The sequence below is a fragment of the Glacieibacterium arshaanense genome (assembly GCF_004681125.1).
GTDB classification, from domain to species: domain Bacteria; phylum Pseudomonadota; class Alphaproteobacteria; order Sphingomonadales; family Sphingomonadaceae; genus Polymorphobacter_A; species Polymorphobacter_A arshaanense.
Genome location: NZ_SIHO01000001.1, coordinates 57,672 through 114,182 on the forward strand (window position 1 = coordinate 57,672; position 56,511 = coordinate 114,182).

General features: G+C 64.8%; 52 protein-coding genes and 1 tRNA gene (2 of these 53 running past the window's edge). 30 read left to right on the plus strand and 23 right to left on the minus strand.

Features of this window, described 5'->3' with window-relative positions; translation table 11 throughout:
* Both EUV02_RS00260 and EUV02_RS00265 read right to left on the minus strand, forming a co-directional pair.
* Nucleotides 1-1,508, minus strand: partial view of an ATP-binding protein gene (locus EUV02_RS00260; protein WP_166430437.1) — the beginning only. The gene continues 2,077 nt to the left of window position 1, outside the view; only the first 1,508 of its 3,585 coding nucleotides appear in the window; the start codon lies at nt 1,506-1,508; the stop codon falls past the left edge of the window.
* A 122-nt stretch (nt 1,509-1,630) separates the two neighbouring features.
* Nucleotides 1,631-1,704: transfer RNA gene (locus EUV02_RS00265), tRNA-Gly, on the minus strand.
* 339 nt (nt 1,705-2,043) lie between these two features.
* On the opposite strand from EUV02_RS00265, the gene EUV02_RS00270 reads away from it, so the two are divergent.
* The 4 genes from EUV02_RS00270 (at nt 2,044) to EUV02_RS00285 (ending at nt 7,404) form a co-directional block, all read left to right on the plus strand.
* Complete coding sequence (locus EUV02_RS00270) at nt 2,044-4,860, plus strand: autotransporter family protein (RefSeq protein WP_166430438.1); 2,817 nt, start codon at nt 2,044-2,046, stop codon at nt 4,858-4,860.
* Between the two features lie 107 nt (nt 4,861-4,967).
* Nucleotides 4,968-6,176: an O-succinylhomoserine sulfhydrylase gene (gene metZ / locus EUV02_RS00275; RefSeq protein WP_135244246.1), complete on the plus strand. Its 1,209-nt coding sequence runs from the start codon at nt 4,968-4,970 to the stop codon at nt 6,174-6,176.
* Nucleotides 6,177-6,193: 17 nt separating this feature from the next.
* Nucleotides 6,194-6,598 carry a Co2+/Mg2+ efflux protein ApaG gene (apaG, locus tag EUV02_RS00280; protein WP_135245303.1) on the plus strand — a complete coding sequence of 135 codons (405 nt, stop codon included), beginning with the start codon at nt 6,194-6,196 and terminating at the stop codon, nt 6,596-6,598.
* On the plus strand, nt 6,595-7,404 hold the full coding sequence (locus EUV02_RS00285) for a LysR substrate-binding domain-containing protein (protein ID WP_135244247.1): 810 nt from the start codon (nt 6,595-6,597) through the stop codon (nt 7,402-7,404). Before apaG ends, EUV02_RS00285 begins: the two co-directional genes overlap by 4 nt.
* Nucleotides 7,405-7,407: 3 nt before the next feature.
* On the opposite strand, the gene EUV02_RS00290 is transcribed toward EUV02_RS00285, so the two are convergent.
* Nucleotides 7,408-8,139: a 2OG-Fe(II) oxygenase gene (locus EUV02_RS00290; RefSeq protein WP_243445718.1), complete on the minus strand. Its 732-nt coding sequence runs from the start codon at nt 8,137-8,139 to the stop codon at nt 7,408-7,410.
* A gap of 25 nt (nt 8,140-8,164) precedes the next feature.
* A complete protein-coding gene (gene parE, locus EUV02_RS00295) occupies nt 8,165-10,141 on the minus strand; it encodes a DNA topoisomerase IV subunit B (RefSeq protein ID WP_135244248.1) in 1,977 nt (658 codons plus the stop codon).
* Nucleotides 10,142-10,614: 473 nt separating this feature from the next.
* Between parE and EUV02_RS00300 the strand changes: the two genes are divergently transcribed.
* Nucleotides 10,615-11,349: a TorF family putative porin gene (locus EUV02_RS00300; protein WP_166430439.1), complete on the plus strand. Its 735-nt coding sequence runs from the start codon at nt 10,615-10,617 to the stop codon at nt 11,347-11,349.
* 179 nt (nt 11,350-11,528) lie between these two features.
* Complete coding sequence (locus EUV02_RS16065) at nt 11,529-12,470, plus strand: PEPxxWA-CTERM sorting domain-containing protein (RefSeq protein ID WP_424022163.1); 942 nt, start codon at nt 11,529-11,531, stop codon at nt 12,468-12,470.
* A gap of 473 nt (nt 12,471-12,943) precedes the next feature.
* Here EUV02_RS16065 and EUV02_RS00310 read toward each other — a convergent pair whose 3' ends face one another.
* The 7 genes from EUV02_RS00310 to EUV02_RS00340 form a co-directional block, all read right to left on the minus strand.
* A complete protein-coding gene (locus EUV02_RS00310; protein ID WP_135244250.1) occupies nt 12,944-13,741 on the minus strand; it encodes a transglutaminase-like domain-containing protein in 798 nt (265 codons plus the stop codon).
* 331 nt (nt 13,742-14,072) lie between these two features.
* The gene (gene glnA, locus EUV02_RS00315) at nt 14,073-15,485 is read right to left on the minus strand and encodes a type I glutamate--ammonia ligase (protein WP_135244251.1); all 1,413 of its coding nucleotides are present in this window, start codon (nt 15,483-15,485) and stop codon (nt 14,073-14,075) included.
* Between the two features lie 43 nt (nt 15,486-15,528).
* Entirely contained in the window at nt 15,529-15,867 is a 339-nt protein-coding gene (locus EUV02_RS00320; RefSeq protein ID WP_135244252.1) for a P-II family nitrogen regulator, read from the minus strand.
* 174 nt (nt 15,868-16,041) lie between these two features.
* The gene (locus EUV02_RS00325; protein ID WP_135244253.1) at nt 16,042-16,818 is read right to left on the minus strand and encodes an SDR family oxidoreductase; all 777 of its coding nucleotides are present in this window, start codon (nt 16,816-16,818) and stop codon (nt 16,042-16,044) included.
* A 31-nt stretch (nt 16,819-16,849) separates the two neighbouring features.
* On the minus strand, nt 16,850-18,466 hold the full coding sequence (locus EUV02_RS00330) for an MFS transporter (protein WP_135244254.1): 1,617 nt from the start codon (nt 18,464-18,466) through the stop codon (nt 16,850-16,852).
* 224 nt (nt 18,467-18,690) lie between these two features.
* Nucleotides 18,691-19,215: an RNA 2',3'-cyclic phosphodiesterase gene (thpR, locus tag EUV02_RS00335; RefSeq protein ID WP_135244255.1), complete on the minus strand. Its 525-nt coding sequence runs from the start codon at nt 19,213-19,215 to the stop codon at nt 18,691-18,693.
* Nucleotides 19,215-19,844, minus strand: coding sequence for an arylesterase (locus EUV02_RS00340; protein WP_135244256.1), 630 nt, complete (start codon nt 19,842-19,844; stop codon nt 19,215-19,217). Before EUV02_RS00340 ends, thpR begins: the two co-directional genes overlap by 1 nt.
* A 48-nt stretch (nt 19,845-19,892) precedes the next feature.
* Here EUV02_RS00340 and EUV02_RS00345 point away from each other — a divergent pair, with 48 nt between their 5' ends.
* From EUV02_RS00345 to EUV02_RS00360, 4 genes are all read left to right on the plus strand, one after another.
* Nucleotides 19,893-20,603 carry an ABC transporter ATP-binding protein gene (locus EUV02_RS00345; RefSeq protein WP_135244257.1) on the plus strand — a complete coding sequence of 237 codons (711 nt, stop codon included), beginning with the start codon at nt 19,893-19,895 and terminating at the stop codon, nt 20,601-20,603.
* Nucleotides 20,603-23,080, plus strand: coding sequence for an ABC transporter permease (locus EUV02_RS00350; RefSeq protein WP_207790072.1), 2,478 nt, complete (start codon nt 20,603-20,605; stop codon nt 23,078-23,080). Before EUV02_RS00345 ends, EUV02_RS00350 begins: the two co-directional genes overlap by 1 nt.
* Before the next feature lie 208 nt (nt 23,081-23,288).
* Complete coding sequence (locus tag EUV02_RS00355) at nt 23,289-24,035, plus strand: Bax inhibitor-1/YccA family protein (RefSeq protein WP_135244259.1); 747 nt, start codon at nt 23,289-23,291, stop codon at nt 24,033-24,035.
* Between the two features lie 195 nt (nt 24,036-24,230).
* Nucleotides 24,231-25,097 carry an ABC transporter six-transmembrane domain-containing protein gene (locus tag EUV02_RS00360; RefSeq protein WP_135244260.1) on the plus strand — a complete coding sequence of 289 codons (867 nt, stop codon included), beginning with the start codon at nt 24,231-24,233 and terminating at the stop codon, nt 25,095-25,097.
* Here the strand turns inward: EUV02_RS00360 and EUV02_RS00365 are convergent.
* Nucleotides 25,094-26,014: a dienelactone hydrolase family protein gene (locus EUV02_RS00365; protein ID WP_135244261.1), complete on the minus strand. Its 921-nt coding sequence runs from the start codon at nt 26,012-26,014 to the stop codon at nt 25,094-25,096. The two genes, EUV02_RS00360 and EUV02_RS00365, sit on opposite strands and share 4 nt — an antisense overlap.
* Nucleotides 26,015-26,075: 61 nt before the next feature.
* Nucleotides 26,076-26,459 carry a hypothetical protein gene (locus EUV02_RS15570; protein ID WP_166430440.1) on the minus strand — a complete coding sequence of 128 codons (384 nt, stop codon included), beginning with the start codon at nt 26,457-26,459 and terminating at the stop codon, nt 26,076-26,078.
* Here EUV02_RS15570 and EUV02_RS00375 point away from each other — a divergent pair.
* Both EUV02_RS00375 and EUV02_RS00380 read left to right on the plus strand, forming a co-directional pair.
* Nucleotides 26,458-27,588 (plus strand): sensor histidine kinase, encoded by a 1,131-nt coding sequence (locus EUV02_RS00375; protein ID WP_135244263.1) that lies wholly within the window; start codon nt 26,458-26,460, stop codon nt 27,586-27,588. The genes EUV02_RS15570 and EUV02_RS00375 overlap by 2 nt on opposite strands.
* Entirely contained in the window at nt 27,581-28,306 is a 726-nt protein-coding gene (locus tag EUV02_RS00380) for a LytR/AlgR family response regulator transcription factor (protein WP_243445719.1), read from the plus strand. The genes EUV02_RS00375 and EUV02_RS00380 overlap by 8 nt, the downstream gene beginning before the upstream one ends.
* Before the next feature lie 79 nt (nt 28,307-28,385).
* Here the strand turns inward: EUV02_RS00380 and EUV02_RS00385 are convergent, their stop codons facing one another.
* On the minus strand, nt 28,386-28,718 hold the full coding sequence (locus EUV02_RS00385) for a UrcA family protein (RefSeq protein ID WP_135244264.1): 333 nt from the start codon (nt 28,716-28,718) through the stop codon (nt 28,386-28,388).
* A 273-nt stretch (nt 28,719-28,991) separates the two neighbouring features.
* Nucleotides 28,992-31,358 carry an ATP-dependent Clp protease ATP-binding subunit ClpA gene (gene clpA / locus EUV02_RS00390; RefSeq protein ID WP_135244265.1) on the minus strand — a complete coding sequence of 789 codons (2,367 nt, stop codon included), beginning with the start codon at nt 31,356-31,358 and terminating at the stop codon, nt 28,992-28,994.
* Nucleotides 31,359-31,557: 199 nt separating this feature from the next.
* Here clpA and EUV02_RS00395 point away from each other — a divergent pair, with 199 nt between their 5' ends.
* Nucleotides 31,558-32,346: a phosphatase PAP2 family protein gene (locus tag EUV02_RS00395; protein ID WP_135244266.1), complete on the plus strand. Its 789-nt coding sequence runs from the start codon at nt 31,558-31,560 to the stop codon at nt 32,344-32,346.
* Nucleotides 32,347-32,398: 52 nt separating this feature from the next.
* Here the strand turns inward: EUV02_RS00395 and EUV02_RS00400 are convergent, their stop codons facing one another.
* The 4 genes from EUV02_RS00400 to EUV02_RS00415 form a co-directional block, all read right to left on the minus strand.
* Nucleotides 32,399-33,829 (minus strand): tannase/feruloyl esterase family alpha/beta hydrolase, encoded by a 1,431-nt coding sequence (locus EUV02_RS00400; protein WP_135244267.1) that lies wholly within the window; start codon nt 33,827-33,829, stop codon nt 32,399-32,401.
* Between the two features lie 156 nt (nt 33,830-33,985).
* A complete protein-coding gene (locus EUV02_RS00405) occupies nt 33,986-35,206 on the minus strand; it encodes an acyl-CoA dehydrogenase family protein (protein ID WP_135244268.1) in 1,221 nt (406 codons plus the stop codon).
* A gap of 25 nt (nt 35,207-35,231) precedes the next feature.
* The gene (locus EUV02_RS00410; protein ID WP_135244269.1) at nt 35,232-36,326 is read right to left on the minus strand and encodes an acyl-CoA dehydrogenase family protein; all 1,095 of its coding nucleotides are present in this window, start codon (nt 36,324-36,326) and stop codon (nt 35,232-35,234) included.
* 110 nt (nt 36,327-36,436) lie between these two features.
* Entirely contained in the window at nt 36,437-36,637 is a 201-nt protein-coding gene (locus EUV02_RS00415; protein WP_135244270.1) for a DUF1192 domain-containing protein, read from the minus strand.
* A 45-nt stretch (nt 36,638-36,682) separates the two neighbouring features.
* On the opposite strand from EUV02_RS00415, the gene EUV02_RS00420 reads away from it, so the two are divergent.
* From EUV02_RS00420 to tgt, 14 genes are all read left to right on the plus strand, one after another.
* Nucleotides 36,683-37,684 (plus strand): NAD(P)H-quinone oxidoreductase, encoded by a 1,002-nt coding sequence (locus EUV02_RS00420; RefSeq protein ID WP_135244271.1) that lies wholly within the window; start codon nt 36,683-36,685, stop codon nt 37,682-37,684.
* Between the two features lie 104 nt (nt 37,685-37,788).
* Nucleotides 37,789-38,481, plus strand: coding sequence for a DUF1013 domain-containing protein (locus EUV02_RS00425; protein WP_243445720.1), 693 nt, complete (start codon nt 37,789-37,791; stop codon nt 38,479-38,481).
* 156 nt (nt 38,482-38,637) lie between these two features.
* A complete protein-coding gene (locus EUV02_RS00430) occupies nt 38,638-38,841 on the plus strand; it encodes a hypothetical protein (RefSeq protein WP_135244272.1) in 204 nt (67 codons plus the stop codon).
* A gap of 165 nt (nt 38,842-39,006) precedes the next feature.
* Nucleotides 39,007-40,077, plus strand: a complete 1,071-nt coding sequence (locus EUV02_RS00435) for an MBL fold metallo-hydrolase (RefSeq protein WP_135244273.1) — start codon at nt 39,007-39,009, stop codon at nt 40,075-40,077.
* A gap of 57 nt (nt 40,078-40,134) precedes the next feature.
* Nucleotides 40,135-41,085: a hypothetical protein gene (locus EUV02_RS00440; RefSeq protein WP_135244274.1), complete on the plus strand. Its 951-nt coding sequence runs from the start codon at nt 40,135-40,137 to the stop codon at nt 41,083-41,085.
* Nucleotides 41,082-41,654 (plus strand): chromate transporter, encoded by a 573-nt coding sequence (locus EUV02_RS00445; protein ID WP_166430441.1) that lies wholly within the window; start codon nt 41,082-41,084, stop codon nt 41,652-41,654. Before EUV02_RS00440 ends, EUV02_RS00445 begins: the two co-directional genes overlap by 4 nt.
* Complete coding sequence (locus EUV02_RS00450; protein WP_135244276.1) at nt 41,651-42,172, plus strand: chromate transporter; 522 nt, start codon at nt 41,651-41,653, stop codon at nt 42,170-42,172. Before EUV02_RS00445 ends, EUV02_RS00450 begins: the two co-directional genes overlap by 4 nt.
* 145 nt (nt 42,173-42,317) lie before the next feature.
* On the plus strand, nt 42,318-42,563 hold the full coding sequence (locus tag EUV02_RS00455; RefSeq protein WP_135244277.1) for an exodeoxyribonuclease VII small subunit: 246 nt from the start codon (nt 42,318-42,320) through the stop codon (nt 42,561-42,563).
* Nucleotides 42,560-43,477, plus strand: a complete 918-nt coding sequence (locus EUV02_RS00460; RefSeq protein ID WP_424022164.1) for a polyprenyl synthetase family protein — start codon at nt 42,560-42,562, stop codon at nt 43,475-43,477. The genes EUV02_RS00455 and EUV02_RS00460 overlap by 4 nt, the downstream gene beginning before the upstream one ends.
* A gap of 29 nt (nt 43,478-43,506) precedes the next feature.
* Complete coding sequence (gene coaD, locus EUV02_RS00465; protein ID WP_135245308.1) at nt 43,507-44,004, plus strand: pantetheine-phosphate adenylyltransferase; 498 nt, start codon at nt 43,507-43,509, stop codon at nt 44,002-44,004.
* 109 nt (nt 44,005-44,113) lie between these two features.
* Nucleotides 44,114-44,896 (plus strand): peptidylprolyl isomerase, encoded by a 783-nt coding sequence (locus EUV02_RS00470; protein ID WP_135244278.1) that lies wholly within the window; start codon nt 44,114-44,116, stop codon nt 44,894-44,896.
* Between the two features lie 9 nt (nt 44,897-44,905).
* The gene (gene queA, locus EUV02_RS00475; protein ID WP_135244279.1) at nt 44,906-45,931 is read left to right on the plus strand and encodes a tRNA preQ1(34) S-adenosylmethionine ribosyltransferase-isomerase QueA; all 1,026 of its coding nucleotides are present in this window, start codon (nt 44,906-44,908) and stop codon (nt 45,929-45,931) included.
* A complete protein-coding gene (locus EUV02_RS00480) occupies nt 45,928-46,416 on the plus strand; it encodes a DNA-deoxyinosine glycosylase (RefSeq protein WP_135244280.1) in 489 nt (162 codons plus the stop codon). Before queA ends, EUV02_RS00480 begins: the two co-directional genes overlap by 4 nt.
* A 51-nt stretch (nt 46,417-46,467) precedes the next feature.
* A complete protein-coding gene (tgt, locus tag EUV02_RS00485) occupies nt 46,468-47,592 on the plus strand; it encodes a tRNA guanosine(34) transglycosylase Tgt (RefSeq protein WP_135244281.1) in 1,125 nt (374 codons plus the stop codon).
* Between the two features lie 129 nt (nt 47,593-47,721).
* Here the strand turns inward: tgt and EUV02_RS00490 are convergent, their stop codons facing one another.
* The 4 genes from EUV02_RS00490 to EUV02_RS00505 all read right to left on the minus strand — a co-directional run bounded on the left by EUV02_RS00490 (nt 47,722) and on the right by EUV02_RS00505 (nt 54,077).
* Nucleotides 47,722-48,531, minus strand: coding sequence for an enoyl-CoA hydratase-related protein (locus EUV02_RS00490; protein WP_135244282.1), 810 nt, complete (start codon nt 48,529-48,531; stop codon nt 47,722-47,724).
* 93 nt (nt 48,532-48,624) lie between these two features.
* On the minus strand, nt 48,625-50,166 hold the full coding sequence (locus tag EUV02_RS00495; RefSeq protein WP_135244283.1) for a DEAD/DEAH box helicase: 1,542 nt from the start codon (nt 50,164-50,166) through the stop codon (nt 48,625-48,627).
* A 301-nt stretch (nt 50,167-50,467) separates the two neighbouring features.
* A complete protein-coding gene (locus EUV02_RS00500) occupies nt 50,468-53,377 on the minus strand; it encodes a TonB-dependent receptor (protein WP_135244284.1) in 2,910 nt (969 codons plus the stop codon).
* Between the two features lie 232 nt (nt 53,378-53,609).
* Nucleotides 53,610-54,077 (minus strand): hypothetical protein, encoded by a 468-nt coding sequence (locus EUV02_RS00505; protein ID WP_135244285.1) that lies wholly within the window; start codon nt 54,075-54,077, stop codon nt 53,610-53,612.
* 424 nt (nt 54,078-54,501) lie between these two features.
* Here EUV02_RS00505 and EUV02_RS00510 point away from each other — a divergent pair, with 424 nt between their 5' ends.
* The 3 genes from EUV02_RS00510 to EUV02_RS00520 all read left to right on the plus strand — a co-directional run.
* Nucleotides 54,502-55,248, plus strand: coding sequence for a SapC family protein (locus tag EUV02_RS00510; protein WP_135244286.1), 747 nt, complete (start codon nt 54,502-54,504; stop codon nt 55,246-55,248).
* Nucleotides 55,249-55,420: 172 nt separating this feature from the next.
* A complete protein-coding gene (locus EUV02_RS00515; protein ID WP_207790073.1) occupies nt 55,421-56,050 on the plus strand; it encodes a YceI family protein in 630 nt (209 codons plus the stop codon).
* Nucleotides 56,047-56,511 carry the 5' portion of a cytochrome b gene (locus EUV02_RS00520; protein WP_207790074.1) on the plus strand. The gene runs 111 nt beyond the window's last position, so 465 of the gene's 576 nt are visible here — the first part of the coding sequence; its start codon is at nt 56,047-56,049; its stop codon lies beyond the right edge, outside the window. The genes EUV02_RS00515 and EUV02_RS00520 overlap by 4 nt, the downstream gene beginning before the upstream one ends.

The following is a 56,511-nucleotide window of genomic DNA, read 5'->3' on the forward strand; positions in this document are numbered from 1 at the left end:
CCGTCCTGGCGCAGGAATATGGTGACATTTCGGCCGATGATATCAGCGCTGGAATATTGCGTGATCTGCTCGGCGCCGCGGTTCCAGTTAGTGATATTACCTTCGGCATCGACCATGAAAATCGCGTATTTTCCGACATTCTGTGCGAGCAGTTCGAACGACCGGCTGAGCCGTTGGCGTTCGGCGTCGATGGTCGCTTCCATGACGTCGAAGCTCGCGTGCAGCCGGTCGATTTCGCCCAGCGTCGAGTCGATCGGCTTCAAGGGCGCGTCGCCTGGCATCATTTGCGATGAAAGTTCGGTAATATGCGCGGCGCGGCGCGTCAGTGCCGCAACCGGTACGCCGAGCTGGCGCCGCAGGAACAGGAACACCAGAAGACCCTGTATAAGAGTGCACAGCAACCCGACGAGCAGGACCGATTGCGCCGTCCGCATCGACAGGTCGGCAACCACCGCCTGCGGGTAGAATGTCACGACATACCAGCCCGGCGTCGGGATGCGCTTGAGCGCGGCATAGCCCTGCATCGGCGCGACGAAGCCGGCAAACTGCGGCTCGGCGCGATGTGCGCTGACAAATGCCCAAAGCGCCTTCAGCGATGGATCGTTGGTCTTGGTCAGATCGAGATAGTTGCCGGTGTTGAGATCGGACTGGTGGGTGAAATCGGGGTGGTATATCAACCGTCCCTCGTTCGACATGATGATGACCTTGGCACCGGGCATCTCAGCAAACGAAGTCGAGGCAATCAGGTCATCGAGCAAAAGGCTGACGCCCCAGCTACCGATGTGCTGACCGCGGTAGTCGACCGGGGTCATGCATCCCGTCGTCCAGGTCTTGTGGAACGGATCATACAGGATGCGCTGCAGACTGGTGCAGCGCATGATCCGGCCCTTGTTGTTGGAGGGCAGCATGTTGCGCTCGAATTCCTCGGCCTGAAAATCAAAGGTTGCAGGCGCATCGTGGCGGTAGAACTTCAGCCGGTCGGGGCGTCCGGGCGCAAACATGATCAGGTTGTTCTGTGGTGTGTAGAAATAGAGGCTCTTGATCTCGGGCAATGCGCCTTCGCCAAGCAGCCGGATGACGCCATAGGCCGCCATCAGTGCGCGTTTCTGCTCGGGCGTGACGGCATCCGCCTCGGTGACGATCGCGCCGATACCGCGCACCGTCATACCGTCGGCCAGTGTTTCGCCGTCGAACAGCCCGGGTCGGCTTCGCCTTGTGCCGTCGCCGAACAGCGGGAAGGCAGCATCAAACGCCGCAAAATCGGTCGGATAGGGGCTATCCAGACTCTTTATCATCAACTGGCGCGCGCGCTTTTCGACAAAGGCAATGCGTGCGAAACGCGATTCGAGATCGTTGACCACGTTGGTCGCATGCGCCGACAGATCGGTCAGCGAGTTGGCGACCGAATAGGCGCGGACCTGCAGAAAGATCACCACGGTCGCAATCAAGAACAGCAGACCGATGACCAGCGACAGTCCAAGTGCCGCCCGGCTGGCCAGAGAACGCATTCGCATTCCTCAAGTTTAGCGCCGGCGTCGCCAATAGGACATAAGATTCGCCGGCAAGCCTAGCGACCCCGTAGAAATCCGGTGTTTGCCGCCGTCTGTACGCCAGCGCGAGGGAAATGCGCTGGAGCGGGTGAAGGGAATCGAACCCTCGTCGTAAGCTTGGGAAGCTTCTGCTCTGCCATTGAGCTACACCCGCATTCCGATGGCTTGGGAAAGTCGGCGCTTGGATGACGCTGCGTTTGCCGGTTTGCCGTTAATGCGCGAGTTCGATTGCCATGATGTTGCGCGCCCGGTCAATGCAAATACGTTGAAATGCTGCCGGCCCGATTGTCGGGAGCAGCACGACCGGTCTGCCGAGCCTTGGGCGGGGCGATTTTCAAGCGTCCGGCATCCCGTAAGCATAGCCAAAAAGGTTTACGGACATTTACGTATTTCCCAACCACTTTCGACTGATATACCGTTTTGGTTAATGTTTCAGTTATTTGTTTCGATATCGAAGCAAAGGCGGAAGCGGGAAGCGCAGAGGGGAGAAACCATGAATTTCCGTACCAGAATTCTACTTGCGTCGGTTTGTGCGGCAACGCTGATCGGGCCGGCGCACGCCGATACGTTCATCAACGGCAGCTTTGAAACAGGCACACTCAACGGTTGGACGATTGGCGGCGGCGACTGGTCCGGCGGGCCGTATCCGGTTGCGCAGGACTATCTGCCCGCTGGCAGCGCCTATAATCTTTCGAGCAGCGCGGTGACCATCACCAACGCCGGGTTCGATTCGCGTACCGACAACGTGCTGTCGCAAGTTTACGCGGGCAGCCACTCGGCGCAGGTCAACGACCCGATCAATAACTACAGCGTCTCGGTGATTAGCCAGCGTGTCAACAATTACACTGATCCGTTGATCGCCTTTGCCTATGCGGCCGTGCTTGAGTCTTCGCATGGCGCCACCGATTCCGATGCCTTCATCGTAACGCTCGACGATGCCACCACCCACGAAACGCTGTATTCGTTCAACCTCAATTCGGCGACGGCGCCGGGGGTGTTCACCCAATCGTCGCTGGGCTGGTATTATACCAACTGGCAGACCGTCAGTGTCGATGTGTCGCTGCGTTCGGGGCATGATTTCGTGCTGTCGCTACTCGCCAATGACTGCCCTTACGGTGGCCATGCCGGCTATGCCTATCTCGACGGTTTCGGCGCCACCGAAGGCGGCGGCGGTACCGGTGGCGGCGGCAGCGGCAGCTTCCAATACTGGGACGGCGACGCCGCCGGCAACGCCAACAACGGCCTCGTCGATGGTGGCGACGGCATCTGGAGCGTGACCGCCACCAACTGGACCGACTCGGCGGGCGCCACCAATGGCACGCAGCAGCCTTCGGTGATTTTCTCCAGCGCACCCGGCACCGTCACCATCGACAATAGCGCTGGCGCCGTCAGCGTTACCGGCATGCAATTCGCTGTCGGCGGCTATGTCATCAACGGTGACGCGCTGACGCTCACCGGCCCCGAAGTCGTCATCCAGGTCGGTGACGGCACGGCCGCCGGCGTCGACTATGCTGCCGTGATCGACGCCGAGCTGACCGGTGCATCGGCGCTAACTAAGACCGATCTCGGCACCTTGGTGCTCTGGGGCGTCAACACTTATACCGGTCCGACAAACGTCATGGCGGGCACGCTGGTCGGCAACGCCACCAGCTTCGGCACCGGCGACATGATCAACGACGCGACGCTGGTTTTCGACCAGGCGACATCGGCAACCTTCGCCAATGTCATCGATGGTACCGGCAGCATGATCAAGGCCGGTGCCGGGACGTTGCAGCTGACCGGCACCAGCCCGTTCATCGGCACGACCGAGGTCGCCGAGGGCAAGTTGCAGGTCGATGGCTGGCTCGCGTCTTCGGACGTGACCATCGACGGCGGCGCGACACTCGGCGGCCATGGCATCGTCGGCAACGTACTGGCGCTGGCGGGCTCGACGATTGCGCCGGGCGGGTCGATCGGCACGCTCAGCGTCGCGGGCAACTATGTCCAGAACGCAGCCTCGACGCTGCAGATCGAACTGACCTCGACTGGGTCGACCGACCTGGTCGATGCCACCGGCGGCGCGACGCTGGCAAGCGGCGCTAAGCTCAATGTCACCAAGACCGACGCGCCGCGGTATGTGCTGGGCACGCGCTACACTGTGCTGTCCGCGCCGGGGGGCGTGACCGGCAAGTTCACGCTGTCGGGCCAGACACAGGTGTCGACGTTCATCAACGTCGTCGACCGCTATGACGCGACGCACGCGTACCTCGATGTCCTGCAGACTCGCAGCTTTGCGTCGGCGGCGTTTACCCCCAACCAGCGTGCCGCCGGCACCGCTGCCGACACCGGCACGGGCGTCCTGTACAATGCGCTCGTCTACCTGCCGACCGATGCTGCGGCACAGGCGGCGTTCGATGCGATCTCGGGCGAAATCTACGCAACCACCACCGCTTGGTCGTATGAAGACAGCCGCTTCATCCGCGAAGCCGTGGTGGGTGAGCTTAACGCCAAGCCTACCGGCCGGGCACTGTGGGGCCGGGCCTTTGGGTCGTGGGGCCATATGGACAATGACGGCAACGCCAGTTCGTCCAAGCGCGATATCGGCGGCTTCTTCATCGGTGCCGACTTGTTAAGGAACGAAAAGTTTCAGGTGGGTATCGCCGGTGGCTATGACTACAGCAAGATGAGGGTGCAGGGCCGGTCGTCGACTGCCGCGGCGAATGACTATCATGTTGCGCTGTACGGCGGCTATCGTTCAGGCGGCCTCGGCGTCCAGCTCGGCGGCGCGTACATGTGGCGTAACCTTGGTGTCGATCGCTCGGTGGCGTTTGCCGGCTTCAGCGATACGCTGTCGTCGGACTATAACTCGCACGTCGGACAGATCTTCGGCGATGTCGGCTACCAGTTCGACCTCGCGCACATGCAGATCGAGCCGTTCGCAGAACTGGCGTTCATCAGCATCGGCACCGACGACGTGCTCGAATCGGGTGGTGCGGCAGCACTGCGCGTCCACCAGCAGAACGCCAACATCACCTCGACTCTGCTCGGCGCGCGCCTGCGCACCGAAACCAGCTTCGGCAGCGTCTTCACCACTGCGGCGTGGCGCCATGCCGGCGGCGACACCGCCACGCTGGCGACGATGCAGCTCGTCGGCGGTGGTGCGCCGTTCATCATCGGCGGGCTCCCGATTACCGATAACGCGCTGGCCGTCGACGCCGGGGTGGGCTTCCGCCTCGGTACCAACGGCACGCTCGATATCGCCTACAACGGCCAGATGGGCGGCGGTCTGTCGGATCAGGGCGTCCGCGCCGTGCTGCGCTACTGGTTCTGAAACCTGCTTAATGGCGCGCCGGCGGATGCAACACTGCATCCGCCGGCGTCGTCGTCTTGGCCATGCCGCGTTGACGCAAGCAAGCCCGCGCGGCTAAGCCTGCTGCCATGAAAAAGCATACCGGCCAGAACCGCCAGATTACCAGGTCATGGCATCCCGCAACGCAGGCCGTGCGCGGCGGCACCATGCGTTCCGAAATCGGCGAGACGTCGGAGGCGATCTTCCTGACGTCGGGCTATGCGTATGACAATGCCGAGGAAGCCGCTGCCCGCTTCCGTGGCGAACAGCCCGGCATGACCTACTCACGTTTGCAGAACCCTACAGTGGCGATGCTCGAGGAGCGGCTGTGCCTGCTCGAAGGCGCCGAAGCCTGCCGCGCCACCACCACCGGCATGGCGGCGATGTCGGCGGCGCTCATGTGCCAGCTGTCGGCGGGCGACCATCTGGTCGCGGCGCGCGCGATGTTCGGATCGTGCCGCGTGCTGGTCGACACCATCCTACCGCGCTTTGGCGTCGAGACCACTGTCGTCGATGGCCGCGACACCCAGGCCTGGGCCAAGGCGCGCAAGCCCAACACCAAGATGTTCTTCCTCGAAACGCCGGCCAATCCGACGCTGGACATTGTCGACATGGCCGCGGTCGCCGACATCGCGCATGACGCCGGCGCGCTGGTCATGGTCGACAACGCCTTTGCGACGCCGGTGCTGCAGCGGCCGTTCGAATTCGGCGCCGATATTGTCGCGCATTCGGCGACCAAGCTGATGGACGGGCAGGGCCGCGTGCTAGGTGGTGCCGTGCTTGGGCGTGAGAAGTGGATCAACGATGTCTATCTGGCGTTCACCCGCCACACCGGCCCGATCCTCAGCGCCTTCAACGCCTGGGTCATTCTGAAGTCATTGGAAACGCTCGACCTACGCGTGCGCCGCGCGGTCGAAAACGCAGGCAAGGTTGCCGCGTTCCTCGAAGCGCGGGTGCCGCGCCTGCTCTATCCCGGCCTCGCCAGCCATCCGCAGCACGCGCTGGCGATGCGGCAGATGGACGGTGGCGGCACGATCATCGCGCTCTATCTCGATGGTGGCCGACCGCAGGCGCACGGCTTGCTCGACGCGCTGCAGCTCATCGACATTTCGAACAATGTCGGCGACTCGCGCTCGCTGATGACGCACCCGGCATCGACGACGCACGCCAGCGTCCCCGAAGCCGGGCGGCTGGAGATGGGCATCACCGAGGGCATGCTGCGGCTGTCGGTCGGGCTCGAAGACCCGCGCGACCTCATCGCCGATCTCGATCAGGCGCTAAGGCAGATCGGGCTATGACGAATGCCGGCCAGCCAATGAACGTGTTCTTCCCGTTCGCGGCAGAGACGCTCGGCGTTGTGGTGCGCGTCAACCCGCGCTTCCTGCCCGATCAGTCCGATCCGCAGCAGCGGCGCTATGCTTGGAGCTATCACGTCCGCATCGAAAACCGCGGGGCCGTACCGGTGCAGCTGACCGACCGCCACTGGGTCATCACCGACGGTAATGGCCAGGTCGAGGAAGTCCGCGGCCCCGGCGTGGTGGGCCAGACGCCGGTGATCGAGCCAGGACAATCCTACGACTATGTCTCGGGCTGCGGACTAACCACGCCGTCAGGGTCGATGCATGGCAGCTTCCGTATGCTGGCGGGCAGGGTGCCGTTCGACGCCGCCATCCCCAAGTTCGGGCTGCTTAGCCCGCCGCCGCGCGCGGTACGCAAATGAAGCGGACGCACCTACCGCTCAACGCGCTGCGTGTATTCGACGCTGCCGCGCGGCATCTGTCGTTTACCAAGGCAGCTGACGAACTGGCGGTAACGCCGGCGGCTGTCGGCCAGCAAATCCGCGCCCTGGAAGATGTGCTCGGCGTCGTGCTGTTCCGCCGCATGACGCGAAACCTCGAGCTGACGCCCGAGGCCGAGCGCGCATTGCCGGCGTTGCGCGCGGGATTCCTCGAGTTCGAGGAATCGGTGCGGCTGCTGCAGGAAGCACAGGGCTCGAAGACGCTGACGCTGGCCGCACCGCGCGACCTGACGGCGAAATGGCTCGGCGTGCAGTTGGCGGCCTACACCGCGCTCAACCCCGATGTGCGCTTCGTCATCGTGTCGGCGGATGACGGCATCGATTTCACCCAGGCCAATCTCGATCTCGCGCTGGTCTTCGGCCCGGCGCCTAATGACGAGGGCATCCATGGCAAGCCGCTGGGCGCCGAAACCTTGGTCACCGTCAGCGCACCGGGCCATGCCAGCGACGGCTGCTTCATTCGTTATCCCGGCGATGCGATGCCACCCGAAGGCTGCAGCACGCTGACGGTCGCCGATGCAGGACTGGCACTCGATGCGGCCGCCGCCGGGCTGGGCCGGGCGCGCGTGCCGGCGCTGCTCGCGGCCGCGGATATCGCCAGCGGACGGGTCGTCGCCAGCGGCGATCCCGAACCGATCAATCAGGCCTGGTGGCTGATAGCCCCGACACCGCAATGGCGGCAGGCCAAGGTCAAGGCACTCGTCGAGTTCCTCGCAACGCGGGTCTAGGCGCTAGCGGTCGCGGAACCAACCGGTGATGGCGTAGCGGCCGACCTGCGACCAGCTTGGCACGAAGCTGACATTGTGGCGCTGTGGCACAGCGAACATGTTGAGCGCGTTGAAGCGTGGCCGGAAGCCGGTGATGATGTCGCCGTCGTCGTCGTAGAAGTTGAGGTAGCCGCCCCAGTCCTCGTGCCAGTCCTGCGTGAAGTTCATGACATAGGCGATACGCCAGCCCTCGGCGACATGCGCGTCATGGTGAAGCCCGAGGAACTGGCCGGGGCCGAACAAGGTCGCCTGCGCGTCGGCCTTGACGAGGTCGGGCATCGCCGTCACCTCGCGCACCAGATCCATCAGCGGCGCATCGTTGATATGTTCGACCAGCAGATGCAGCGGGCCTTCGGGGTCCCAGTTGTTCGCGTACGCCGTGACCATCGGGTAACGCTGGTACGAGAAGCCGTAGCCGCGTGCCCGCACGCGCTGCGCGATCGCCTGGCCCATGGCACCGCGCTGCTGCGGTGACAGCTTGGCGAGGTCGGCGGGGCTGATGTCGGTCTGGCTGTTGCCGTCGTTCCACGCCAGCCCCCACGGCGTCTGCTGCGACAGCACCTGATGGATTGTCGCGGCGGCATCGGCGGTCAGGAAGTTGCGGATCTGGACGCGGCGGTCGCGGGCGAAAGTCGCCGCCAAGGCCGCGCGGTCGAGCCCGGGGTTGATCTTGAACAGCGGGATTTCGTCACTCACGCGAATGTCTCTATCGTTGCGCCGCTCATGCGTCGATCACCTCGGCATCGACGGCCTCTGCACTGGCCTGGATGAATGCGAAGCGGTGCTCGGGGTTGCGCCCCATCAGCCGCTCGACGAGGTCCTTGACGTCAGCACGCGCATCATAGTCGGTCGGCAGCGTGACGCGCAGCAGCGTGCGCTTGGCCGGGTCCATCGTGGTTTCCTTGAGCTGCGATGCCGCCATTTCGCCGAGGCCCTTGAAGCGCCCGACCTCGACCTTGCCGCGGCCCTTGAAGACTGTCGCCTCAAGCTCGGCCTTGTGGGCATCGTCGCGGGCATAGGCAATCGTGCCGCCTTGCGCGAGGCGGTAGAGCGGCGGCTGTGCAACGAACAAATGGCCATCCTTCACCAGCCCCGGCATTTCCTGGAAGAAGAACGTCATCAGCAGCGTGGTGATGTGCGCGCCGTCGACATCGGCGTCGGCCATGATGACGATGCGCTCATAGCGCAGCGCTTCGGGGTTGTAGCGGTCGCGGGTGCCGCAGCCGAGCGCCTGGATCAGATCGGCGATTTCGGTGTTGGCGCCGATCTTGGCGCTGTTCGCCGAAGCGACGTTGAGGATTTTGCCGCGGATCGGCAGCACCGCCTGCGTCTTGCGGTCACGTGCCTGCTTCGCCGAGCCGCCGGCGCTGTCACCTTCGACGATGAATAATTCGGTGCCCGCCGCGTCATCGCTGGCGCAGTCAGTCAGCTTGCCGGGGAGGCGCAGGTTACGCTTGTTGGTCGCGGTCTTGCGCTTGGTGGCGAGCTCCGCGCGGCGGCGCAGGCGTTCGTCCATGCGCTCGAGCACGAAGCCGAGCAGCGCGCGGCCACGGTCCTGCGCGTCGCTGAGCCAATGGTCGAAATGGTCGCGGATGGCACTTTCGACCAGTCGCGCAGCTTCGGGTGAGGTCAGCCGGTCCTTGGTCTGGCTTTGGAACTGCGGGTCGCGGATGAACAGCGACAGCATGACCTCGGCCCCGGTCAGCACGTCCTCGGCCTGGACGTCGCTGGCCTTCTTCTGGTTGATCAGCGCCGCGAAGCCCTTGATGCCCTTGGTCAGCGCGGCGCGCAGGCCGGCTTCGTGCGTGCCGCCATCGGGGGTCGGAATGGTGTTGCAATAATAGCTGCCCGAGCCTTCGCCGTAGAGCGGCCACGCGACGGCCCATTCGACGGCACCCTGGCTGTCGGGAAGGTCAACGCGGCCGGCAAACAGCTCGGGCGACACCAGATCGCGGTCACCCAGTTGTTCGCGCAAATGGTCGGCAAGCCCGCCGGGGAACTGGAACACCGCGCTCGCCGGTGTGTCGTCATGGATCAGCGCGGGGTCGCACTTCCAGCGGATCTCGACGCCGCGGAACAGATAGGCTTTGGACCGTGCCAGCCGGCACAGCCGCGCCGGCTTGAAGCGCGCGTCAGGGCCGAAGATTTCGGTGTCGGGCAGGAAGGCGACGCTGGTGCCGCGCCGGCTTTGCACTGCACCCATCGCTTCCAGTTCGGAGGTCTTGTGGCCGCGCGAGAAGCTCTGGCGGAACAGCTCGCGGCCGCGCGCGACCTCAACGACGAGCCGCGATGACAGCGCGTTGACCACCGAAATGCCGACGCCGTGCAGCCCGCCGCTGGTCGCATAGGCCTTGCCCGAAAACTTCCCGCCCGAATGCAGCATCGTCATGATGACTTCGAGCGCCGATTTGTCGGGGTATTTGGGGTGCGGATCGACCGGGATGCCGCGCCCGTTGTCGACGATGGTTAGCGAGCCATCGGCCTCGAGGCTGATTTCGATGCGCGTCGCGTGGCCGGCGACGGCTTCGTCCATCGCATTATCGAGCACTTCGGAGGCCAGGTGATGCAGCGCGCGCTCGTCGACGCCGCCGATGTACATGCCGGGCCGACGGCGAACCGGCTCAAGGCCTTCGAGCACCTCGATATGGCTGGCGTCATAGTCGGTCGAAGTCGCGGTCGCGCTGAATAGGTCGCTCATGCCGTCAGTCTATAGAGCCGCAATCGCCTGTGTGAAAGTGGTAGAACAGGCGGGGAACGACGATGCCACCGCCGCCGCATATGTGCCAACGCTGCGGCGCGCTGTCACAGCTGCAAAAAAGTTGGACTTGTCAAAAAAAGACACTTGCATTTAGCTTTGTTGCAGTGCACAACAATCAGGCCAACATGGCGATCCTCCCCAAGGATTTGACTAAGGGCCGGCGCGAAAGCACCGGCCCTTTTTTTAGGCAGTGTGCCTATTTTTGCGGCGCTTTCCCGAGGGAAAAGCCCGAAAGTTCCACCAACTGTGGCGCGAATCACACAATCATTGCTCGAATCAATGTGCAGTGCGCAATTTGCTTGTGCAACGCAGCACAACTGCGCAAACTTTTCCCAAGTTGACCGAAAACGGACATCAGAGCCGTTGGTCCCGAACTGGCGCGGAATGCACATATGACAAAGGAGTTTTGGGACATGATTCGTTCAATTCGATTTGCAGCGCTGGCTGCCACGGCTTTGGTATCGCTCGGCGCTTCGGGCGCGGCCTATGCCGAAGACGCACCGGCCGAAGCCACGCCGTTCGTTACCTTCACCGGCAACGTCACGCTGGTCAGCGACTACCGCTGGCGCGGTGTGTCGCTGAGCAACACCGACGCGGCGATTCAGGGTGGCATCACCGCCACGACCAAGCCGGGCTTCTTCGTGTCGATGTGGGGCTCGTCGATCGCGCCTTACGGCGGCGCGACCACCGAAGTCGATCTCTATGGCGGCTGGACGGGGACCTTCAGCGGTATCACCCCGACGATCGGTATCTACGGCTACCTGTATCCGGGCGGCACTAACGTCGATTTCTATGAACTCTACGGCTCGCTGGGCTTCGCGCTCGGCCCCGTCGGCTTCACCACCGGCATCAACTTCGCGCCGAACCAGAACAACATCGGCGGCGGTAACAACACCTATATTTACATCGCGCCGTCGTTCACCATCCCCGGCGTGCCGATCACGCTCAAGGGTAACCTTGGTTACGAATCCGGTGACATCGTCGCTGCGCTCGGCACCCCGTACGACAACAAGGTCGACTACATGATCGGCGCCGACTTCAAGTACAAGATGCTGACCTTCGGCATGCAATGGGTTGGCAACAACCGCAGCAGCTACGGCGGCAACCTTGGCGACACCTTCCTCGTCAGCCTTGGTGCCAGCTTCTAAATCGCGTTGCTTTCGTGCTTACCGGCGGGCGGATTGCTTCGGCAGTCCGCCCGCTTTTTTGTGCGCGGTGCCGCAATGCGTTTTGGCACCGCCACTGTGATAATTGACACAGACATGGTCGAACTGGAATCCTAGCTTTCCAAAGCAATCAGGGGGATGCTTCGATGCGATCAATTTACATGACCACTGTTCTCGCCGCGCTGGCATTTGGTACTGCCGCGCATTCGGCGAGTTTCCTGTCGCGATCGGGCACCATTGCGATTGCCGCAAGTTGCCCCGCGGCACCGCTGACCGGTGAATGTCCCAACGTGCCGGGCAGCCAGCCGCTGATACCGATCGGCAGCTACCCACTGGTGCAGGACTGGAAACTGTATCAGCCGGGTCTGACGCTGACGTCGTACATCGGCAGCGCGTCAACCGGCTATGGCGGCGCTATCGGCAACATTTATCCCGACGGATTGACGCCGGCGCTCCAGGTCGGTGCGTTCACAATTCCCGATGCGCGCGGGCAATATGCGGTAAGCTATGGATTGGCGGCTGCAGCCTATGCTTACACCTACACCGGAACATCCGCCGTCGCATTGCCGCTGGTTGGCAACATTAACTTCGATGTGCTGTTCGCCGCGCCAACGACACTGGCGCTCAATTACAGCTTTGGCTCCGCGACGATGCGCATGGCGGTCACAACGCCCAATCTCTTCGCGAACCCCGGGACCGCACCGGATTCGGTCGTTTGCGGCAACCCCGACGTGCTGGCTGCCGGCTATGCAACCGGCGGTGTCGGGGGCTTTGCCAACGGCTTTGCCGCGAAGTCATTCAACTTCGCGCTCGATCTGACCAACGGCTGTGACGGCCAGCCGATGATGCTCAACCCAGGGCAGTCGGTCTACATTTACACCTATCTCAATGCCTATGCGCAGCGTGGCGCGACGGTCGACGCGACGCACAGCTTTCACGTCAACCTCGCGCCGGGTACGCCGCCGGCGGTGGCGGCGGCATTGCAAAGCGGCTTGACGTTGCACGCCAATGTGCCCGAGCCGGCAAGCTGGGCGATGATGATTGCCGGCTTCGGGCTGGTCGGCAGTGCGGCAAGGCGCCGGCGGATGGCTTCGCTCGCCTGAGCATTGGGCCTCGCTTCCGGGCACGACGAATTTCCGGCCAGCGGATATCCCCGCCCCGGTCTATCGTCCTTGGGTACTGACCCCCACCGCCACGGTGGAGATGTAATCCTCTTCCCGATGACGGCTTCCTTGGGTGGGTCGCTTGGTCATCGGGAAGAGGCAGGCTTTGTGTCGTTGGTCGAGGTAGCCGGGGGCGGAGGGCGTTTTGCGGTTTCTTAGGCCGCATACGCGGTTTGGACGCGTGTTTGACGCGGTTGACGTACGCGTTTGGTAGACGTGCCCTCCTTGGAACACTTGGAGCTGAAGTCCTCGACCTGACAGAGCGCGGGGCTGAAAAGCGCGGCGGTGAAACGACACGTCCGGGTACGCAAGTGGCGATCGTGAGCCCGGACAGGTTGGACGGGAAACACCCATTTCCCGTCGCCTTGATGAACCTACTAACCGATTCGGTTCGAAATGTCAAATGAAATCACTCAGGCGGCGATAGCGGGCACCACCGTTGCGACGTCGACGCTGAGCCAGACCAGCTCGGCGCCGATGTTGGTCGTCAGAAACGCGATGTCGGCGGCGTCGCGGCCCGCAGCGATTCGTACCAGCCCGTTGATCGGCGCCAGCCGCGTCGGGTCGACCAGCCACCAGCTGCCAGCGACGAACACCTCGATGACCGCGTGGAAGTCCTGCGGCACCAGTCCCTCGGCATAAACCGCGACGGCTCGCGCCGGGATGTTGGCGGCGCGGCACAGTGTTATCGCCAGATGCGCGAAATCGCGGCAGACGCCGGCGCGGTCGACAAACGTCTCCTCCGCCGTGGTTTCGTGCGTGCTGACGCCGAACTGATAGTCGATGTTGCGGTGGATCCAGTCGAGGATCGCTGCGACGCGTGCGCCACCGCTCATCGGTGCCGGGAAAGCGCGCGCGACGAAACGGCCGAATTTGTCCGACGGGCAGTAGCGGCTGGGCAGCAGGTAGCGCAGCGCATCGGCGGGCAGGTCGGACCAGCGCGTTTGCGGCGCATTGGCGGGAATCGCGATGCGCGGGACGATGTCGACGACGGCGGCGTATTCGATGCGCAGTTCGTGGGCTGTTTTGCCGCGCAAGGTTCTTGAGCCGTCGGTGGGGTCGGTGGTTTCGATCAGGCGGGTTGCGGGGTTGAGCGTCAGTTGCTCGCTGACCAGCGTCTGGCCGAGGGCGTGCGCGACCTGGAACTTGGCGATGATTTCGGTGGGCTCGTGGAAGCGGTAGGCGAGGGTGGTCAGGACGCGGACGCGCATGGGGGCGGGGGCCTTGGAACGGGTTTTGGGGACAGCGGCAGCGGATGGTGCGCCGGCTAGCGTTCCATTTTGATGACGGTGTTGGGATGGTGTCGCGCCTAGCTGGTTTAGGGGCGTGGCGCAACCGTACGGCAAAGCCGCACGGACCTGGGTGGGTTCGTGCGGCTTTGGGGAATTTTAGGGGAGGGTAGGTAGGAAGTAAGGGGCCGGCAAAGCCGTCCGTCGGACGGGTTCGGCGGCGGAGGCCCGCCGCCCCGCCGGCCGGGCGCCACGCGAGTCCGTGGCGATGGCCGCGATTGCAAGCGCAATCCCGGCCATCGCCACTGGCCGCTTAGGCGCTGTAGTACATATCAAACTCAACCGGCGCCGGGGTCATTTCCCAACGCGCCACATCTTCCATCTTGAGCTCGATGTACGAGTCGATCTGGTCGTCGGTGAACACGCCGCCCTTGGTGAAGACCGCACGCGCCTTGTCGAGCGCGCCGAGCGCTTCGCGCAGGCTGCCGCACACCGTCGGGACCTTCTTGAGTTCCTTCGGCGGCAGATCGTACAGGTTCTTGTCCATCGCCGGACCGGGGTGGATCTTGTTTTCGATGCCGTCGAGGCCCGCCATCAACAGTGCGGTGTAGCACAGATAGGGATTGGCCATCGCGTCGGGGAAGCGCACTTCGACGCGCTTGGCCTTGGCACCGGTGCCGTACGGGATACGGCACGATGCCGAGCGGTTGCGCGCCGAGTAGGCGAGCAACACCGGTGCTTCATAGCCCGGGACGAGGCGCTTGTAGCTGTTCGTCGACGGGTTGGTGAAGGCGTTGCAGGCCTTGGCGTGCTTGATGATGCCGCCGATGAAGTACAGCGCCATTTCACTGAGGCCGGCATAGCCGTCGCCGGCGAACAGCGGCTTCTTGCCGTCCCAGATCGACAGGTGGGTGTGCATGCCCGAACCGTTATCGTCCTTGATCGGCTTGGGCATGAACGTCGCGGTCTTGCCGTAGGCGGCAGCGACCTGGTGGACGACATACTTGTAGACCTGCATGCGGTCGGCGGTGGTGACCAGCGTGCCGAAGGTCAGGCCGAGTTCGTGCTGGGCAGCGGCGACTTCATGGTGATGCTTGTCGCAGGGCAGGCCCATTTCGAGCATCGTCGAGACCATTTCGCCGCGCAGGTCGACGCAGCTGTCGACGGGGGCGACGGGGAAGTAGCCGCCCTTGACGCCGGGGCGGAAGCCCTTGTTGCCGCCTTCATACTTGGTGCCGGTGTTGGTCGGCAGCTCGATATCGTCGAGTTCGTACGAGCCGGTGTTGTAGCCGAGCTTCCAGCGCACATCGTCGAAGACGAAGAATTCGGCTTCCGGCCCGATGTAGACGGTGTCGCCGATGCCGGTCGACTTGAGATAGGCTTCGCCGCGCTTGGCAGTCGAGCGCGGGTCGCGCGAGTAGAGCTGGCCGGTCGAGGGTTCGACGACGTCGCAGATCAGGATCAGCATCGGCGTCGCCGAGAACGGATCGATGTAGACCGCGTCGAGGTCGGGCTGCAGGATCATGTCGGATTCGTTGATCGCTTTCCAGCCGGCGATCGAGCTGCCGTCGAACATGAAGCCGTCCGAAAGCTGGTCTTCGTCAACGACAACCGAGCACATCGTCAGATGCTGCCACTTGCCCTTCGGGTCGGTGAAACGCAGATCGACCCATTCGATCTCCTGCGCCTTGATCATTTCGATGATGTCTTTGGGCTTGTTGGCCATGTCGGGGGAACCTTCTTGCTTGGTTTGACAGGTTGGTTGGAAACTAGAGGGCGTCGCTGTCGCGTTCGCCGGTACGGATGCGCATCGCGGTTTCGATATTCGACATGAAAATCTTGCCGTCGCCGATGCGACCGGTGCGCGCAGCCCCGGCAATCGCCTCGATCACGCGCTCGGCCTGATCGTCATCGACCACCACTTCAAGGCGCACCTTGGGCAGGAAATCGACGACATATTCGGCACCGCGGTAAAGTTCGGTGTGGCCCTTCTGGCGCCCGAAACCCTTGGCTTCGGTGACGGTGATGCCGCTGACACCGACTTCGTGCAGCGCCTCCTTCACTTCGTCGAGCTTGAACGGCTTGATGATCGCTTCGATTTTTTTCACTTGGGTCTCCGGCGGGAAGCAGACGGGGGCGAGAGGCGTGCGTGCTACCGCTAGAGAAGCACAATCCGTGCCAAATGCGCCTGCCACGGCAACGACCTGAAAACGGGCAGGACTCGCATCAAATCCTGCCCGATTCGCTCGCAACTGCCCGTTTTTTGGGCAGCAAGCCCAGCCTCAGGCCGTGGTCGCGAAGCCGCCGTCGACGGTGACCGTCGAGCCGCACAGATAGCCGCTGGCGCGGCTGCCGAGGAACAGCGCGACGCCCGCCATGTCATCGGTGTTGCCCTTGCGGCGCATCGGCGTCTGGCTCATCGTCAGGTCGACGATTTCGTCGTTGAGTCCGGCGGTCATCTTCGAGGGGAAATAGCCCGGTGCGATGGCGTTGACCGCGATGTTCCGCGCCGCGAGAAACTTCGCCATCATCCGCGTCATGTGCAGTACGCCGGCCTTCGAGGCGTTGTAGCTATAGGCTTCGTATGGCGACACGTGCATGCCGTCGATCGAGCCGATGTTGATGACGCGGGCCCAGTCATCCTCGGTTGCGGCGGCGGCGAGCTGCTTGACGAGCTTCTGCGTCAGGAAGAACACCGATTTGAGGTTGAGGTCGATGACCTTGTCCCAGCCGGCTTCGGTGAAGTCGTCGAAGCTCTGGCCCCAGCTGGCGCCGGCGTTGTTGAACAGGATGTGGACCTTGGGCTCGCGCGCGGCGATTTCGGCGGCAAAGCGCGCCAGGTCGGCCATGTCGCCGAGGTTAGCCGGGATCGAGATGCAGGTGCCGATTTTCGATAGCTCGGTGGCCAGCCCGTCGCACACCGCGGCGTTGCGGGCGCTGATATAGACCTTGGCGCCGTTTTCGACATAAGCGCGGGCGATCATTTCGCCGATGCCGCGCGAGCCGCCGGTGATGACCACGACCTTGCCGCGGACCGAGAACAGGTCTTCGATTTTCATAAGGGATTCCTTCTTGGGGGATTGAAACAGGTCAGGCAGGCTCGCCGGCTGCGATGGCGCGTTCGACGCGCGTCGCTTCGGCAAGCGGCAGCCGGCGATAGACGAAATACATGCACACCATCGTCACCGGCACCACGACCAGCAGCGACAGGATGCCCGTCGCCAGCGAGCCGGTGACCTTCGACACCGCACCGGCGAAATACGGCCCGAGGCCCAGCCCGATCAGCGTCGTGCCGATGAAATAGGTCGCGGTCGCGGCGCCGCGCATGCGCGGCAGCACCAGGTCCTGCGTCGTCGCGGCGGCAATCCCCGGATAGACGCTGGCGAGGATGGTCAGCGGGATGTTGCACAGCAGGAACGTCGCGAGCGATGTGGTGGTGAACATCACCAGGAACAGCGGCAGCGGCAGCAGCGTCGCCAGACTGACCACGATGATGCGGCCACCGGGGTTGCGGCGCTTGGCGATGTCCGACAGCCAGCCGCCAACGACGACGCCGATGAAGCCGCCCGCGGCGCCCATGCCGCCGAGCGCCAGTGCGACAAAGCCGGTGGTCGCGTAGAATGGCACCGGCAGGCCCGATGCCTCCATCGGCGCGACAAAGGTGCGCATTGCGTAGGGCACCGCCCAGAAACCCGCAGCATAACCGACGAAGCTCATCAGCCCGAAGCCGACCAGCGCGAACACGAACGTCGGCGTGCCCCAGATCAGGGCGAAGGTCGGCTTGTCGCGCTGGCGCAGCGACTGCGACCAGCTGGAGACGGCATAGCCGCCGAGGCAGATCGCCACCCATTGCGGCACGTCGCCGGTCACCGCGATCATCACTGCAGCCAGCGCGCTGAAGCCGCCGGCAATGGCGATGTTGGTCAGCAGCACGCGCGGGCCGAACTGCGCGACATGGAAGAACGTCAGCGGCGGCAGCACGCTCGACAGGTCATGGTAAAAGCGCTTCCAGATATCCGGGGTCGGCAGCGGCGGCGGCAGGCCGTCGGCACGGCCGCGGATCGGCTCCTTGAGCGTCGCCACCCACACCGACAACAGCAGCCCGGGGAAACCGACCGCGAGGAACGCCGCCTGCCAGCCAACCAGCCCCATCGGGCCGCCGCCGGGGTACCAGCCGTTCCACGTCTTGACGACAACCGCGCCGATCAGCAGCGAAACGCCGGCGCCGATGTACAGCCCCGACGAATAGACCGCGAGCGCCGTGGCGCGGCGCTCCTTGGGGAACCAGTCCGACAGCATCGAGAACGCCGACGGCGACGCAGTCGCTTCACCGATGCCGACGCCGACGCGCGCCGCGCTGAGGTGGACGAAATTGTTCGAAAACCCCGACAGCGCGGTCATCGTCGACCAGATCGCCAGCCCGATGCTGAGCAGCCGCGTCCGCACCCAGTTATCCGCCAACCGCCCGAGCGGGATCCCAAACAGCGAATAAAACACCGCAAACGCGGTGCCGTACAGAAACCCGATTTCGGCGTCGGACAGCTTGAGGTCGCGCTTGATGTCCTCGGCCAGGATCGACAGGATCGACCGGTCGATGAAATTGACCATATAGACCAGCACCAGCACGAACAGCACATAGCGGGCGTAGGTGCCGCCAACAGGGGGCATGTTCGAATCGGCCGGTGGTGCGGTCGTGCTGGCGTTCATGATGTTCCCCGAGGTTGGCGCTTTGTTGCGTCTTGCTCGCATCGCTAGCAGGGTCGAAGGGCTTCGGGAAGCGGGCAAGCGTGAAGAGCCTCCGGCGGGCAGGCCTTGGGCCTGCACCATTGGTTTGGACCGGTGCCATCATAACCGGCATCGGTCATTGTGACGCGCCGCCAAACTATTGGTGCAGGCCCAAGGCCTGCCCGCCGGAGGCCCTTAACCTTCGTCTAAAGCCGATATCTTTCAACGATCTCGTAATTCGAGCCGCCGCCGCCCAACGTCGACTCATACAGCGCAAAGCTGGCCACTTCGAACGTCGTCGCCGGCAGCACGCGGGCCAGAAAGCCGTCGATGGCGCCGGCGCTGCGGTTCAGCCGCGCCAGCGTGATGTGCGGGAGAAAGGCGCGTGCTTCGGGGGCGATGCCGACGCGTGCCAGCGCCTGTTCGATGCGCTGGTTGAGTGCCTTGATGGCGTCCTGCGGGGTGACGCCGATCCACAGATTGTCGATGATGCCGCGTGTGTCGAAGCTGCCGGGGGCGCCGAGTGCCAGTGTGAACGGTACGCCGCGGACCTGGCCCAGTGCGGCGGCGATGTCCTGCGCGCGGTGGCGGTCGACCTCGCCGATGAAACGCAGCGTCAGGTGGAGCTGGTCGTCGGTTTGCCAGCGCGCGCCGGCGACGCCGCCCATGGCGGCGAGCAGCACGTCGCGCACTGCCACCGGCAGTTCGAGCGCGACGAACAGCCGGTGCATTATTTCGGTCCCAGCGCCGCCTCGACCGTCGGCAGGATGCGCTTGACGATCACCGCGACGCCCGCGGCGTTGGGGTGCATGCCGTCGGCGAGTTGCAGCTTGGGCGTCGCCGCCACGCCGTCGAGGAAGAATGGATACAGCCGGACTTTGTGCTTCGCCGCGAGTGCCGCGTACATCGCATCGAACGGCTTGGTGTACGCCGCGCCGAGGTTGGGCGACGCGCGCATGCCCGCCAAAATCACCGGAATCTTGCGCTTGCCGAGTTCGGTCAGCATTGCATCGAGGTTGGCGCGGGTGATGGCCGGATCCTGGCCGCGCAGCATGTCATTGGCGCCGAGTTCAAGGATGACGAGGTCGGGTTTGGCGCCCAGCCCCGCCAGCACCCAGTTCAGCCGCGCCCGCCCCGCCGTCGAGGTATCGCCCGATACGCCGGCATTCTTGACGGTCACATCACGCCCGGCCTTGTCCAGCGCCACCTGCAGCTGCGCCGGGAAGCTTTCGGCAGGCTTGAGCTGGTAGCCGGCCATCAGGCTGTCGCCGAAGCCCAACACCAGCTTCGGCGCGGCGTTCACCGCCTGCGACACCAAAACCACCAACAGCAGCAGCGCCAACTGGTAAAGCGGACGCATACGCCCATATGATTGCAGCCACCGCGTCACTTTGCTTCCGGAACCTCCATGCACAAGCCTGTCGATACTATCGTCATTGATGCCGCCAATGTCACGCTCCGACTGGGGCGCGGCGAGGCGGCGGTCGATATCCTGCGCGGCGTCGATTTGCGTGTGCGCAGCGGCGAAAGTGTTGCAATTCTCGGGCCTTCGGGATCGGGCAAATCGTCGCTGATGGCTATCTTGTCGGGGCTGGAACGCGCCACATCGGGACAGGTTCAGGTCGCCGGCAATGATTTCACCAAGCTCGACGAAGACGGACTGGCGCGCGCCCGACGCGGCCGCATCGGCATCGTGCTGCAGGCGTTCCACCTGATCCCGACGATGACCGCGCTCGAAAATGTCGCGGTGCCGCTCGAACTCGCCGGCCACGCCGATCCCTTCACCCGCGCCCGCGCCGAGCTCGAAGCCGTCGGCCTCGGCCACCGCCTCAGCCACTATCCCGCCCAGCTTTCGGGCGGCGAGCAGCAGCGCGTCGCCTTGGCACGCGCCACTGCCCCTGGCCCGATCCTGTTGTTCGCCGATGAACCCACCGGCAACCTCGATGCTGCCACCGGCGGCGCCATCGTCGAGCTGATGTTCGCCAAGGTGCGCGCGGGCGCCGCGACGCTGGTGTTGATCACCCACGACCCCGAACTCGCGGCGCAATGCGACCGCATCATCGAAATGCGCGACGGCAAGATCGTCCACGACAGCGCTAACGCTGCGGTCACCGCCTGATGCTCGCGTTACGCATGGCGTTGCGCGAATTGCGCGGCGGACTATCGGGACTGCGGCTGCTCGCCGTCTGCCTCGTGCTCGGGGTCGCCGCACTCGCCGGCGTCGGCAGCCTGTCCGACGCGATCACCACCGGCATTTCCGACCGCGGCCAGCTCATCCTCGGCGGTGACATCGAAATCGCCATGACGCAGCGCAGCGCCACGCCCGCTGAACGCGCCGCGTTCGCGAAAACCGGCGCGGTCAGCGAAGTGCTGCGGCTGCGCGGTATGGCAGGGAAGGGCGCCGACTCCACCATCGCCGAGGTCAAGGCGGTCGACGCTGCCTATCCGCTTTACGGTAACTTCGCCATCCAGGGCGGCGTGCCGCTCGCCCCCGGCAGCGTCGCGGTCGCCCCTGCACTCGCCGACCGCCTCGCGCTCAAGGCCGGCGACACGCTAACGCTCGGCAACCGTGCTTTCCGCGTCGCCGGCACCATTGCCGACGAACCCGACCGCGCCGGCGAGGGGCTCGGCTTCGGCCCGGCGCTCATCCTGCGTCTCGATGACCTCGCCGCCACTGGCCTGCTCGAACCCGGCAGTCTTTATCGGGCCAACTACCGCATCCGATTGCCCGATGGTCAGGCCACCGCGCCGGTCATCAAGACCCTCGAATCCGCTTTCCCCGATGCCGGCTGGCGCGTCCAGGACCGCAGCGACGGCGCCCCCGGTGCGCGGCGGTTCATCGAACGCCTCGGCCAGTTCTTGACGCTGGTCGGGCTGACCGCGCTGGTGGTCGCGGGTGTCGGCGTCGGCAACGGCGTCGCCAGCTATCTCGACAGCAAGTCGAACACCATCGCCACCTTGAAAAGCATCGGCGCCGAATCCGCGCTGATCTTCCGATCGTACCTTTTCCAGATCGGCCTCGTCGCGCTGGTGTCAGTCGTCATCGGTGCGGCCATCGGCGCGCTGGTGCCATGGGCGGTGGTGCAGCTTGCCGCCGACGCGATGCCGGTGCCGCCGGTGCTCAGACTTTACGCCGCGCCGCTGCTCAGCGGTGCCGCTTACGGCATGCTGATCGCCGTGGCGTTCGCGCTGTGGCCGCTCGCTCAAGCCACCGCGATGCCCGCCGCCAAGCTGTTCCGTGACGCCGTCGAAGTGCGCAACGTGCCGGTCTTCAGCGTCATCGGCATCATCGCGATTGCCATCGTCATCATCATCGCGCTCGCCGTGGGGCAAGCCAACGACCGCCTGTTCGCGCTCGGCTTCGTCGGCGCCGCAACCGTGCTGCTCGGCCTGCTCACCGCGCTTGCGGCCGGCATCCGCGCACTCGCCGCGCGCGCCCCGCGCCCCAAAACCCCGCTGGCGCGCCTCGCGCTCGGCAACCTCCACCGCCCCGGCGCACTTACGCGGCAGCTGGTGGTGGCGCTCGGGCTCGGGCTGACCTTGTTCGCGACGCTCAGCGTCATTGAAACCAACCTGTCGGGGCAGATCAACAAGTCGCTCCCCGACCGCGCGCCGAGCTTCTTCGTCCTCGATATCCCCAGCGACCGCATCGATGAATTCCGCGCCATCGTCGCCAAAAATGCCCCCGGCGCCGCCTTGCGCACCGTCCCCAGCCTGCGCGGCCCGGTCACCGCGGTCAACGGCGTGCCAGTTTCGTCCATGAAGAACATCCCGGACGACGCGTGGATCCTGCGCGGCGACCGCGGCCTCAGCTATGCCGCCGTCCTGCCCGCCGACAACAAGCTCGTCGCCGGCAAATGGTGGCCCGCCAACTACGCCGGCCCGCCGCTGATCTCGCTCGATGAAGCCGCCGCCACTGCGCTCGGGCTCAAGGTCGGCGACACGTTGACCGTCTCGGTGCTCGGCGTCGAAATCCCTGCGAAAATCGCCAGCCTGCGCGCTATCGATTGGGGCACGCTCGGCTTCAACTTCGCCATCCTGTTCGCGCCGGGCACACTGGAAAACGCGCCGCACACCTGGATGGCCACCGTCGCCGCCACCCCCGTCCACGAACGCGCACTGTCGGCCGCTATCACCAGCGCCTACCCGACCGCCTCGCTCGTCCGCGTCCGTGATGTGCTGGGGCAGGTCGGCGAGTTGCTCGGCCAGATGTCGGTCGCCATCCGCGCCGCCGCGTCGGTCACCGTCGCCGCCGGCATCGCCGTGCTCATCGGCGCACTCGCCGCCAGCCGCCGCGCCCGCACCTATGACGCCGTGCTGCTCAAGGTGCTGGGCGCCACCCGAGGCCAGATCATCCGCGCCACCCTCATCGAATATGGCGCACTCGCCGCCATCGTCGCGCTCCTCGCGCTGGCGCTCGGCTCACTCGCCGGCTGGTTCGTCGTCGTCAACGTCCTCAAACTCAGCTGGGCCCCGTCCTGGCCCCCCGTCATCGCCACCGTGCTGGTCGGCGGCCTCGTCACCGTGTTGTTGGGCCTCGCCGGCAGCTGGCGCGCTTTGGCGGCGCGACCTAGCGAGGTGCTGCGCACGCTCTGACGAGGAGTTGAAGGGCCTCCGGCGGGCAGGGGTGACCCCTGCACCCATTTGATTGGCGCTCTTCAATTGGGTGCAGGGGTCACCCCTGCCCGCCGGAGGCTCTTTTTCTCGCCAAACTTCTGCGACACCAACGCCGCTTGAAACCCGCTCCGATAACGCCGATATTGGCGGCACGGCTGGCACTCTTGCCGGCGTGATGGAGATTGAGATGGCAAACCAGTTCGACCCGCGTTCCGCTTTTTCGGCGCAGGCAGGCCGTTCCGTTGACGCGGCCAGCTTTGACGCCGGGCTGCGGTCTTATATGCTTTCGGTTTACAACTACATGGCGAGCGGCGTGCTGCTCACCGGCCTCGTCGCGCTGTTTGTCGCGCAGAGCGGCCTGGTGGCGAAGCTGTTCAACCCGGAGACGGGCCAGACCTCGCTGCTCGGCTGGGTGGCCATGCTGTCGCCGCTCGCCATGGTGATGGTGCTGAGCTTCGGCATCAACAAGCTGTCGGAAGGTGCCGCCAAGGCGCTGTTCTGGGCCTATGCCGGCATCATGGGCGTTTCGATGTCGACGATCTTCCTGATTTACACGGGCAGCTCGATCGCCACGACGTTCTTCGCTACCGCCGCAGGCTTCGCCTCGCTCAGCCTGTACGGCTACACCACCAAGCGCGACCTATCGGGCATGGGCAAGTTCCTGATGATGGGCCTCGTCGGCATCATCGTCGCGATGATCGGCAACTTTTTCTTCAAGTCGAGCGCGCTGTCGCTCGGCATCTCGATCATCGGCGTGTTCCTGTTCGCCGGCCTGACGGTGTATGACACGCAGAAGATCAAGAACATGTACGACCAGGTCGCCGGCAGCGATTTCGAAGGCAAGGCCGTCGTGATGGGCGCGCTGACGCTGTACCTCGACTTCATCAACATGTTCATGTTCCTGCTGCGCTTCATGGGCAACAGCCGCAACTAAGCCGCGGCAGCTTCCAGAATGCGAAAGGCCCGGTGGGAAACCACCGGGTCTTTTTTGTGCGAAGAGCCTCCGGCGGGCAGGGCCTTGGCCCTGCACCCGAATATTGGGCGGTGAATTTGCAGCCGACATCGCGCATGATGCACCGGCGCAATAGTTGGGTGCAGGCCTCAGGCCTGCCCGCCGGAGGCCCTTTGAATGGTCATCAAATCCCCATCTCCCGGTTGGCGCCTGCTCGCCGGTGTCGGCGGCAGCAACCGCGCGCGGCTGGCGCTGACCTATGTGCTGGTGCTGGTCGAGAATCTGGCGGACCTGCTGTATCCGTTCACCATCGGGCTGGCGATCGACGGGTTACTGGCGGGCAAGCCGGAGCGGATGGCGCCGCTGATTGCGCTGTGGCTGGCGCATCTGGTGGTCGGTTTGGGGCGGCATTTGTACGATACGCGGGTGTTTACGGCGATATATGCCGAGATGGCGACCGACGTGGTGCGCGGGCTGCGTGCCGGCGAAGCGTCTGACAACGTCATTGTCGGCCGGATCTCGCTGTCGCGCGAGCTGACCGATTTCCTGCAGCACGAGATTCCGGCGGTGGCGCAGGTGCTGGTGAAGAGCATCGGCGCGGTGGTGATGCTGTTCGCCTATGACGTGACGGTCGGCGCGATGGCGCTGGCGGCGCTGGTGCCGATGCTGGCGGCGAGCGGCTGGTTCACGCGGCGCGCCGGCCGGCTCAACGCCGGGCTCAATGACCGCTATGAGAACGAGGTGCGGATTGTCGCGCGGTCACCGCTGGCGGCGGTGCGCCGGCATTTCCTGCGGCTGCGCTGGTGGCAGGTGCGGATTTCGGACAGCGAGGCGACCGCCTGGGGGATCATCGAGCTGGCCGCCATCGGCTTGACGGTGGCGGTGCTGCTGCGACTGACGGCGATGCCGGGGGTAACCGCGGGCACAATCTACGCGGTGCTGGCCTATGTGTTCAGCTTCTACGAGGCCGCGTCGGAGCTGCCAGAGCGGCTGCAGAACGCGGTGCGGGTGGGGGATATCGGCGACCGGCTGGCGGGCGGCTAGCGCACGTGCTTCTTGAACCAGTCGACGGTGCGTGCCCAGGCCAGATCGGCGGCGGCCTTGTTGTAGCGCGCCGCCGATGTGTCGTTGTTGAAGGCGTGGTTGACACCGTCATAGACGAACGCCGCATAGGTCACGCCCGCCGCCTTTAGCGCGGCTTCGTAGCCCGCGATGCCGGCGTTGATGCGCTCGTCGAGCCCGGCGTAGTGCAGCAGCATTGCCGCCTTGATCTTGCTGACCTGCGTCAGGTCGGCGGGCACCGGGCCGTAATAGGCGACGCCGGCCTTGAGCGCGTCGCCGGCGGCAATCGCCAGTGCGTTGACCATGCCGCCACCCCAGCAGAAGCCGACCGCGCCGGCCTTGCCGGTGGTGGTCTTGAGGCCCTTGTGGAACGCCAGCGTCGCCACCGCATCGGCGACCGTCGCGGGCCGGTCGAGCGCGCCGATCATCGCGCGCGCCTTGTCTTCGGCAGCCGAAATCGCTTCGGGGGTGGTGTCGGCGGCGACGGGCGTGCCACCGGCCGGCGACAGGAAATCGGGCGCCAGCACGTCGAAGCCTTCGAGCGCCATGCGCCGCGCGATATCCTTGATATGCGCCGTCAGCCCGCGGTTTTCGTGGATGACCATGATCGCGGGCAGGCGCTTTGCAGTGTTCGCCGGGCGGACGTGATAGCCGCGCATGACATGGCCATTGGCGCCGGGCCATTCGAGCATTTCGGAAACCACGCGCGGGTCATTGTCGGGGGTCAGGCTGGCGGCTGACGCAGAGGCCTCGATCAGCGGCAACAGTGCTGCGGCAGTGGCGGCGCTTCCGGCCAGCCGCGTCAGCCCCGACATCAGCGCGCGGCGGTCAAGGTCATGATGGGTGAACCGGTCGTAGAGGTCGATCATTGACTGGGTGATCGTCGCTGGCTTGGTCATGGCAAGTCTCCCGCTGTTCGCCGTGGAAGCTAGCGCAACCGCGTGACACTGGCGAGTAGGACTAGCGGGCGAGCGAAAATTTGCGCGCGTCGCGTTCGGTCCATGAAATGACCAACTGCAACCCCATGCCGGCGGCCTTGGCTGCGAGCGCGAACTGGCGCGGGTTGGGGTCGGCGCGGTCTTCGAACGCCAAGCTGAGCCGCGCGCCGTCCTGGCTGGCGAGCAGCACCAGCGCGGCGAGCGCGCCAAAGGCGAAGGTGTTGGGCGATAGCATCGGCGGTGTCTTTCCCCCGTTGGTGGCGCCCGTCGCGATTGTCGGTGCCTGTCGCCGGATTAACGTGCGCCGGGCCAGTTCGCCGCCGGCGTTCGACCAACCGCCGTGGCGGTTCGACCGACGACCTGCGGCATGGGTTACAGCACCGCCAATGCTGGTAAGAAGGGGCATGGCTAGTCCACCCCAAACCGCGCCGTTCCGGGTGCCGCCGCGCGTCGCGCTGGCATCGATCCTCGGCTTCTGGGCGTTCTACTTCGTCATCAATACGGTGCGCACAGCGGCGTTTCATGAAGGCCCTGGCGAACTCGATATGCTTGGCCGGCGTACAGTGGTGTCGCTGTTCGGCATCGGGCTGACAGCGCTGTTCTATTTGCTGTTGCGGCGTGTTGAGAATTGGCCGTTGCGGCGACTGGTGGCGACTGTGCTGGTCGGCGCGGTGCCGCTGTCGCTGGCGTATGCGGCGATCAACTTCACGGCGTTCTACATTGTCAGTCCGGCCGAATCGACGCTCGCCGAAATCGCCAAATATCCGGATAAGCACGTCTCGCCGTTCATGCTCATCGCCGAGGCGGCGCTCAACTGGTACTTTTTCATTGTTGCCTGGGGCATCCTGTGGATTGCGCTGGCCAATGCCGAGCGCGTCCGCCACGCCGAGCGGCTGATGGCGCGCTACCGTGCCGAGGCGCAGACCGCCGAGCTGCGCGCGCTGCGCTATCAGGTCAATCCGCACTTCCTGTTCAATACGCTCAACTCGCTGTCATCGCTGGTGCTGGCCGGCCGCAATGCCGATGCCGAGGCGATGATCATCAACCTCGCGAATTTCTTCCGGTCGAGCCTGAGCGGCGACCCCGCTGCCGATGTGCCGCTCGCCGACGAGATCGCGCTGCAGAAACTCTATCTGGGGATCGAGGCCGTGCGCTTTCCAGCGCGGCTGATCAGCATTATCGATGTGCCCGACAGCGTCGCCGATGTGCGCGTGCCCGGCCTGATCCTGCAGCCGCTGGTGGAGAATGCCATCAAGCACGGCGTCGCGCCGACGCAGCGGCCGGTGACGTTGACCATCCGCGCCCGCGCCGAGGGCGTGCGGTTGCATATTACGGTCGAGGATGACGGCAACAACCCCGGCACCGTGCCGTGCGGCGGCGTCGGCTGGCGCAACGTCTGCGACCGGCTGGCGGCGCGCTACGGCGACCGCGCGCGCTGCGAGGCCGGCCCGCTGCCGGGCGGCGGCTACCGTGCAAGCCTGTGGCTACCGCTGGCGATCGACGGGCAGCAGATGGACGCGCGGGTCGGTGCCTGACGCGCCGATCCGCACGCTGCTGGTCGATGACGAGCCGCTCGCCATCGAGCGGCTGCAGATCCTCGCGGCGCGGCTGCCGGCGCTGCACATCGTCGGCAGCGCGCATGATGCGGCGTCGGCGCTGCGGATGATCGCGGCGCTGGCGCCCGAGTTGCTGCTGCTCGACATTGCCATGCCGGGGCTGTCGGGGATCGAGCTGGCGCGGCAGCTGGGTGCGACACCGGCGCCGCCGCTGGTGATTTTCGTGACGGCGTTCGACAGCTATGCGGTGGCGGCGTTCGATGTTGCGGCAGTCGATTATCTGCTCAAGCCGATCGACCCCGAACGGCTGGAGCGCGCCGTCGGCCGGGCGCTGGCGGCGCGTGCCGCAGCACCGCAGGCGGCAGCGCCATGGACGCAGGAATTCTGGGTGCCGAACCGCGGCGAGATCAGCCGCATTGCCGCGGCCGATATCGAGCGCATCGAAGCCGAGCGCGACTATATGCGGCTGCATGTCGGTGCGCGGTCGTACCTGCTGCACACGACGATCATCGAACTGGAGCGCCGGCTTGATCCGGCGGTGTTCATCCGACTGCACCGGTCGACTATTGTGCGGCGCGACTGCATCGCGGCGCTGAAACGCGACCCCGGTGGCAGCTGGGTGGCGGTGCTGGGCGATGGTGTGCAGGTGCCAATCGGCCGGACCTACCTCGATGCGGCGCGGGCGCTGCGCGGGTAGGGACCGGACGTCCAAGGGATAAAAGGACAAAGGGCCGGCAACCGCGAAGGTTGCCGGCCCTTGCTGCGGTGCGCGCGCGCTATTTGCGCAACGCACCGGTGGCAACGCCGCCACCACTGGTTTCTGCGCGGGCCAGCACCGGCGCGAGTTGCGCCGTTGCCGCTGCATGCATCGCTGCCGACATCTGCGCTGACTGCTGGAGCTGCTTGAGGTCGCGGTAGTCTTCGGGCGCCGTCAGCTGCGCGATTGTTGCATCGACGCGGGTTTCGAGCGCGGCACGACCGGCGGGTGTGCCGAGATCGAGATCGGCGTAGCTGATCTTGCCGCTGACGGTCTGCTGCGCGGCGGCAGCGGTGGCGAACATCGGCAGCGCGATCAGCGCAGCGGCAATGAGGGGGGTGCGAAACATCATGTCAATTCTCCCAAGGGGTTCGGGGCTGCGGCGGGGGGAGCCGCACAGCCTTTCTGCGCTTGGGGGGCATGTCTGTCGCGACGAAGTCGATGAGTGTCGGTGGCGTTACGACCAGCGTCAAACCGCGCTGACCAACAGCATTTCTGCTTCGACGAACGCCGCGGGCTGCCGTGAACGCTCACGATTCGGCATAAATTCTTCAATCGGGTGCAGGCGTCACGCCTGCCCGCCGGAGGCCCTTCACTGAACCTCCGGCGGGCTTGCGTCTACGGTTCAGGCGCTCGCCGGACTTTCGGACGACGCCGTGCCCGCCTTGCCGGCCTTGGGCTTGCTCTTGCGCTTGGCCTTGGCGACGCCGGGGACGATTTCGAACGCCAGCGTGGCGTCGGGCGTGTCGGCATCCTTGACGTGGACACGGACTTCGCCGCCGTGCACCAGCTTGCCGAACAGTAGTTCCTCGGCGAGCGGCTGCTTGATCTTTTCCTGGATCAGGCGGCCGAGCGGACGTGCCCCGAACAGCTTGTCGTAGCCGCGCTCGATCAGCCAGGTCTTGGCCTCGTCGGTCAGCGCGATATGGACGTCGCGGTCGGCGAGCTGCATTTCGAGCCCGAGCACGAACTTGTCGATGACGCGCATGATCACCGCCGGCGGCAGATAGTCGAACGGCACGATCGCATCGAGACGGTTGCGGAACTCGGGGGTGAACATCTTCTTGATCGCCTCCTCGTCCTCGCCCTCGCGGGTGATCGAGCCGAACCCGACGCCTTCGCGCGCCATGTCGCTGGCCCCGGCATTGGTCGTCATGATCAGGATGACGTTGCGGAAATCGACGGTCTTGCCATGGTGGTCGGTCAGCTTGCCGTTGTCCATCACCTGCAACAGGATGTTGAACAGGTCGGGGTGGGCCTTTTCGATTTCATCGAGCAGCAGCACGCCGTGCGGGTTCTGGTCGACGGCATCGGTGAGCAAGCCGCCCTGGTCGAAACCGACATAGCCCGGCGGCGCACCGATCAGCCGCGAGACGCTGTGGCGTTCCATATATTCCGACATATCGAAGCGCGTCAGCGGGATGCCGAGGATGGTCGCGAGCTGGCGCGCGACTTCAGTTTTGCCGACGCCGGTCGGGCCGGAGAACAGATAGTTGCCGATCGGCTTGTTGGGTTCGCGCAGGCCGGCGCGGCTGAGCTTGATGGCGCTCGCCACACGCTCGATTGCCTTGTCCTGCCCGAACACCACGCGCTTGAGGTCGGCCTCCAGCGTGCCGAGCGCCTTTTTGTCGTCGGTCGAGACGCTTTTGGGCGGGATCCGCGCCATCGTCGCGATGACGGCCTCGACTTCCTTGACGCCGATGACCTTCTTGCGCTTGGCGAGCGGCACCAGCATCTGCGATGCGCCGGTTTCGTCGATGACGTCGATCGCCTTGTCGGGCAGCTTGCGGTCGTTGATGTAGCGCGCCGACAGCTCGACCGCGGCCTTGATGGCTTCGGGCGTGTATTTGAGCTTGTGGTGCTCCTCGTAGCTCGGCTTGAGGCCCATCAGGATGGCGATGCTGTCCTCGATCGTCGGTTCGTTGACGTCGATCTTCTGGAAGCGCCGCAGCAGCGCGCGGTCCTTTTCGAAGTGGTTGCGGAACTCCTTGTAGGTCGTCGAACCGATGCAGCGGATGGCGCCCGATGACAGTGCCGGCTTGAGCAGATTGGACGCATCCATCGCACCGCCGCTGGTCGCGCCCGCACCGATGACGGTGTGGATTTCATCGATGAACAGCACCGCATGCGGCAGTTTTTCGAGCTCGTTGACGACGTTCTTGAGGCGCTCTTCAAAGTCGCCGCGGTAGCGCGTGCCGGCGAGCAGCGCGCCCATGTCGAGGCTGTAGATGACGGCGGGCAGCAGCACGTCGGGGACCTGGCCCTCGACGATCTTGCGCGCCAGCCCCTCGGCAATCGCGGTTTTGCCGACGCCGGGGTCACCGACATACAGCGGGTTGTTCTTCGACCGCCGGCACAGAATCTGGATGGTGCGATCGACTTCGCTGCTGCGGCCGATCAGCGGATCGACTTTGCCCAGCTTGGCCTTTTCGTTGAGGTTAACGGTGAACTGCTTCAGCGCCGATTCGGTCGGCTTGCCGCCCTTGGCATCCTTGGCTTCGGGCTCGGGCGTCGGCTCGGCAGCGCCCTTGACGGCGCGCGGTTCGGACGCGCCGGTCTTGGCGATGCCGTGGCTGATGAAGCTGACCGCGTCGAGGCGCGACATGTCCTGCTGCTGCAGGAAATAGACGGCGTGGCTCTCGCGTTCGGAAAACAGCGCGACCAGCACATTGGCGCCGGTGACTTCCTCGCGGCCCGACGACTGGACGTGCAGGATGGCGCGCTGGATAACCCGCTGGAATCCGGCGGTGGGCGAGGGGTCGACACTGGCATCGGCCTTGAGCGCCGACAGCTCGGTGTCGAGGTAATTCGACAGCTGCGCCGCCAGCTCTTCGGTGTCGGCACCGCAGGCCTTCATCACCGCATGCGCATGCGTGTCGGCCACCAGTGCCAGCAGCAGATGTTCGAGCGTCGCATATTCATGGTGACGCTTGCTCGCTTCGGCCAGCGCATTGTGCAGCGTGTGTTCAAGCTCGCGCGTGAAAGCGGGCATGGACGTCTCCTAATCTCGCCGGCCAAGGGACTCCGACCGGCCCCCACAATGTCACCCTGCAACGCGCAACAATCAAGGGGGCTGAATGCAGTGCGGCAATTGCGTCGGGGATAACCCAACTCGCCGCTTTGCAATCGTGAAGCCGATGCTAGGATAACGGCAACAACCGGCGGGGCTTGCCGGCCAAGGGGAGACGAAAATGCGGATAGCCTATGCCTTGCCATTGCTGCTGCTTGCGACTGGCGCTGTCGCCAAGACGCCGGCGCCGCCGCCCGAATCCTCGGCGAAGCTGACCGCCGCCGAAGCGCCCAAGATGCCGCCGGGCTATCTCGCTGGCCAGCCGCCGGTCGACATCCTCAAGCTGCTGCCGCCGCCGCCCGCGCCCAACTCCGCTGGCGACGTCGCGGACCGTGCGACCTATGCCGCGAGCGCGCTCGGCATCGATGGGCCCGCATGGAAGGCGGCACAGACGCAACTTTCGCCGCCCGATGCGCAGTTCATCGGCACGCTGGCGTGCGCGATGGGGGTCAAGCTGTCACGCGAGACGACGCCGGCGACGCTGGGCCTGCTGTTCCGGTCGTTTACCGATTTCGTGCCGCCGATGAATGTCGCGAAGGACAAATATATGCGGCCGCGGCCGTTCACCACCGATGACGGCCCGGCGTGCGACCCGAAGGTCGCCAAGGGTGAGGGTGCCAAGCTCGGTCCCAGCTACCCCAGCGGTCATTCGGGAATCGGCTGGCTGATCGCGTTGGTGCTTGGCGATGCCGCTCCCGCCAAGGCGACCGCATTGCGTGAATGGGGCGCCGACGTCGGCCAGCACCGCATCGACTGCCGCGTCCATTGGACGAGCGACGTCGCCGGCGGCAAGATCCTCGCGGTCGCGGTCTATGATCGCATCGCCGCGACCCCGGCGTATCAGGCCGATGTCAAAAAGGCTGCCGCCGAGCTGGCTGCCGCACCTGCGCTGACCTGTCCAGCCAGCTAGCGCGAGCCCCTAATCCTCCCCCTCCCCGAAGGCGGGGAGGATCAAGCGGGTGTTACTTCTGGTAGTTCAGCACCTGCGTCGCGCCGCCGCCGGCTGCCGTCACGGTTGCGGGGGCAACGCCGGTTTCGACCCAGGTGTCGAGCAGCGCGAACCAGTCGACGTTCACCGGCGCATCACCGCCACGGCAATGCAGCATGCCGGGCACCATGAAGATGCGGTAGAAATCGTCGGTCGGCCCTATCGCCTTGCGGACATTGGCCAGATACTCAAGGCTCAGCCCCGGCGGGATCGCCGGATCGTTCCAACCGTGATAGCCGATAAGCTTGCCGCCGCGCGCCTTGAAGGCCGACAGGTCGGGCGATGATGCGTCGAGCGTTGCCGCCCATTCTTTGGCACCGGCGATGACGTCGGCATCGGTCAGGTTGCGCAGATCGAACTTGGAGTCCTTCTTCACAAGATAGGCAAAGTGGTTCCACGCAAAGCCGCTGCCGGTGGCGCGGCTGGTGTCACCGTCGGGGGAGGCCACGCCCCATGCCGCCCAGCTGTTGGCACCGGCTTCGGCGCCGGGCTTTAGCCCCGGCATGGTGCCGCCGGTCACGACATCGCGGCGGCCATTGTAGATCGAGCGCACCACCGCGACCTGCTTCGCCGTCAGGCAAGCGTCGGTCTCAGTGCCGGTGCATTGCAGCACAACCGGATCAAAGCGGCACGCCTGCGGGTCGGCGATATAGGTTTTGCCATGGCCGCACGCCTTCAGCGCTGCAGCTTGCAGCGCCGGTAGCTTGCCCGGGGGCAGATTGCCGCCGGGCTTGACCAATGCCTTCGTCGCCAGTCCGCTGACGCCCTGCATCCGCGTCCACGCCCACGCCGGTGCGCCCGCGACGATGCCGTCGAAGTCCGCCGGATAGCGCTGCGCGGTCATCAGCGCCTCGCGGCCGCCGTCCGAACAGCCGAAGAAATAGTTGCGCTTGGCTGCCTTGCCGTACGCCGCGACGATGGACTTTGCGGTGTCGGTGGTGGTCTTGACCGCGCGCCAGCCGAAGTCGGTGACCTTTTCGGGATGGCCCAGCGCCCAGCTCGCATCGGTGCCGTCGTCGCTCTGGTGGCCGTCATCGGTGCCCGCGACCGCATAGCCGCGCGATAGCCCGAGCAGCATCGTGCCCCAGGGAATCCGCCCGGCAAAGCCGCCGTTGCCGACCTGCACGAACTTGCCGTTCCACGCCTCACCGACAGGGATCAGCACCGCCAGCCGGATATCCGAATCGCTGGTCGGGCGCGCCGTCGCTTCGACCTTGCAGACCGCGAACGGCAGCTTGACGGGGTTGGGCGCGTCCTTGACCGAAATGCCGGTGTCAGGCGCTACTTCGGTCGCTGCGGTGATGGTGACATTGGGGAGCGCCAGCTTGGCCAGCCCGGCGCAATCGGTGGCGGCGAGCGTTGGTGTGGCGGCGCATAGCGCGGCAGCGAACACGATGTGGCGCATGGAATCCCCCCGGTTGTTTTAGAGCCTCCGGCGGGCAGGCCTGAGGCCTGCACCCATTAGTTTGGGGCGGTGCAACCAATCTGCGCTGGTTGTTCTGTCACCGTCCAAAATCCGGGTGCAGGGGTCACCCCTGCCCGCCGGAGGCCCTCAAGTTCCTTACATCGCCTTGATTTCGTTATACGGCGTATCCTTGTCCGGCCGCATGTCGCCGGGCAGCCCGAGCACGCGCTCGGCGATGATGTTGCGCAGGATTTCGTCGGTACCACCGGCGATGCGCAGCCCGGCGGACGCCATGTAGCTGCCCTGCAAACGGTTGAGTTCGGGGTTGCTGCCGTCGGTGACGACGCCGCTCGACTGGTTGAGGTCCATCGCGAACGAGGCGAGGTCCTGCATCGTCTTGGCGACGACGACCTTCGAGATCGACTGCTCCGGTCCGGGCATTTCACCACGCGACAATGCCGATTGCGCGCGCATCTGCGTCAGCTTGATGCCTTCATCGGCGATATAGGTCGACGCGATGCGTTCACGGACCGTCGACTGGGAGATGGCCGGACCGTTGTCGGTCTGGATGCCGGCAGCGAGCGTCATCAGCGTCTTGTAGCCGGGCGCGTGGCTTGGCTTGCCGCCGACGGCGAGGCGCTCGTTCATCAGTGTCGTCAACGCGACCTTCCAGCCGTCGCCTTCGGCGCCGACGCGGTGGCTGTCATGGACCTTGACGTTGGTGAAGAAGACTTCGTTGAAGTCGGCGCCGCCCGACATCTGCTTGAGCGGACGGGCTTCGACGCCCGGCGCGTGCATGTCGACGATGAACATCGTCAGGCCCTTGTGCTTGGGCTTCGACGGATCGGTGCGGCAGACGATGATGCCGAAGTCCGAAAGATGCGCGTTGGTCGTCCACACCTTCTGGCCGTCGATCGTCCAGGTGTCGCCGTCCTTGACAGCCTTGGTGCGGATGCCGGCAAGGTCCGACCCGGCGATGGGTTCGGAAAACAGCTGGCACCAGACTTCGACGCCCGACAGCGCCTTGGCGACATAGCGCTCGATGAGTTCGGGGGTGCCATGCGAGAAGACCGTCGGGATGCACATGCCGAGGCCGATGGCATAGAGCCCGGTCGGGGCGTGGAAGCGGCTTTCTTCCTGGTTGTAAATGATCGAGTTCATCGGGCCGAGGCCCTGGCCGCCCATCGACTTGGGCCAGGTGATGCCGGTGTAGCCGGCGTCATACTTCTTCTTCTGCCAAATCTTTGAATGGCGGACGAAATCGGCGTGGCCGCGCCCGAATTCGGTCGGTTCGCGATATTCGCCGATGTTGGCTTCCAGCCAGGCGCGCGCCTTGGCGCGGTATTCGGCTTCGGGTGCGGTATCGTTGAAGTCCATGACGGTGTGTCCTTCTATGAATGTCTTAAGCGGCGTTGCGGCGTTCGAGCGCGCGCACCAGCCGGTCGGCCCACCACGCGCTGCTGCCGAGTGCCGAAGCGAGCTGGCGGTTGCGGCGGTAGTAGAACTGGCAGTCGCTCTCCCACGTGAAGCCGATGCCGCCGTGCAGCTGCACCGTCTCTTCTGCAGTAAAGCTGAGTGCATCGAGGCTGGCAACGCGCGCTGCTGACGCAGCCTGTCGCAGTTCGCCGGCGTCGGCGCCCATCGCCCAGGCGCCGTGCAGCGCATGCGCGCGCGCCAGTTCGAGCTTGATGTACATGTCGGCGCACTTGTGCTTGACGCCCTGATAACGGCCGATGCGCTGCCCGAAGGCGACGCGATCCTTGGCATAGGCGACGGTCATGTCCATCGACGCGGCGGTGGTGCCGAGCGCTTCGAACGCCGCGAGAATGGCGGCGCGGTCGAGCCAGTCCTGATAGGCGTCGGGATCGCCGAGCGCTTCGACGGCGGCGTTGTCGAGCGTCAGCTTGCCCGAACGGCGCACCAGGTCGAGCGTTTCGACGAGCTCGGTCTTGACGCCGGCACCGCCGAGATCGACCAGGTAAAGCTGCACGCCCTTGGGGCCGTTGGCGGTGATGATGGCGAGCTGGGCGCCGAGCAGGTCGGCGATCGGCAGCTTGACGCCGCTGGCCTTGCCGTCCTTGACGGTCAGTGCGGCGGTCGACGGCGAGGCGGCATTGCCTTCACCCCAGCCGACGCAGGCGATGACCTTGCCTTCGGCGATGCCGGGCAACCAGCGCGCCTGCTGTTCCTTGCTGCCGGCGCGCAGCAGCGCTTCGGTGGCGGCAAGGACCGAGGTCAGCGGGATGGGGGCGAGGCTGCGGCCGGCTTCTTCGGCGAGGACACAGGATTCTTCAGCCGTCAGGCCGACGCCGCCGAATTCTTCGGGCACGCGCGCTGCGGTCCAGCCGAGGTCGATGACGGCCTTCCACAAATCGGCGTCATAGGTGGCGGTGCCGTTCATCGATTTGCGGGCGATGGCGGGGCCGGCGTTGGCATCGAGAAACTTGCGCGCCGATTCGCGCATGGTTTTGGCGTCGTCGGAAAAGTCGAAGTTCATGCTGTCATTCCCCAAGGCTTGGTTTGGGGCTACCTTACGTTAACGTAAAGCAAGTGCAAGGGGCTTGTTGTCGCAACTTCCACTCTCCCGACTGCGGGAGGCGGAATGCGTCACTTGCGGCGAAAGAGGTCGTCGGCGGCGGACCGGAACTTGCTCGCGGCGTCGCGCTTGGCCTTGGTGCGGGCGATTTCGGCTTCGAGTCGCTCGACGCGCTCGTCGAGCTCGGCCACCGACAGCGGATCGAGATCCTGCCGCATCAACGCAGCAAGCGCGTCGTCGCGCTTGCGCGGTTCGAGATCGTCGATGTCCATGAGCCGAGATTTGACCTTGGCGGCGGCAGAGTCAATATCAGCGCCATGAGCAACATTCCCACGACCATGACCGCCATTGATCCCGCCGCAGCCGGTGGACCCGAAGTGCTGGTGCCGGTGTCGCGGCCAGTGCCGCAGCCGGGGCCGGGCGAGGTGCTGGTGCGTGTTGCTGCCGCCGGCGTCAACCGTCCCGACGTGCTGCAGCGGCTCGGGCTGTATCCGATGCCGCCGGGCACGCCGACGATCATGGGACTGGAAATTGCCGGCGAGATTGTTGCGGTGGGGGCGGACACGCCGCGCTGGCAGGTCGGCGATAAGGTCTGCGCGCTGGTCGCAGGCGGCGGCTATGCGGAATATTGCGTCGCGCCGGGCGGTCAGTGCCTGCCGGTGCCGGCGGGGTTGAGCTTTGCCGATGCGGCGGGGCTGCCCGAAACCTATTTTACCGTCTGGTCGAACCTTTTCCAGCGCGGCGCGGCGAAGGCCGGCGAGAGCGTGCTGGTCCACGGCGGCACCTCGGGCATCGGTGTCACGGCGATCCTGCTCGCCAAGGCGTTCGGGCTGACGGTCATCGTGACCGCAGGCAGCGACGAAAAATGCGCGTCGGCACTGGCGCTCGGCGCTGACCATGCAATCAACTACAAGACGCAGGACTTTGCTGCCGAGGTGGCGACGCTGACGGCGGGGCGCGGCGTCGATATCGTGCTCGACATGGTCGGGGGCGATTATATCCCGAAGAATATCGCCAGCCTCGCGGATGACGGGCGCCATGTCTCGATCGCGTTCCAGCGCGGGCCGCGTGCGGAAGTCGATTTCACCGCGGTGATGCGCAAACGGCTGGTGATTACCGGCTCGATGCTGCGACCACGCCCGGTGGCGTTCAAGGCAGCGGTGGCGGCCGAGCTGGAAGCCAGGGTCTGGCCACTGTTTGCGCAGACGCGGCTGCGCGCGGTGACCGATTGCGTTCTGCCGCTGGCACAGGCCGCCGATGCGCACCGCCGCATGGAAGCCGGGACGCATGTCGGCAAGATCGTGTTGAGCACGGATTAAGCTGCGGTGCTTGATTGGCGGACGCAATAAGCCTACATCATGGCCAGCACAGCCGTCCCGACCGGGGCGGCTCTTTCTATGTCTGAAACCCAAGGTTAGTCAAAATGTCCGCTCAACTTACGCCGCTGATGCCGCACGCGACCGCCGCCTGGCTGGTCGACAACTCGGCGCTGACCTTCGAACAGATTGCTGCTTTCTGCGGTCTGCACATCCTCGAAATCCAGGCGATCGCCGATGACACCGCCGCGACCAAGCTGTCAGGCCGCGACCCGATCCGCGCCAACGAACTGACTCAGGCCGAAATCGATCGCTGCGCTGCCGACCCCGATGCGCGCCTGCGCCTTGAGAAGCAGCCCGAGCAGGAGCGCCGCACCAAGGGCCCGCGCTACACGCCGGTCAGCAAGCGCCAGGACAAGCCCGACGGCATCGCGTGGATCATCCGCAACCACCCCGAAATCACCGACGGCCAGATTTCGCGCATCATCGGCACCACCAAGTCGACGATCGCCACGATCCGCGACAAGAGCCACTGGAACATCGCCAACATCCAGCCGAAGGATCCCGTCACGCTCGGCCTGTGCGCGCAGCGCGAGCTCGATGCACTGGTCGCGGCGGCGGCGAAAAAGGCCGGCATCGTCGCCAGCCCCGACGACGGCAAGATCGCCGGCGAGCGGGCGCAGCTGATCGAACAGCTGCAGGCCGAACGTGTCGCTGCGGCGCATATCGCCGAGCATGGTGCGCCGCCGACCGAGTTGGGTACGGCGCAGCAGCAGGGCGATGCACTGTTTCGCCGCTAGCGCGGCCAGCGCGTAAGTCGAAATTCGCCCTTCGCGAATTTTGCCTTACGCGCGGACTCGCGCAAGGCCGGCCGGCGGGGCGGGCGGACTAACCGCCCGAACCCGTCCGACGGCGTGGCTTTGCCACGACGCTCTATGGCGCAAGATGGCAAGCTAATGATCATTGATAAAGGTAATTGGGTTTTCATCGAACAGGAGAACGCGATTTTTCGCGGGCCTTCACGCAGCTTTCCACATGAAGTTTGGAGCGTGAAGCAACAGAAATGGTTTCCCTATCATTTCGACGAACCTTTCAAGCCAATTGAATGGGGTAATATCGTTTCTGAGACCGAAGCTGGGCTCTATATGGCACCCGACTAAATCGCTTGCACAGGTCTTCTTTCTTTTCAGGGCACCTCTCACCCCGCCGTGCATAACGCGCGAGTAGCCCTCTCCCGCAAGGGAAGAGGGGAAGATACGAGCTTCCTACCCCTCGACTTCACGTAAACGTCAACCTAAGGTCGCTCCGAAACCGGAGAAGCCTGCATGTCCGACGTCAGCCTCGCCAGCGCGCCCATCGAACCCGATGACCTGCGCGGCCTGCACTACCCGTTCGGGCGCCATGTCCCCGAAGGCGGTAATCTGCTCGAAGTGGCGCCGGGCGTGTTCTGGTTGCGCATGCCGATTCCGTTCGCGCTCGATCACATCAACCTGTGGGTACTCGAGGATGGCGACGGCTGGGCGATTGTCGATACCGGCGTGCAGACCACCGCCGGCAAGGCGCTGTGGCGTGCAGCGTTCGATGGCCCGCTGAAAGGCCGCCCGGTCAAGCGCGTTATCGTTACCCACTACCACCCCGACCACCTCGGGCTGGCCGGCTGGCTGTGCAAGAAGTGGCAGATTCCGCTCGAAATCGCGCGCACCGAATATTTGCTGGCGAAGACGCTGATCCTTGAGACGCATCCGGTGCCGCCCGCCGATGTCGTCGAATTTTACACGCGCGCCGGCTGGCCCGACGAGCGGCTGGCGGCGTTTGCCAAGCATAGCTGGGGACATTTCTCGCTCGGCGTGTCGCCGCTGCCGACCGGCTTCATCCGCATCGAGGATGGTGACGTGCTCAAGATCGGCGGCCGCGACTGGCGCGTCGTGACGGGGCGCGGCCACAGCCCCGAACATTCGTGTCTGGTCTGCGACGAGGCCGGGTTGATGATCGCCGGCGACCAGGTGCTGCCGCGCATCACCTCGAACGTCTCGGTCTATCCCGGCGAGCCGCGCGGCAACCCGCTGCGTGACTGGCTCGAATCGATCGAAAAGCTTGAAGGTCTCGATGCCGGCTTGCGCGTGCTGCCGGCGCACAACGAACCCTTCGAACGGCTGCACGTGCGGCTGGCGCAACTACGCGATGACCACATGGACAAGCTCGACAAGCTGGCGGATTTCTGCAGCGAGCCGCGCAGCGTGTTCGAGACGTTTCCGATCCTGTTCCGCCGCCCGGTCGGCGAGCGCGAAGTGATGATGGCGAGCGGCGAGGCATTGGCGCATCTGCATTGGCTCGAAGCGCGCAATCTGGTGGCGCGCGAACGCGTGGGCACCGTCGACCGCTTCGTCGCGGTCTGATGCGCGTTGCGCCAAAGACCTGCGCGCATTAGCCTTGGCGCCAGCCGGGGAGCCGTGATGTCGAAGAAGAAGACCAAGTCGCACAAGCACGACAAGGCGGCAAAGGCCGATCTGCCGGTGCCGACGCCGCCGGTCATCGGCGCGTACAATGACGGCACGCCGTTCGACCAGATACAGTTTCTCGAGGCCAAGCTCATCCTCAAGCCTGACCGCTTCACCTCGGTGAAGGCGTTCCGGCAGTTCGACCGGCTGGTGGCGAAAGTCGCCAAGGCGAGTGGCGTCGGCTACACGCCCAACCCCAAGGCGCCCGAGCGCCCCGAAATCCGCGAAATCACCTTTTACGACACACCCGATTTCCGCCTCTACAATGCCGCCTTCATCCTGCGGCGACGCATCGCCTATGTCGACGGCTTCGCCACTGGCGACCCCGAACTCGTCGGCAAGTTCCGCCACACCGACGAAGCGACCGCGATGAAGGTCGACATGCGCCCGAAGATCGAGGGCAATTACGAAATCAAGTTCAAGGCCGAGATGCTGCCGCGCAAGGAAGGACCCGGCGGCTACCGGTTGCTTTATTCGCACAACTGCCAGTTCGGCCAGAGCCAGTGGCATAGCGCGGAGCGGACCACCGCAGTGGCGCTGAACCATGCGTTTCCGGCGCTGGCGAAGCTCAAATTGCCCAAGGAAAGCCATGTCAGCCTGGTCAACGAAGGTATTGTCGAGGAAATCATGTTGCCGCTCGGCATCCTCGATTTCGGCGGTGGCCGCACCGCCAAGACCGACATCAGCCTGTGGCGGACGCGCGGCGAGCACAAGTCGCTGGTCGGCGAATTTTCGTTCCAGATGAAGTTCGACCGCAAGGAAGCTGTGGCCACCGAACAGCGCAAGCGTGTCGTGGAATTCTACGTGTCGTTGCAGCATGCCGTCGAGGAATGGCTCGCATTCGGCGTCACCAAGACCGCGATGGTTTACCGTCTGCGCGGCAATCCGCCCGCCAGCCACGAATGAGCGACGCTGCTGTTCCGCCGGCCGCCGCGCCCGTGCCGGTGACGCTGCTGCGCATCTTCATCGAATTCCTGATCATCGGCGGCACCAGCTTCGGCGGTGTCGTGCCCTATCTGCGCGGCGGGCTGGTGACGCGCACCGGCTGGCTCGACGACCGCGAATTCGTCGAGATGCTGTCGATCTGCCAGTCGTTGCCGGGGCTCAACGCCACCAACATGGCGGTGCTGGTCGGGCAGAAACTGCGCGGGCCGCTCGGCGCTCTGGTGGCGATTGTCGCGATGTGCCTGCCTGGTGCGCTGCTGATGTATATCGTCGGGATTTTCTACCGCCAGCATGGCGACCATGCGGCGGTGACCGGTGCGCTCAAGGGTGTGGCCGCCGCCGCCGTCGGGCTGATCCTGTCGACGGTGGTGCAGCTCGGCAAGAAGTCGCTCGATAGCAGCGCCGATTTCATCTTCGTCGTGGTGACCGTCGTCGCGGTGATGGGCTTTCATGTCTCGGTGCCGGTGGCGCTGCTCGGCGTCGGCGCGGCGGCGATCCTGTGGCACAGGCCGAAAGCGCCAACGCCATGAGCGAAATTCCGGCACTCGCCCGGGTATTTTCCTATCTGTCGCTGCTCACCGTCGGCGGCGGCATGGCGGCGTTTCCCGAGCTTCAGGACCAAGCGGTCCACGTCCACGGCTGGCTGACCGACAAGCAGCTCATCCACCTCTATTCGGTCGGCCAGCTGGCGCCGGGGCCGAACATGATGATGATCGTCGCGATCGGCCAATGGGCCGGCGGGCTGGCCGGGGCGCTGGTTGTGCTCGCCGCGTTCTTCGGACCGACGGCGGTGCTTGCCTACGGCGTCGCTGCGGTATGGAAGCGCCTCGAAAGCTGGCCGTGGCGCACGTCGATCCAGAAGGGCCTGGCACCGGTGTCGATCGGGCTGTTGCTGGCGGGCGGGCTGACGATGGCCAAGGGCGCCGTGACCGGCACGCTGACCGCCACGGTGGCGACGGTGGTGCTGATCATATTGCTGCGCTTCAAGGTCAATCCGGCGCTGCTGGTGATCGGCGGTGGCGCATTCGGCTTCCTGGTCATGCAGTGACCGCCGACGGGCGCCGTGCCAGCGGTCTGCGGCGTCGGCTCGCCGCGATTGGCGGTCAACAAGTCTTGACCGTAAACACCGGCCCGTCCACAACCGCCCGACTATCTTCGACTTTGGACCCCGTACAGGCGAACCGGCATTTTTGATGAGCGACGCACCCGACCCACTCGCCAACCTGAGTTTCGAAGCCGCGTTGGCGCGGCTCGAAGCCATCGTCCACAAGCTCGAGGCGGGCGACGCCAGCCTTGAGGAATCGATTGCCATCTACACCGAAGGCCAGGCGCTCAAGAAGCATTGCGAGGACAAGCTCGCCGGTGCGACGGCGCGTATCGAAGCCATCCAGCTCGGCGCCGACGGCGCGCCGGTTGCCACCAAGCCCTTTGACGCATGATGTCGGATCAGGATCGCGTGCACGCCTCACTCAGCCTAAAGCCCGCGCTCGATGCCATTGGCACGGCGATCGATCAGCGTTTCGACCGGTTGCTGCCGCTGCCCGATGACGGGCGCCGCCGGCTGTTCGAAGCGATGCGCCACGCCGTCATCGGCGGCGGCAAGCGCATGCGGCCATTGCTCGTGGTTGCGGCGTGCGACCTGTTCCATGTCGACCGCGAACGCGCACTGCGCGTCGCCATCGCGATCGAGGCGGTGCATTGCTACAGCCTCATCCACGACGATCTGCCATGCATGGACGATGACGATCTGCGCCGCGGCAAGCCGACGGTGCACAAGGCATTCGACGAAGCGACCGCGGTGCTGGCGGGCGATTCGCTGCACGCGCTGGCGTTCGAAGTGCTCGCCGACGAAGCCACCCACGAAGACCCGTTCGTGCGTTCCGAACTGGTGCTCGAACTGGCCCGCGCCAGCGGCCCGAGCGGCATGGCCGGCGGTCAGATGATGGATCTGGCGGCGGAAAGCCAGGTTTTCGACCTCGCCGCAACCACGCGCCTGCAACAGCTCAAGACCGGCGCGCTGATCAGCTTCTGCCTCGATGCCGGGGCGATCATGGGCCGCGTCGGTGACGCCCAGCGCACCAAGCTGCGCGGCTATGCGCACGACCTGGGGCTGGCGTTCCAGATTGCCGACGACCTGCTCGATGTCGAAGGCAGCTCGGCGAAAACCGGCAAGGCGGTGCAGAAGGATGCGGCAGCGGGCAAGGCGACGTTCGTGTCGCTGCTCGGTGTCGAGCGCGCCCGCACGCAGGCCGAAATGCTGATCGATCAGGCGATCGGCCATCTGCACAGCTTCGGCGCCGAAGCGGACCTGCTGCGCGCCATCGCGCGCTTCGCGATCGAGCGCGACCGCTAAAAATTTCGAACAGGGGTTTGGCAATGGCAATGCGCATTGGGGTCTATCCGGGGACGTTTGACCCGCTGACTTTGGGCCATATGGACATCATCCGGCGCGGCGCACGGCTGGTCGACCGGCTGGTCATCGGCGTGGCGACCAACCCGTCGAAGTCACCGATGTTCACACTCGCCGAGCGCAAGGCGCAGGTGGGCCGCGAAGTCGCCGATCTGCCGGGTGTCGAAGTCGTCGAATTCGATGAACTGCTGATGTCGTTCGCCGAACGGCTGGGCGCGACGGTCATCGTGCGCGGGCTGCGCGGTGCGGGCGACTTCGAGTATGAGTTCCAGATGACGGGGATGAATCGCGCACTCAATGACGATATCGAGCAGCTGTTCCTGATGGCCGATGTCGCGCTGCAGCCGATCGCGTCGAAGCTGGTCAAGGAAATCGCGCTGTACGACGGCGATATCCGCAAGTTCGTGCCGCCGCGCATCGCCGATGAGGTTGTGGCGCGTGTCGTCGAGATGCGGACACCGCGCGGCTGAGGTTTGCAGCACGATTGAGCCGGCGGCACGCAACAGTGCGTGACGTTCAGCGCCGTGACAGCTACAAGCTGGCATTGACACAAATTGGCTCGATTTGCGGAGAGTAGTGATGACCAGGCGAATTCCGGCACTGTGGCTGGCCGTGGCCGGCGTGCTGGTGGCACCGCTGTTGTCCGCCCCGCTGCTGGCGCAAAGCCGTGGCAAGGAAGAGGCGCCGATTTCGCCCGCCGCAACCGCTGCTGTCGAAAAGGCCGCCAAGGCGAAGGCCGCCGAAACGGCGCCGGTGCCGGCTGCGGTGCCGGCGGCGTCCGACCTCGACAACACCTGGCTGCTCGACCTGTCGACGGGCGGCCGCGTTACCATCGTGCTGCGCCCCGATGTGGCGCCCGAACACGTGGCGCGCATCAAGACGCTGACGCGCGAAGGCTTCTACAATGGCACGGTGTTCCACCGCGTCATCGAAGGCTTTATGGCGCAGGGCGGCGACCCGACGGGCACCGGCACCGGTGGTTCGAAGCTGCCCAATCTGAAGCCTGAATTCAGCGATCTGCCGCATGTCCGTGGCGCCGTTTCGATGGCACGCGCGCAGGAAAAGGACAGCGCCAACAGCCAGTTCTTCATCATCCTGTTGCCGACGATGAAGCTCGATCACAACTACACGATCTTCGGCCGCGTCACCGGCGGCATGGAGTTCGTCGACAAGATTGCGCCGGGCGAGCCGCCGGCCGACCCGTCGAAAATCATCCAGGCATCGATGGCATCCGACCATAAGCCGCCGCCGGCGCCGCAGTCGACGATTCCCAGCGCCGCCAAGCTTGGCATTCCGTCGCTGTTCGAAACGCCCCAGAAGCCCGCAGCACCTCCGGCTGCTGCAACGCCGCCGAAGAAATAGGCAGGCCCGTTGCGCGTTTCCGATTTCGATTTTGACCTGCCAACCGAGCGCATAGCGCTGCGGCCGGTGTCACCGCGCGACGCGTCGCGGTTGCTGATGGTGACGCAGGGCGGCCTTGCCGACAAGATGTTCGCCGACCTGCCGAAGCTGCTGCGCGCCGGCGACCTGCTGGTGTTTAACGATACCCGCGTGCTGCCTGCACAGCTGGCGGGGATGAAGTTCAACGCCAAGATCCGCGTGACGCTGCACAAGCGTATCGAGCCGCGGCGCTGGTGGAGCTTTGTCAAGAACGCCAAGCGCCTGAAGCCCGATGATCGCGTCGATTTCGGCCATGGCTTGACCGGCGTTGCCGAAGCGCGCGACCCGCGCGACGGCAGCATATTGTGGCATTTCGAAAGTGCGCTGCCGATCGAGGAAGCGCTGATGGCAGCGGGGCAGATGCCGTTGCCGCCGTATATTTCGTCGAAGCGCAATGTCGATGCACAGGACCTCGATGATTACCAGACGGTATTCGGCGACAAGCTCGGTGCGGTCGCGGCGCCGACCGCCGGGCTGCATTTCACGCCCGAGCTATTGGCCGCGCTTGATGCGGCGGGCATCGAGCGCCGCACCGTGACGTTGCACGTCGGCGCCGGCACATTCCAGCCGGTCAAGGTCGATGACACCGACCAGCACATGATGCACGCCGAATGGGGCCAGATCGACGCCGCCACGGCCGCCGCCATTCGCGCCGCCAAGGACGAAGGCCGCCGCGTCATCGCGGTCGGCACGACGTCGGCACGGCTGCTCGAAAGCGCCTGGACCCCCGAAGGCGTGCAAGCCTTCAGCGCCGACACGCGCATCTTCATCACGCCGGGGTTCCGCTTCGCGGTCGTCGACGGGCTGCTCACCAACTTCCACCTGCCCAAATCGACGCTGTTCATGCTGGTCAGCGCGCTGATGGGGCTCGACACGATGAAGGCGGCTTACGCGCACGCGGTGGCCAACGACTATCGCTTCTACAGCTACGGCGACGCGAGTTTGCTGCTGCCGTGACGTGGTCGGCGTCGTTTGCGCCACACGTCGATCCCGGCACGCGGCTGCTGATTGTCGGCAGCCTGCCCGGACGCGAGTCACTGGCGCGCCAGCAATATTATGCGCACCCGCGCAACCAGTTCTGGGCGCTGGTCGGGGCGGTGATCGGCGTTGAGCTTGCGGCGATGGCTTATCCCGATCGGCTTGCCGCATTGGCTCGCCACCATATCGGGCTTTGGGACGTCGTCGCCTCGGCATCGCGTGTCGGCAGCCTCGACAGCGCCATTCGCGACCATCAGCCCAATGACCTCGCGGCACTGGCCGGGTCATTGCCGGCGTTGCGCGGTGTCGGCTTCAATGGCGCAGCGGCATTCAAGCTCGGCGCGCCCGCGGTGGCTGCCGCCGGCATTGCGGTGGTGGCGTTGCCGTCGTCGAGCCCGGCACATGCTGCGATGCCGCTGGCCGCCAAGCGCGCGAGATGGCTGCAGCTTGCAGCATGGTTGTGAGACCGCAACTGCCCCTGTTCGTGGCGGCGTTTCGCCGCTAGACGGCTCGCCATGACGCGTTTCGACTTCAACATCCACGCCACCGATGGTGCCGCGCGCACCGGGGTCATCCGCATGCAGCGCGGCGATATCCGCACGCCGGCGTTCATGCCGGTGGGGACGGCAGCCACCGTCAAGGCGATGCGGCCGGCCGAGGTGCGGGCCAGCGGCGCCGAGATCATCCTGGGCAACACCTACCACCTGATGCTGCGACCGACTGCCGAGCGCATTGCGCGACTGGGCGGGCTGCACAAGTTCATGGGGTGGGAGCGGCCGATCCTGACCGATAGCGGCGGCTTCCAGGTGATGAGCCTCGGCGCGCTATCGAAGCTGACCGAGGACGGCGTGACGTTTGCCTCGCACCTCGATGGCTCGAAGCATCTGATCACGCCCGAACGCAGCATGGAGATCCAGCGGCTGCTCGGATCGGACATCGTCATGGCGTTCGACGAATGCACGCCGTATCCGGCTACGCGCGTACAGGCTGAAAGCAGCATGCTGCGATCGATGCGCTGGGCGCAGCGGTCGCGCGATGGTTTTGACAGTGGTATCGACCATGCATCACGGTCAGCGCTGTTCGGTATCCAGCAGGGGTCGACATTCGAGGATTTGCGCGCGGTTTCGGCGGCCAAACTGATCGACATCGGCTTTGACGGCTATGCCATCGGCGGGCTGGCGGTGGGCGAGGGGCAGGCGGCGATGTTCAGCGTGCTCGACTATGCGCCGGGCCAGCTGCCCGCCGACCGGCCGCGCTACCTGATGGGCGTCGGCAAGCCCGACGATATCGTCGGCGCCGTCGAACGCGGCATCGACATGTTCGACTGCGTGCTGCCGACGCGGTCAGGCCGGACGGGGCAGGCGTTCACCCATGCCGGCCCGATCAACCTGCGCAACGCGCGCTTTGCCGAAGACGAGGCGCCGCTCGACGCCACATGCGCCTGTCCGGTGTGCAAGACCAACAGCCGCGCCTATATCCACCACCTGATCAAAAGCAGCGAAATCCTCGGCGCGATGCTGATGACCGAGCATAATGTGTGGTTCTACCAGCAATTGATGGCCGGTTTGCGTGCCGCGATCGCAGCAGGCGAATTGACCAAATTCGCCAATGATTTCAGGGCGCAATACGGCGCACGTTGAGCGCCAATGTGGTCAGTCTTTACGGGTGTAGAGCCTCCGGCGGGCAGGGCCGCAGGCCCTGCACCCAACTATTTGGCGCTCTTCAATCGGGTGCAGGCCTCAGGCCTGCCCGCCGGAGGCTCTTCCGTCTTACTTGCCGGTGAAAACCGCCGGCCGCTTCTGCAGGAACGCCGTCACGCCCTCGGCAAAGTCGGCGGTGCGGCCGGCCTTGAGCTGGTTGTGGCGCTCGACCATCAGGCCTTCGGTGAGCGTCACGTCCATGCAGGCGCGGATGCCGGCGCGGATGAGTGCGTAGGACTGCGTCGGGCCCTTGGCGAGCTTGGCGGCGAGCGCGTTGGCGGTGTCCATCAGCGCTTCGTCATCGACGACCTGGTAGATCATGCCCCAGTCGGCGGCGGTTTCGGCCTTGATGCGCTCACCGAGCATCATCATCGCCTGGGCGCGGGCCTTGCCGGCGAGGCGCGGCAGCAGCCAAGTCGAGCCGACGTCGGGGACGAGGCCGATGTTGACGAAGGCTTGCAGGAAATAGGCCGACTTGGCGGCGATGACGATGTCACCGGCGAGCGCGTACGAGCAGCCGGCGCCGGCGGCAGCGCCGTTGACGGCGGTGATGAACGGCACGGGCAGCGAGAACAGTCGCTCCATCAGCGGGTTGAAGTGCGTTTCGAGCACCTTGCCGGCGTCGGGTGCGCTGCGCGGCAGCTTGCTCTCCTCGCCGCCACCGGCGCCGCCGCCCGACAGGTCGGCGCCGCTGCAGAAGGCGCGGCCGGTCGAGGTCAGCAGCAGTACGCGTGCGGTGCCTTCGTCGCGGACGCGGTCGACGGCGTGGATCATTTCGGCGATGACGCCGGTGTGCAGGGCGTTGAGCACCTGCGGGCGGTTGATGGTCAGCGTCGCGACGCCGTCAACTTCGGTGAAAAGAATGTGTTCGTAGCTCATGGTTGGCTCCCCAAGTTCGAGTCTCGGGTTACCTTAGCGCGATAGTTATCGCGAATGCCAGCACTGGTTGACGTTTGCGTCAACCAATCAGTGTTAGATGCGCGCCTTGACCGTCATGAACGCCGGCATGCCTTCGGCGCCGAAGCCGACTTCGTTTGACGGCGCATCGTCGCGGTCGTTGCGGCCACGGCCGCGGTCGTCGCGACCGCGGTTGTCGCGGCCACGATCGTTGCGCGGACGCTCCTCACGGGGGCGTTCCTCACGCGGACGCTCCTCGCGGGGGCGCTCTTCGCGCTGGCGTGCGGCACGCGGCGCTTCGACGGGCTGCTCGGCTGCGGGGGCTTCGACGGGAGCTTCTGCGACTTCTGCAGCTTCAGCGGTGACGACTTCTGCAGCAGCGCGGCCCTTGCCGCCACGGCCGCGACGGCGCGGGCCACGGGCAGGGCGTTCGCCGGCGTCGGGTTCTGCAGCAGCAACTTCGGCAGCTTCAGGGGCTGCCTCGTCAGCGACAACGGCGGCTTCGCTGCCTGTGTAGCGCCGGATGGCGTGCTTGATGAGCTTTTCGACTTCGGCGAGGTTGTCGGCGTCGGCGGGGGTCACCAACGTATAGGCGGTGCCGGTGCGGCCGGCGCGACCGGTACGGCCGATGCGGTGGACGTAGTCGTCGGCGTGGTGCGGCACGTCATAGTTGAATACGTGGGTCACACCCGGCACGTCGAGGCCGCGCGCCGCGACGTCGGAGGCGACGAGAATGGTGATTTCGTCGCTCTTGAAGCGGTCGAGCTCGCGGATGCGGTCGGACTGGTCCATGTCGCCGTGGATCTGGCCGGCCTTGAAACCGGCGCGCTTGAGCGTGTCGTACAGCTCGCGCACGTCCTTCTTGCGGTTGCAGAAGATGATGGCGTTCTTGAGCTCGGGGGCGCGGAGCAAGCTGCGCAGCGCTTCGCGCTTGCCGCGCGGGGACACTTCGACGACGAGCTGGGTGATCAGCGCATTCGATTCGGCCGGACGTGCGACTTCGATGACGCGCGGGTCGGTCATGAACCGGTCGGCGAGCTTCTTGATCGGCCCTGGCATCGTTGCCGAAAACAGCAACGTCTGGCGCGGGCTCGGCAGCTTGGTGCAGATTTCCTCGATATCGGGGATGAAGCCCATGTCGAGCATGCGGTCGGCTTCGTCGATGACCAGCAGGCTGCACATGTTGAGCATGATCTTGCCGCGGCCGAACAGGTCCATCAGCCGGCCGGGGGTGGCGATCAGCACGTCGACACCCTTTTCGAGCGCCGCCATCTGGTCGCCCATCGACACGCCGCCGATGAGGAGCGCCATCGTCAGCTTGTGATACTTGCCGTATTTGTCGAAATTCTCCGAAACCTGCTGCGCCAGTTCGCGCGTCGGTTCCAGAATCAGCGAACGCGGCATGCGGGCGCGCGAGCGGCCTTCGGCGAGAATGTCGATCATCGGCAGCACGAAGGAGGCGGTCTTGCCGGTGCCGGTCTGGGCCACGCCAATGATGTCCTTGCCCATCAGCACCGGCGGGATCGCCTGGCGCTGGATCGGGGTCGGTTCGTTGTAGCCGCTATCATTGACCGCGCGCAGCAGGTCCTCTGAAAGGCCCAGGGCTTCGAAGCTCATGAACATCCTTGGAATGCGCGGGTGAAGGTCACGCGCGCTTGGCGCTGCATTGCGCTGCAAATGCGCGAAAAGTCAAGAAAACAGCGCTTGGGGCGAAATGGGGTGAAGGGCCTCCGGCGGGCAGGGTCTTGGCCCTGCACCCATAAGACGGGCCGGTTCAACATGCCGCAACGTCAGTCGCATTGGCACTCTTACCAAAATTGGGTGCAGGGCCAAGGCCCTGCCCGCCGGAGGCCCTTTGGCACACAAAAAACGGGCGGGGATTTCTCCCCGCCCGCAGATTTATTTCCGACTTCGACGCTTAGTTGAAGTGGAAGCCGATGGCCGCACCGTAACGACGCGGGTCGACGGTGAAGACGTTGGTGAACAGGCCCGACGAAGCGTCGGTCAGGTACATACCGGTGACAGCCGTGGTGTCCATGATGTTCTGGACGAAGCCGCGGATGTACCACTTGCCGTTGCCGCCGTTGAGCTGCACCTGGGCATTGAGGATGCCGTAGGAGTCGATCCGGTCAGCGAAGGTGTTGTAGTTGCGGCCGTACTGGTTGCCGGTGAAGTTGTAGTTGATCTGGAAGTAACCGCCCATCGATTCGTTGACATCGAAGTTGTACTGGGCACCCAGCGCCATCTTGAATTCGGGCGACTGGGCAAGCTGGTTACCATCGAGGTTGACCGGCACACCGTCAGGCATCGACACCGAGCCGTTCGGCGCAGTGATGATCTGGTACGGCAGCTTGTTTGCCTTGATGCTGTTGGCGAGTGCCGAGCAGATCGAGAAGGCGCCGACGGTGTTGGTACCACCGATCGGGGTGACCGGCTTCAGACCAACCGCAGCATTCAGGCCGTTGACCAGCGCGTCGCCACGCGGACCACCGACGACCGTCGGGATGACAGCGCAGTTCGAAGCGTTGGTGATGTCCTTAACGATGACGACATCGTTGCGGCCGGCGCTCGGATCACGCGAGTCCGACAGGCTGAGGTCCTTGATCGACGTGTGCAGGTAGCTGACAGCTGCAGTGAACTGCAGTGCCGGAACCGGCTGCATGACGAATTCGGCTTCGAGACCGTAGATCGTCGCGTTCGAGTTATCGTTGAACGACGAGCGCGCGATGATGCGGCTGACCTGCAGGCCCTGATAGTCGTAGTAGAAGCCGGTCAGGTTGGCCTGCAACGTGCCATCGAGCAGACGGTTCTTCATACCGATTTCATACGCGTTGATGAACTCGGGGTCATAGGCGACCTTCGCACCGGCGACGACCGACGGGTCAAACGACGGGTTGATACCGCCCGACTTGTAGCCGCGCGAGTACGACGCATAGAACATCGTCGAGTCGGTGAAGTTGAGCGTCGGTGTCCATTCGAGGACGACGCGGCCCGTCCATTCGCTCTCGTCGACGGTGGCGAAGCGGAACTGACGCTTGCTGGCTGCGACAGCCTGCGTGCCGCCCGCGGTGAAGCCGTAGTTATACAGCGGCTGCGGCTGATAGTCCTGGACGTCCTTGGTGGTGCTGGTCCAGCGCAGACCGCCGGTCAGCTTCAGGTTGTCCTTGAACTGCAGATAGGCCTCGCCGAAGAAGGCGTAGGTCGTCAGGTCGTAGTTTTCGACGCGGCTGTCGAAATACGGCGACGCCAGACCGCCCGGCCCGGGGCCGGCAGCGCCGAGCAGCGTCGCGGCATAGTCGAGCGTCGAGGCGACAACGAAATAGTCACCGCTGCTGTTGAACGACAGGTAGTTAGCGCCGAGCAGGAAGTTGAACATGCCGTCCAGCTTCGATTCGAAGTGCGCTTCGATCGACCACTGGTGGGTGTAGGCCGTCGAGCGGTCATACTGCAGCGGGCGGTCGAATGCGCAGCTGTAGTTCTGGCCGCCGATGTAGCCGACGAAGTTGGTGTTGGCTTCCGACGTGCACATGTTGGTGCCGTTGAAGTTGAGCGACGCCTTGCCCTGACCCGGGAAAGCGGCGTTCAACGTCGCGATGTTGGTCGGGATCGTGGTCTGAACGTTGGCGACGGTCAGGCTGTAGTCTTCACGCGAGTCGACCATGTTCTGGTCGTAGCCGCCGATGATGCTCAGCGTACCCTTTTCGAACGCATATTCGATGTTACCCATCAGGATGAGTTCGTTCGAGTTGTACGTCGGCTTGTACAGCGTGTTGGTTTCCCAAGGGTCGGCCGGGATCGGCACGCCCGAGAACGGATCGTTCGGGTTATAGATGCTGCCGAACGCCAGGCCGGGGATTGCTGCGCCGAGGCCAGGCGCTGCGATACGCAGGAATTCCTGGCTGGTCAGGATCGAGCCGAGCGTCGAGTTGCCGTTGGTGTGCTGCGTGGCCAGGCCGTTCGGCTGGCAGCCCAGAACCGCCGTCGCGTCGCGGATGCAGAGCTGCTTCTGGATGCGCATGCGATCCGAATCTTCATTGAAGTAGCTACCCATCAAGTCGATGGTCAGCGCGTCGGTCGGCTGATAGTGGATCGAGCCGCGGATCGCGTAGCTGTTGCGACCGTCGATCTGCTGGTCATCCCACAGGTTGGTGATGTAGCCGTCGCGGTTGACGTAGAGACCGGCGACGCGGAACGCGAGCTTGTCGTTGACGGCATAGTTGAACATGCCGGTGACTTTGATCGAGTTGTAGTTGCCGTATTCGAATTCGCCGAAGGCTTCGAGGCCCTTGGTGCTCGCCTTGTTGGGGATGAGGTTCATCACACCGGCGGTAGCGTTACGGCCGAACAGCGTGCCCTGCGGGCCGCGCAGCACTTCGATGCGCTGCATGTCGTAGAATTCGGTTTCGAACAGTCGCGGCGCAACGATCGGCATGTCGTTGACGTGGATGCCGACGCCGGTGTCGCCCGAACCCGAAACCACCGGGGCGCCGATGCCGCGGATGGTCAGGTTGGCGCCGGTGAAGTTACCCTTGGTGAAGGTCGTGTTGGGGATCGACTGGATCAGCTTCGAGGTGTTGGTGATCTGCTGTTCCTGCAACGTCGCACCGGTGAAGGCCGACACGGCAACCGGGACCGACTGCAGGTTCTGCGCGGTACGGGTGGCGGTCACGACGATTTCGGCGATGCCGGTGTTTTCAGTCGTGGCGGCGGCAGTGGCTTTGCCGGTATCGCCTTCGACCTGCGCCCAGGCGCCGGTGGAGGCCATCAGGCCGATCATGGACACGCCGGCGACCAGCGCGACGCGTGTAGTAGTAGCGATTGAACGCATGGTTCATTCTCCCCAAAGGTTTTGCCCATCCAGCTTCGCCCGCTTGCGTCGACGCGACCCGGTTGCCCGGCGCGAAGATCGAACTGACGATCGCTGGCGCGTTCCACTTGACGTTAGCGGAAAGCGTCGGGGGTTCTTTGAGCAATGTTCGACCGGCTTGTCTAGCGCTGTTGAACTTTTTTGTCCGATTCAACGCCTTGGAATCGCAACCGTGTTATTAATGCAACGGTTACTATCGGCGCTTGGGGGTGGCTTTGGGGGCCGGCATGATGCTGACAATGCTGCATTCGCCCCCCGACCGCGCGATCACGGTGTCGCGCCCGGCGCACAGCTTGCCGGCCTGCGCGCGCCGGTAATAGAAGCCCTGGTAAAAGCTCAGCGTCGGGCAGCCCTGCGCCAGATACATGCGCCAGCGCTGGCCGTTCGACAGAGTCATCTCGACAGCCTGGTCCCCGTAGACGATGGCACCGGCGACATGCTCGACATTGATGCAGCGCTTGCGGCCGGCCTTGGGCGGCGCCGGCCGCGGGCGTGCCGGGGACACGTTGGCGGGCGCTGCCGGAACGCGAATGATCGTTTCGCTATAGATTTGCACCGATACCGTGGGTTCGGACGCCGGTGCCTGCGCTGCGGCCAGCGGGACAGCCCAGGCGAGACTGCACGCCGCGACGGCGCCGGCGGTGAAGCCACCGGCCGCCATCCGGGCAATTCCGCTACTGGAGTGCAATCGCTGCATGGCCGCGCGTCAATTCCCTGACCGAATCCGTTGCTTCAAAGCCTGACTCCCACCCGTTGTCAGTACGGCGCGGCCGGATGCGACGCCCAGACAGCGGTTGGGCTGTCCAGATTGAACGGTGGGTGAACCTGCGCGGATTGTGCCATGACCCGTTCATGGCAGGCGACCGGCGCCATGGTCAACGCTGTTACGGTTACCGCATGCTGCCGTCAAAACGGATGCGAATATGCTGTCCAGCGGTCTTGCGTGGTTGCTTTGGCTTGCCTAAAGCAATGCCCGCCCCTTGTGCATGCTTGGGGGCGACCCTTGGGGCGCGAACCCTGTGGTTCGCGATGACTGCTCCGACTACCAGTTTCGTTGTTTGCTCTCGTCAGGAAAGATTAGTCTCATGGCTTCCACGCCCACCACCCCACAACTGCCGCTGTTCTACGGCGCTCTCGCACCCCTGCAGTCCACCGAACATGGCAGTTTCGGCCTTGTCGAAGGCGGCACGCTCGGCTTCGCGCAGGGCACGCATGCCATCCCCGTCACCGTCGACGAATTCGCGCTGGTGCAGCGCCACTACCCGATCGTCTTCGGGCTGGGCGACAATTCGGCGCCGCTGGCGCTCGTCGGCCTGTCGGAAGGCAGCAACCTGTATGTCGACAAGGACGGCAAGTGGCAGTCCGACACCTACATCCCGGCCTATGTCCGCCGCTATCCGTTCTTCCTCGCCAAGCTGACCGAAGAAGCGACCGAACTGACGCTGTGCTTCGACAACGCGTCGGGCTTCGTTTCGGCCGACGGCGCCAACAAGCTGTTCGACGGCGGCGAAGCCACCGACACCACCAAGGGCATCCTGGCGTTCTGCGAGCAGTTCGAACAGGCGATCGCCCGCACCCGCCAGTTCATGGAAGAGCTTAACAAGCTCGACCTGCTGATGGACGGTGAAGTCACCATCAACCAGCCCGGCATGGCCGAGCCCGCCGTCTATCGCGGTTTCCGCATGGTCGACGAAAACAAGTTCATGAACATCCGCGGCGACAAGGCCCGCGAGATGGTCAAGTCGGGCATGATGGGCCTGATCTACGCGCACCTGTTCTCGCTGTCGCAGATCGGCGGCTTGTTCGAAAAGCAGCGCAACCTCGCTGGCTGATTGAACGCCTGAGGTCTCGGCGGGTGGCGGCTATGCTGCTGCCCGCCAGACTCTACATCCACGCGTCTTTATTCCTGCGGAATCCGCAACAATCTGTTGCGCTGTCTGCGGTTGGCAATGCCCCGGCCACGCTCTAGTCTCCCTCCATCCATAAGGAACAGGGAGAATTCACATGCGTGCTGCACTGATCGGTCTGGCATTGTTTTCGGCTTTGGGCGGCATGACCGCCGCACCGGCACTCGCCGCCCCCACTTCGATCGCGCTACCGTCGGGCAAATATGTCCTCGACCCGTCGCATGCCAGCCTGACCTGGCGCGTCGTGCATTTCGGCCTGTCGAACTACACTGCGCGCTTTGTGAAATTCGACGCCACCGTCGATCTGAATGCCGCCGACGTCAGCAAGAGCACGCTCAAGGTCAAGGTCGATCCGACCTCGGTGCGCACCGACTATCCCTATCCCGACAAGGTCAACTTCGACGCAGAGATTGCCACCAGCCCGAAGTTCCTCGACGGCACCGCGCATCCCGATGTGACCTTCGTGTCGACCGGCATCGTCGTCACCGGTGCCAAGACCGCAAACATCACCGGTAACCTGACGCTGCGCGGCGTCACCAAGCCGGTCACGCTGGCGGCAACGCTCAACGGCAGCATCCCGGCGCACCCGATGACCAAGCTGCCGGTGTTCGGCATTTCGGCGAAGGGCAGCTTCAAACGCTCCGACTTCGGCATGGACTATGGTACGCAGTTCGTCAGCGACACCGTTGAACTGGTGATCGAGGCAGAATTCAATAAGGCACCATGATGAACCATAGTCGGTACTCGAGCGTTGCAATCACCCTGCATTGGCTGATTGCGCTGATCATCATCGGCAATATCATCGGCGGGCTGGCGCTCGACACCTTCCTCGACAGCGCCGACCCGGCGATGAAGATGACCGGCTTCAAGATCATCCAGCTGCACAAGGCGTTCGGGCTGACCGTCATCGGGCTGTCGGTGCTGCGGCTGTTGTGGCGGCTGGCAAATCCGGCGCCGGCGCTGCCGGCGCATATGACGCCGCTCGAAGTGCTGCTCGCCAAGGCGACACATCTGGGCTTTTACGCGTTGATGCTGCTGCTGCCGCTGTCGGGCTGGGCGATGGTGTCGACGAGCGCCAAGCGCTTCCCGATCAGCTATTTCGGGCTGTTCGACGTGCCCTATCTGCCGCTCGGCCAATCGAAGGCCCTCGGCGGATTGATGCACGAATCGCATGAATTGCTCGGCTAC

What these genes read in the sequence shown, in the direction of transcription:
- EUV02_RS00270 (WP_166430438.1), top strand. Translation starts at nt 2,044, where the DNA reads ATGAATTTCCGTACCAGAATTCTACTTGCGTCGGTTTGTGCGGCAACG.
- metZ (WP_135244246.1), top strand. Translation starts at nt 4,968, where the DNA reads ATGAAAAAGCATACCGGCCAGAACCGCCAGATTACCAGGTCATGGCAT.
- apaG (WP_135245303.1), top strand. Translation starts at nt 6,194, where the DNA reads ATGAACGTGTTCTTCCCGTTCGCGGCAGAGACGCTCGGCGTTGTGGTG.
- EUV02_RS00285 (WP_135244247.1), top strand. Translation starts at nt 6,595, where the DNA reads ATGAAGCGGACGCACCTACCGCTCAACGCGCTGCGTGTATTCGACGCT.
- parE (WP_135244248.1), bottom strand. Translation starts at nt 10,141, where the DNA reads ATGAGCGACCTATTCAGCGCGACCGCGACTTCGACCGACTATGACGCC.
- EUV02_RS00300 (WP_166430439.1), top strand. Translation starts at nt 10,615, where the DNA reads ATGATTCGTTCAATTCGATTTGCAGCGCTGGCTGCCACGGCTTTGGTA.
- EUV02_RS16065 (WP_424022163.1), top strand. Translation starts at nt 11,529, where the DNA reads ATGACCACTGTTCTCGCCGCGCTGGCATTTGGTACTGCCGCGCATTCG.
- EUV02_RS00310 (WP_135244250.1), bottom strand. Translation starts at nt 13,741, where the DNA reads ATGCGCGTCCGCGTCCTGACCACCCTCGCCTACCGCTTCCACGAGCCC.
- glnA (WP_135244251.1), bottom strand. Translation starts at nt 15,485, where the DNA reads ATGGCCAACAAGCCCAAAGACATCATCGAAATGATCAAGGCGCAGGAG.
- EUV02_RS00325 (WP_135244253.1), bottom strand. Translation starts at nt 16,818, where the DNA reads ATGAAAATCGAAGACCTGTTCTCGGTCCGCGGCAAGGTCGTGGTCATC.
- EUV02_RS00330 (WP_135244254.1), bottom strand. Translation starts at nt 18,466, where the DNA reads ATGAACGCCAGCACGACCGCACCACCGGCCGATTCGAACATGCCCCCT.
- thpR (WP_135244255.1), bottom strand. Translation starts at nt 19,215, where the DNA reads ATGCACCGGCTGTTCGTCGCGCTCGAACTGCCGGTGGCAGTGCGCGAC.
- EUV02_RS00340 (WP_135244256.1), bottom strand. Translation starts at nt 19,844, where the DNA reads ATGCGTCCGCTTTACCAGTTGGCGCTGCTGCTGTTGGTGGTTTTGGTG.
- EUV02_RS00345 (WP_135244257.1), top strand. Translation starts at nt 19,893, where the DNA reads ATGCACAAGCCTGTCGATACTATCGTCATTGATGCCGCCAATGTCACG.
- EUV02_RS00350 (WP_207790072.1), top strand. Translation starts at nt 20,603, where the DNA reads ATGCTCGCGTTACGCATGGCGTTGCGCGAATTGCGCGGCGGACTATCG.
- EUV02_RS00355 (WP_135244259.1), top strand. Translation starts at nt 23,289, where the DNA reads ATGGCAAACCAGTTCGACCCGCGTTCCGCTTTTTCGGCGCAGGCAGGC.
- EUV02_RS00360 (WP_135244260.1), top strand. Translation starts at nt 24,231, where the DNA reads ATGGTCATCAAATCCCCATCTCCCGGTTGGCGCCTGCTCGCCGGTGTC.
- EUV02_RS00365 (WP_135244261.1), bottom strand. Translation starts at nt 26,014, where the DNA reads ATGACCAAGCCAGCGACGATCACCCAGTCAATGATCGACCTCTACGAC.
- EUV02_RS00375 (WP_135244263.1), top strand. Translation starts at nt 26,458, where the DNA reads ATGGCTAGTCCACCCCAAACCGCGCCGTTCCGGGTGCCGCCGCGCGTC.
- EUV02_RS15570 (WP_166430440.1), bottom strand. Translation starts at nt 26,459, where the DNA reads ATGCCCCTTCTTACCAGCATTGGCGGTGCTGTAACCCATGCCGCAGGT.
- EUV02_RS00385 (WP_135244264.1), bottom strand. Translation starts at nt 28,718, where the DNA reads ATGATGTTTCGCACCCCCCTCATTGCCGCTGCGCTGATCGCGCTGCCG.
- clpA (WP_135244265.1), bottom strand. Translation starts at nt 31,358, where the DNA reads ATGCCCGCTTTCACGCGCGAGCTTGAACACACGCTGCACAATGCGCTG.
- EUV02_RS00395 (WP_135244266.1), top strand. Translation starts at nt 31,558, where the DNA reads ATGCGGATAGCCTATGCCTTGCCATTGCTGCTGCTTGCGACTGGCGCT.
- EUV02_RS00400 (WP_135244267.1), bottom strand. Translation starts at nt 33,829, where the DNA reads ATGCGCCACATCGTGTTCGCTGCCGCGCTATGCGCCGCCACACCAACG.
- EUV02_RS00405 (WP_135244268.1), bottom strand. Translation starts at nt 35,206, where the DNA reads ATGGACTTCAACGATACCGCACCCGAAGCCGAATACCGCGCCAAGGCG.
- EUV02_RS00410 (WP_135244269.1), bottom strand. Translation starts at nt 36,326, where the DNA reads ATGAACTTCGACTTTTCCGACGACGCCAAAACCATGCGCGAATCGGCG.
- EUV02_RS00415 (WP_135244270.1), bottom strand. Translation starts at nt 36,637, where the DNA reads ATGGACATCGACGATCTCGAACCGCGCAAGCGCGACGACGCGCTTGCT.
- EUV02_RS00420 (WP_135244271.1), top strand. Translation starts at nt 36,683, where the DNA reads ATGAGCAACATTCCCACGACCATGACCGCCATTGATCCCGCCGCAGCC.
- EUV02_RS00425 (WP_243445720.1), top strand. Translation starts at nt 37,789, where the DNA reads ATGTCCGCTCAACTTACGCCGCTGATGCCGCACGCGACCGCCGCCTGG.
- EUV02_RS00430 (WP_135244272.1), top strand. Translation starts at nt 38,638, where the DNA reads ATGATCATTGATAAAGGTAATTGGGTTTTCATCGAACAGGAGAACGCG.
- EUV02_RS00435 (WP_135244273.1), top strand. Translation starts at nt 39,007, where the DNA reads ATGTCCGACGTCAGCCTCGCCAGCGCGCCCATCGAACCCGATGACCTG.
- EUV02_RS00440 (WP_135244274.1), top strand. Translation starts at nt 40,135, where the DNA reads ATGTCGAAGAAGAAGACCAAGTCGCACAAGCACGACAAGGCGGCAAAG.
- EUV02_RS00445 (WP_166430441.1), top strand. Translation starts at nt 41,082, where the DNA reads ATGAGCGACGCTGCTGTTCCGCCGGCCGCCGCGCCCGTGCCGGTGACG.
- EUV02_RS00450 (WP_135244276.1), top strand. Translation starts at nt 41,651, where the DNA reads ATGAGCGAAATTCCGGCACTCGCCCGGGTATTTTCCTATCTGTCGCTG.
- EUV02_RS00455 (WP_135244277.1), top strand. Translation starts at nt 42,318, where the DNA reads ATGAGCGACGCACCCGACCCACTCGCCAACCTGAGTTTCGAAGCCGCG.
- EUV02_RS00460 (WP_424022164.1), top strand. Translation starts at nt 42,560, where the DNA reads ATGATGTCGGATCAGGATCGCGTGCACGCCTCACTCAGCCTAAAGCCC.
- coaD (WP_135245308.1), top strand. Translation starts at nt 43,507, where the DNA reads ATGCGCATTGGGGTCTATCCGGGGACGTTTGACCCGCTGACTTTGGGC.
- EUV02_RS00470 (WP_135244278.1), top strand. Translation starts at nt 44,114, where the DNA reads ATGACCAGGCGAATTCCGGCACTGTGGCTGGCCGTGGCCGGCGTGCTG.
- tgt (WP_135244281.1), top strand. Translation starts at nt 46,468, where the DNA reads ATGACGCGTTTCGACTTCAACATCCACGCCACCGATGGTGCCGCGCGC.
- EUV02_RS00490 (WP_135244282.1), bottom strand. Translation starts at nt 48,531, where the DNA reads ATGAGCTACGAACACATTCTTTTCACCGAAGTTGACGGCGTCGCGACG.
- EUV02_RS00495 (WP_135244283.1), bottom strand. Translation starts at nt 50,166, where the DNA reads ATGAGCTTCGAAGCCCTGGGCCTTTCAGAGGACCTGCTGCGCGCGGTC.
- EUV02_RS00500 (WP_135244284.1), bottom strand. Translation starts at nt 53,377, where the DNA reads ATGCGTTCAATCGCTACTACTACACGCGTCGCGCTGGTCGCCGGCGTG.
- EUV02_RS00505 (WP_135244285.1), bottom strand. Translation starts at nt 54,077, where the DNA reads ATGGCGGCCGGTGGCTTCACCGCCGGCGCCGTCGCGGCGTGCAGTCTC.
- EUV02_RS00510 (WP_135244286.1), top strand. Translation starts at nt 54,502, where the DNA reads ATGGCTTCCACGCCCACCACCCCACAACTGCCGCTGTTCTACGGCGCT.
- EUV02_RS00515 (WP_207790073.1), top strand. Translation starts at nt 55,421, where the DNA reads ATGCGTGCTGCACTGATCGGTCTGGCATTGTTTTCGGCTTTGGGCGGC.